This is a genomic window from Gilliamella sp. B3464 (assembly GCF_026536145.1).
In the GTDB taxonomy this organism is placed as follows: domain Bacteria; phylum Pseudomonadota; class Gammaproteobacteria; order Enterobacterales; family Orbaceae; genus Gilliamella.
Genome location: NZ_JAFNOQ010000008.1, coordinates 57,672 through 115,342, shown reverse-complemented (window position 1 = coordinate 115,342; position 57,671 = coordinate 57,672). Strand labels below are relative to the sequence as shown.

At 36.1% G+C, this 57,671-nt stretch carries 52 protein-coding genes and 1 riboswitch (2 of these 53 cut by a window edge); of the genes, 22 read left to right on the top strand and 30 right to left on the bottom strand.

What is annotated here, in order from left to right; all coding sequences use genetic code 11:
* The 11 genes from J3U57_RS09810 to J3U57_RS09760 form a co-directional block, all read right to left on the bottom strand.
* Window positions 1–618 carry the 5' portion of an ABC transporter ATP-binding protein gene (locus J3U57_RS09810; RefSeq protein WP_267334107.1) on the bottom strand. It extends 177 nt beyond the left edge of the window, so 618 of the gene's 795 nt are visible here — the first part of the coding sequence; the start codon lies at window positions 616–618; its stop codon lies beyond the left edge, outside the window.
* Window positions 611–1,564: an ABC transporter permease gene (locus J3U57_RS09805; RefSeq protein WP_267344516.1), complete on the bottom strand. Its 954-nt coding sequence runs from the start codon at window positions 1,562–1,564 to the stop codon at window positions 611–613. The genes J3U57_RS09810 and J3U57_RS09805 overlap by 8 nt, the downstream gene beginning before the upstream one ends.
* A 61-nt stretch (window positions 1,565–1,625) precedes the next feature.
* The gene (locus tag J3U57_RS09800; protein ID WP_267334109.1) at window positions 1,626–2,603 is read right to left on the bottom strand and encodes an ABC transporter substrate-binding protein; all 978 of its coding nucleotides are present in this window, start codon (window positions 2,601–2,603) and stop codon (window positions 1,626–1,628) included.
* 278 nt (window positions 2,604–2,881) lie between these two features.
* On the bottom strand, window positions 2,882–3,841 hold the full coding sequence (locus J3U57_RS09795; RefSeq protein ID WP_267334110.1) for an ABC transporter substrate-binding protein: 960 nt from the start codon (window positions 3,839–3,841) through the stop codon (window positions 2,882–2,884).
* 150 nt (window positions 3,842–3,991) lie between these two features.
* Window positions 3,992–4,900: a formate dehydrogenase accessory protein FdhE gene (fdhE, locus tag J3U57_RS09790; protein ID WP_267344517.1), complete on the bottom strand. Its 909-nt coding sequence runs from the start codon at window positions 4,898–4,900 to the stop codon at window positions 3,992–3,994.
* A 104-nt stretch (window positions 4,901–5,004) separates the two neighbouring features.
* On the bottom strand, window positions 5,005–5,700 hold the full coding sequence (locus J3U57_RS09785) for a formate dehydrogenase subunit gamma (RefSeq protein WP_267334112.1): 696 nt from the start codon (window positions 5,698–5,700) through the stop codon (window positions 5,005–5,007).
* Entirely contained in the window at window positions 5,693–6,667 is a 975-nt protein-coding gene (gene fdxH, locus J3U57_RS09780) for a formate dehydrogenase subunit beta (RefSeq protein ID WP_323849464.1), read from the bottom strand. The genes J3U57_RS09785 and fdxH overlap by 8 nt, the downstream gene beginning before the upstream one ends.
* 14 nt (window positions 6,668–6,681) lie before the next feature.
* On the bottom strand, window positions 6,682–9,750 hold the full coding sequence (gene fdnG, locus J3U57_RS09775) for a formate dehydrogenase-N subunit alpha (protein WP_267344519.1): 3,069 nt from the start codon (window positions 9,748–9,750) through the stop codon (window positions 6,682–6,684).
* 291 nt (window positions 9,751–10,041) lie between these two features.
* Window positions 10,042–12,471: a glycerol-3-phosphate 1-O-acyltransferase PlsB gene (gene plsB, locus J3U57_RS09770; protein ID WP_267344520.1), complete on the bottom strand. Its 2,430-nt coding sequence runs from the start codon at window positions 12,469–12,471 to the stop codon at window positions 10,042–10,044.
* A gap of 401 nt (window positions 12,472–12,872) precedes the next feature.
* Window positions 12,873–13,637, bottom strand: a complete 765-nt coding sequence (gene aroD, locus J3U57_RS09765; RefSeq protein ID WP_267334115.1) for a type I 3-dehydroquinate dehydratase — start codon at window positions 13,635–13,637, stop codon at window positions 12,873–12,875.
* 174 nt (window positions 13,638–13,811) lie between these two features.
* Entirely contained in the window at window positions 13,812–14,684 is an 873-nt protein-coding gene (locus J3U57_RS09760) for a shikimate dehydrogenase (RefSeq protein WP_267334116.1), read from the bottom strand.
* Between the two features lie 607 nt (window positions 14,685–15,291).
* Between J3U57_RS09760 and J3U57_RS09755 the strand changes: the two genes are divergently transcribed.
* Window positions 15,292–16,635, top strand: coding sequence for a Na+/H+ antiporter family protein (locus tag J3U57_RS09755; protein ID WP_267344521.1), 1,344 nt, complete (start codon window positions 15,292–15,294; stop codon window positions 16,633–16,635).
* A gap of 37 nt (window positions 16,636–16,672) precedes the next feature.
* A complete protein-coding gene (rsmB, locus tag J3U57_RS09750) occupies window positions 16,673–17,962 on the top strand; it encodes a 16S rRNA (cytosine(967)-C(5))-methyltransferase RsmB (protein WP_267334118.1) in 1,290 nt (429 codons plus the stop codon).
* Window positions 17,963–18,074: 112 nt separating this feature from the next.
* Here rsmB and J3U57_RS09745 read toward each other — a convergent pair whose 3' ends face one another.
* Entirely contained in the window at window positions 18,075–18,284 is a 210-nt protein-coding gene (locus tag J3U57_RS09745) for a hypothetical protein (protein ID WP_267344522.1), read from the bottom strand.
* Between the two features lie 483 nt (window positions 18,285–18,767).
* Window positions 18,768–19,304: an NAD(P)H-dependent oxidoreductase gene (locus J3U57_RS09740; protein ID WP_267334120.1), complete on the bottom strand. Its 537-nt coding sequence runs from the start codon at window positions 19,302–19,304 to the stop codon at window positions 18,768–18,770.
* Window positions 19,305–19,427: 123 nt separating this feature from the next.
* Between J3U57_RS09740 and J3U57_RS09735 the strand changes: the two genes are divergently transcribed.
* The 3 genes from J3U57_RS09735 to radA all read left to right on the top strand — a co-directional run bounded on the left by J3U57_RS09735 (window position 19,428) and on the right by radA (window position 22,338).
* The gene (locus J3U57_RS09735) at window positions 19,428–19,769 is read left to right on the top strand and encodes a winged helix-turn-helix transcriptional regulator (protein ID WP_065799233.1); all 342 of its coding nucleotides are present in this window, start codon (window positions 19,428–19,430) and stop codon (window positions 19,767–19,769) included.
* Between the two features lie 208 nt (window positions 19,770–19,977).
* Window positions 19,978–20,952: a phosphoserine phosphatase gene (serB, locus tag J3U57_RS09730; protein ID WP_267334121.1), complete on the top strand. Its 975-nt coding sequence runs from the start codon at window positions 19,978–19,980 to the stop codon at window positions 20,950–20,952.
* 9 nt (window positions 20,953–20,961) lie between these two features.
* Entirely contained in the window at window positions 20,962–22,338 is a 1,377-nt protein-coding gene (radA, locus tag J3U57_RS09725; protein WP_267344523.1) for a DNA repair protein RadA, read from the top strand.
* Between the two features lie 210 nt (window positions 22,339–22,548).
* Here the strand turns inward: radA and ppnN are convergent, their stop codons facing one another.
* Window positions 22,549–23,925 carry a nucleotide 5'-monophosphate nucleosidase PpnN gene (ppnN, locus tag J3U57_RS09720; protein ID WP_065634073.1) on the bottom strand — a complete coding sequence of 459 codons (1,377 nt, stop codon included), beginning with the start codon at window positions 23,923–23,925 and terminating at the stop codon, window positions 22,549–22,551.
* Between the two features lie 207 nt (window positions 23,926–24,132).
* Here ppnN and J3U57_RS09715 point away from each other — a divergent pair, with 207 nt between their 5' ends.
* The 3 genes from J3U57_RS09715 (at window position 24,133) to moaA (ending at window position 27,060) form a co-directional block, all read left to right on the top strand.
* A complete protein-coding gene (locus tag J3U57_RS09715) occupies window positions 24,133–24,876 on the top strand; it encodes a hypothetical protein (RefSeq protein WP_267344524.1) in 744 nt (247 codons plus the stop codon).
* Between the two features lie 5 nt (window positions 24,877–24,881).
* The gene (locus tag J3U57_RS09710; RefSeq protein ID WP_267344526.1) at window positions 24,882–25,862 is read left to right on the top strand and encodes a hypothetical protein; all 981 of its coding nucleotides are present in this window, start codon (window positions 24,882–24,884) and stop codon (window positions 25,860–25,862) included.
* A gap of 103 nt (window positions 25,863–25,965) precedes the next feature.
* Window positions 25,966–26,090, top strand: a riboswitch (molybdenum cofactor riboswitch).
* Window positions 26,086–27,060: a GTP 3',8-cyclase MoaA gene (moaA, locus tag J3U57_RS09705; protein WP_267344528.1), complete on the top strand. Its 975-nt coding sequence runs from the start codon at window positions 26,086–26,088 to the stop codon at window positions 27,058–27,060. It overlaps the preceding riboswitch by 5 nt.
* On the opposite strand, the gene gluQRS is transcribed toward moaA, so the two are convergent.
* From gluQRS to folK, 3 genes are all read right to left on the bottom strand, one after another.
* Window positions 27,040–27,936 (bottom strand): tRNA glutamyl-Q(34) synthetase GluQRS, encoded by an 897-nt coding sequence (gene gluQRS, locus J3U57_RS09700; protein ID WP_267334125.1) that lies wholly within the window; start codon window positions 27,934–27,936, stop codon window positions 27,040–27,042. The two genes, moaA and gluQRS, sit on opposite strands and share 21 nt — an antisense overlap.
* Window positions 27,937–27,968: 32 nt before the next feature.
* Window positions 27,969–28,424: an RNA polymerase-binding protein DksA gene (dksA, locus tag J3U57_RS09695; protein WP_065634076.1), complete on the bottom strand. Its 456-nt coding sequence runs from the start codon at window positions 28,422–28,424 to the stop codon at window positions 27,969–27,971.
* 135 nt (window positions 28,425–28,559) lie between these two features.
* Window positions 28,560–29,045, bottom strand: a complete 486-nt coding sequence (folK, locus tag J3U57_RS09690) for a 2-amino-4-hydroxy-6-hydroxymethyldihydropteridine diphosphokinase (RefSeq protein ID WP_267344530.1) — start codon at window positions 29,043–29,045, stop codon at window positions 28,560–28,562.
* Between the two features lie 206 nt (window positions 29,046–29,251).
* On the opposite strand from folK, the gene J3U57_RS09685 reads away from it, so the two are divergent.
* On the top strand, window positions 29,252–30,631 hold the full coding sequence (locus J3U57_RS09685; RefSeq protein WP_267344531.1) for an MmgE/PrpD family protein: 1,380 nt from the start codon (window positions 29,252–29,254) through the stop codon (window positions 30,629–30,631).
* 53 nt (window positions 30,632–30,684) lie between these two features.
* Here the strand turns inward: J3U57_RS09685 and J3U57_RS09680 are convergent, their stop codons facing one another.
* From J3U57_RS09680 to syd, 7 genes are all read right to left on the bottom strand, one after another.
* Window positions 30,685–31,437 (bottom strand): amino acid ABC transporter ATP-binding protein, encoded by a 753-nt coding sequence (locus tag J3U57_RS09680; RefSeq protein WP_267334128.1) that lies wholly within the window; start codon window positions 31,435–31,437, stop codon window positions 30,685–30,687.
* An 11-nt stretch (window positions 31,438–31,448) separates the two neighbouring features.
* Complete coding sequence (locus tag J3U57_RS09675; protein ID WP_267334129.1) at window positions 31,449–32,120, bottom strand: amino acid ABC transporter permease; 672 nt, start codon at window positions 32,118–32,120, stop codon at window positions 31,449–31,451.
* Window positions 32,117–32,902 (bottom strand): amino acid ABC transporter substrate-binding protein, encoded by a 786-nt coding sequence (locus J3U57_RS09670; RefSeq protein ID WP_267334130.1) that lies wholly within the window; start codon window positions 32,900–32,902, stop codon window positions 32,117–32,119. Before J3U57_RS09670 ends, J3U57_RS09675 begins: the two co-directional genes overlap by 4 nt.
* 2 nt (window positions 32,903–32,904) lie before the next feature.
* Window positions 32,905–33,423 (bottom strand): GNAT family N-acetyltransferase, encoded by a 519-nt coding sequence (locus tag J3U57_RS09665; RefSeq protein WP_267344532.1) that lies wholly within the window; start codon window positions 33,421–33,423, stop codon window positions 32,905–32,907.
* The gene (gene purB / locus J3U57_RS09660) at window positions 33,420–34,781 is read right to left on the bottom strand and encodes an adenylosuccinate lyase (protein ID WP_267334132.1); all 1,362 of its coding nucleotides are present in this window, start codon (window positions 34,779–34,781) and stop codon (window positions 33,420–33,422) included. Before purB ends, J3U57_RS09665 begins: the two co-directional genes overlap by 4 nt.
* 335 nt (window positions 34,782–35,116) lie before the next feature.
* Entirely contained in the window at window positions 35,117–36,292 is a 1,176-nt protein-coding gene (locus J3U57_RS09655) for an aromatic amino acid transaminase (RefSeq protein ID WP_267344534.1), read from the bottom strand.
* A 129-nt stretch (window positions 36,293–36,421) separates the two neighbouring features.
* On the bottom strand, window positions 36,422–36,994 hold the full coding sequence (syd, locus tag J3U57_RS09650; protein WP_267358459.1) for a SecY-interacting protein: 573 nt from the start codon (window positions 36,992–36,994) through the stop codon (window positions 36,422–36,424).
* Between the two features lie 703 nt (window positions 36,995–37,697).
* On the opposite strand from syd, the gene rne reads away from it, so the two are divergent.
* The 8 genes from rne (at window position 37,698) to pgi (ending at window position 47,608) form a co-directional block, all read left to right on the top strand.
* Window positions 37,698–40,415, top strand: coding sequence for a ribonuclease E (gene rne, locus J3U57_RS09645; RefSeq protein ID WP_267344538.1), 2,718 nt, complete (start codon window positions 37,698–37,700; stop codon window positions 40,413–40,415).
* Window positions 40,416–40,485: 70 nt separating this feature from the next.
* On the top strand, window positions 40,486–41,421 hold the full coding sequence (locus J3U57_RS09640; protein ID WP_267334136.1) for an ABC transporter permease subunit: 936 nt from the start codon (window positions 40,486–40,488) through the stop codon (window positions 41,419–41,421).
* Window positions 41,414–42,274: an ABC transporter permease subunit gene (locus J3U57_RS09635; RefSeq protein WP_267334137.1), complete on the top strand. Its 861-nt coding sequence runs from the start codon at window positions 41,414–41,416 to the stop codon at window positions 42,272–42,274. Before J3U57_RS09640 ends, J3U57_RS09635 begins: the two co-directional genes overlap by 8 nt.
* A gap of 2 nt (window positions 42,275–42,276) precedes the next feature.
* The gene (locus J3U57_RS09630) at window positions 42,277–43,266 is read left to right on the top strand and encodes an oligopeptide/dipeptide ABC transporter ATP-binding protein (protein WP_267334138.1); all 990 of its coding nucleotides are present in this window, start codon (window positions 42,277–42,279) and stop codon (window positions 43,264–43,266) included.
* A gap of 19 nt (window positions 43,267–43,285) precedes the next feature.
* Window positions 43,286–44,101 carry an ATP-binding cassette domain-containing protein gene (locus tag J3U57_RS09625; protein WP_267334191.1) on the top strand — a complete coding sequence of 272 codons (816 nt, stop codon included), beginning with the start codon at window positions 43,286–43,288 and terminating at the stop codon, window positions 44,099–44,101.
* Window positions 44,102–44,322: 221 nt separating this feature from the next.
* Window positions 44,323–45,255: a homoserine O-acetyltransferase MetA gene (metA, locus tag J3U57_RS09620; protein ID WP_267334139.1), complete on the top strand. Its 933-nt coding sequence runs from the start codon at window positions 44,323–44,325 to the stop codon at window positions 45,253–45,255.
* A gap of 184 nt (window positions 45,256–45,439) precedes the next feature.
* Window positions 45,440–45,694, top strand: coding sequence for a hypothetical protein (locus J3U57_RS09615; protein ID WP_267334140.1), 255 nt, complete (start codon window positions 45,440–45,442; stop codon window positions 45,692–45,694).
* 264 nt (window positions 45,695–45,958) lie between these two features.
* Window positions 45,959–47,608: a glucose-6-phosphate isomerase gene (gene pgi, locus J3U57_RS09610; RefSeq protein ID WP_267334141.1), complete on the top strand. Its 1,650-nt coding sequence runs from the start codon at window positions 45,959–45,961 to the stop codon at window positions 47,606–47,608.
* Between the two features lie 90 nt (window positions 47,609–47,698).
* Here pgi and crr read toward each other — a convergent pair whose 3' ends face one another.
* From crr to J3U57_RS09590, 4 genes are all read right to left on the bottom strand, one after another.
* The gene (crr, locus tag J3U57_RS09605; RefSeq protein WP_065634094.1) at window positions 47,699–48,202 is read right to left on the bottom strand and encodes a PTS glucose transporter subunit IIA; all 504 of its coding nucleotides are present in this window, start codon (window positions 48,200–48,202) and stop codon (window positions 47,699–47,701) included.
* Window positions 48,203–48,211: 9 nt separating this feature from the next.
* Entirely contained in the window at window positions 48,212–49,939 is a 1,728-nt protein-coding gene (gene ptsI / locus J3U57_RS09600; protein ID WP_267334142.1) for a phosphoenolpyruvate-protein phosphotransferase PtsI, read from the bottom strand.
* Window positions 49,940–49,991: 52 nt separating this feature from the next.
* Window positions 49,992–50,249: a phosphocarrier protein Hpr gene (gene ptsH, locus J3U57_RS09595; RefSeq protein WP_065634096.1), complete on the bottom strand. Its 258-nt coding sequence runs from the start codon at window positions 50,247–50,249 to the stop codon at window positions 49,992–49,994.
* A 139-nt stretch (window positions 50,250–50,388) separates the two neighbouring features.
* Complete coding sequence (locus J3U57_RS09590; RefSeq protein WP_267334143.1) at window positions 50,389–50,733, bottom strand: hypothetical protein; 345 nt, start codon at window positions 50,731–50,733, stop codon at window positions 50,389–50,391.
* A gap of 122 nt (window positions 50,734–50,855) precedes the next feature.
* On the opposite strand from J3U57_RS09590, the gene J3U57_RS09585 reads away from it, so the two are divergent.
* Window positions 50,856–51,398 carry a UPF0149 family protein gene (locus tag J3U57_RS09585; RefSeq protein WP_267334144.1) on the top strand — a complete coding sequence of 181 codons (543 nt, stop codon included), beginning with the start codon at window positions 50,856–50,858 and terminating at the stop codon, window positions 51,396–51,398.
* Between the two features lie 33 nt (window positions 51,399–51,431).
* Entirely contained in the window at window positions 51,432–52,757 is a 1,326-nt protein-coding gene (gene pepP / locus J3U57_RS09580; protein WP_267334145.1) for a Xaa-Pro aminopeptidase, read from the top strand.
* Between the two features lie 88 nt (window positions 52,758–52,845).
* On the opposite strand, the gene J3U57_RS09575 is transcribed toward pepP, so the two are convergent.
* The gene (locus J3U57_RS09575) at window positions 52,846–53,670 is read right to left on the bottom strand and encodes a TonB family protein (protein WP_267344540.1); all 825 of its coding nucleotides are present in this window, start codon (window positions 53,668–53,670) and stop codon (window positions 52,846–52,848) included.
* A 155-nt stretch (window positions 53,671–53,825) separates the two neighbouring features.
* Here J3U57_RS09575 and ispB point away from each other — a divergent pair, with 155 nt between their 5' ends.
* Together ispB and J3U57_RS09565 are read left to right on the top strand one after the other, a co-directional pair.
* Window positions 53,826–54,812 carry an octaprenyl diphosphate synthase gene (gene ispB / locus J3U57_RS09570; RefSeq protein ID WP_267334147.1) on the top strand — a complete coding sequence of 329 codons (987 nt, stop codon included), beginning with the start codon at window positions 53,826–53,828 and terminating at the stop codon, window positions 54,810–54,812.
* Between the two features lie 108 nt (window positions 54,813–54,920).
* Window positions 54,921–55,817, top strand: coding sequence for an EamA family transporter (locus J3U57_RS09565; protein WP_267334148.1), 897 nt, complete (start codon window positions 54,921–54,923; stop codon window positions 55,815–55,817).
* Between the two features lie 75 nt (window positions 55,818–55,892).
* Here J3U57_RS09565 and ffh read toward each other — a convergent pair whose 3' ends face one another.
* The gene (gene ffh / locus J3U57_RS09560) at window positions 55,893–57,260 is read right to left on the bottom strand and encodes a signal recognition particle protein (protein ID WP_267334149.1); all 1,368 of its coding nucleotides are present in this window, start codon (window positions 57,258–57,260) and stop codon (window positions 55,893–55,895) included.
* A 185-nt stretch (window positions 57,261–57,445) separates the two neighbouring features.
* On the opposite strand from ffh, the gene J3U57_RS09555 reads away from it, so the two are divergent.
* Window positions 57,446–57,671 carry the 5' portion of a RidA family protein gene (locus tag J3U57_RS09555; protein WP_065634104.1) on the top strand. The gene runs 161 nt beyond the window's last position, so 226 of the gene's 387 nt are visible here — the first part of the coding sequence; its start codon is at window positions 57,446–57,448; the stop codon falls past the right edge of the window.

The following is a 57,671-nucleotide window of genomic DNA, read 5'->3' as shown; positions in this document are numbered from 1 at the left end:
TGTTACCATTATTGTTGTTAAACGGTTTTTAGAAACAATATCATTAGTTAGTTCTAAAACAAATTGTGCTGTTTTAGGATCGAGTGCAGCAGTATGTTCATCAAGTAATAATACTTTTGAAGGTTGTAATGTTGACATTAATAAACTCACTGCCTGTCGCTGTCCACCAGATAGCAAACCCATCATATCGGATAATCGATTTTCAAGCCCTAAATTTAAAGTAGCTAATTTGTCTTTAAATAAGATACGTAGTTTACGGTTTAGCGCTGGTGATAGGGTAAAACGATGTCCACGGTTGTAGGCAATAGCGAGATTTTCTTCGATAGTTAAATTCTCACAAGTCCCTACCATCGGATCTTGAAATACTCTAGCAACCATACCCGCTCTTTTCCATGCTGGCCAACGCGTAACATCTTGTCCATTTATAATAATACTACCTGAGTCAACAAATAAATCGCCACTAATTACATTAAGTAGTGAGCTTTTTCCCGCACCATTACTTCCTATAATAGTAACAAATTCTCCCTCACTAATATTAAGATTTAATCCGCGTAATACATGATTTTCAATCGGCGTACCCTGATTAAAAGTTAATTGCAATTCTCCAACTTTAATCATGTTTACTTCCTCTTTTCTTTGAATGCTTTTTTAGCTGTTTAGGTAGAACTAAAGCAAGCACAACTAATATTGCAGTAATAAGATTTAAATCTTCTGTACCTACACCTATATTTTGTAAAAATTCGTTACTTAGGGCAAAGGCAATAAATAATCGATACAAAATAGAACCAAAAATAACCGCAAGCATGACAGCCCAAATGCGTTTAGTTGGAAATATACTTTCACCAATGATAATAGAAGCAAGTCCAATAACAATTGTTCCCACACCAATGGTGATATCAGAACCCCCTTGAGTTTGCACAAACAACGATCCACCAAGTGCAATTAGACCATTTGATATAGCCATGCCTAAAATAGTTATCCCTCCTGTCGGAATACCTTGAGATTTGGCCATTCTTTGATTTGTTCCGGTTGCTCGTAATGCTAACCCCATCTGTGTGTTTAAAAATAAATTTAGTATTATCCAAAACACAATGACAAATCCTAATACCATTAATGGTTGGACGATATATTGATTACTGTAATCTTCGGTAATGAAAGGCGAAAATATTGTTCTAGCATCCAATAAAGAGAGGTTAGGCGAACCAGCCATTTTAGGTGTTTCACCCATGATATAAGGTCCAATACCTAAAATTCGTAAATTGATCGAGTAAAGTCCAATCATAACAATAATACTAGAAAGTAACTGTAATATATTGAGTTTGACATACAGTATGCCTGTCATTGCACCTGCAATACAACCAGCAAACATACCTAATAACGTAGCTATCCAAGGATCGATACCGATATAGATACATAATCCACAAACAGCACCGCCAAGTGGAAAACTGGCATCGGCAGTAAGATCAGGAAAATCAAGTAAACGGAATGAGATAAATACACCTAAACTAACCAGTGCATAAATAAGTCCAATTCCAATTGAGCCTAATAAAAATTCAAAAGACATGAAAACGATCCATTAAAAGTAACCGCCAAAGTTGGCGGTTAGGTGTTGAAAGAGTAAAAAATTATTTTTCGACAACTTTTGCTGCAGATTTTAATACATCTTCAGATAATGTCACGCCTTGGCGTTCTGCAGCTTTTTTATTAATTGTTAATTGGGTAACATTACCAATTTGAGGTGGAATATCACCTGGTTTTTCTCCATTGAGTATACGAATGACAATTTTACCAGCTTGTCGACCTAGATCGTAATAACTCATACCCAAAGCGGCAATCGCGCCTCGCTCAGCAGAATCGGGATCGGATGCCAATAAAGGAATTTTACTTTCATTAGCAACTTTGGCTAAAGCTTCATAAGCGGAAACAACATTATTATCGGTTGTTGTATAAATCATATCAACTTTACCCTTTAAGCTTCTAGCTGCAGTTGAGATATCAGAAGTCCGCTGGGCTGGGGCGGCAATAATTTTCATTCCGCGTTTATCTAAAGCCACTTGCAATGCTTTAAGAACAATTGTTGAGTTCACTTCACTTGGGCTATAAACGTAACCAATATTTTTTGCATCAGGTTTAATCTTTAACATCATTTCTATTTGAGAATCTAATGATAGCGCGTCAGATACACCTGTGACATTTGTTTTTGACGCTTCCCAACTTGGCGTTAATTTTGCAGCGACAGGATCGGTAACTGCTGTGAAAACAATCGGAATCGTTTTCGTTGTTGCAACTAACGCTTGCGAGCTAGGTGTGGCAATTGCGACAATAGCATCGGGTTTACTTGCAGCAAACTGTTTAGCAATTTGGGCAGCATTAGCACTACTACCTTGTGCGCTGGCAAATTGTAATTTCAAGTTTTTACCTGCAATATAACCACTCTCTTTTAATTCATCTTCAACCCCTTTACGAACATTGTCTAATGCTGGGTGTTCAACAATTGCAGTGATAGCAACGTATTTTTGTTCATTTTGTGGCTCTGCCGAAGATAAAAAAGCGACTGCCGATAAACCGAGTAGCATACAAATTTTTATAATAGAATTACGCATATGAGTACTCCTGTAATATTTTTTTTACAACCAAACTGAATATTCAGTTACTATAAAGCAAAACTGAATAAATATCTACACTGAAAAATAGTTATGAGTGTAAATATTTCATTACAAGTTAAGTGCAAAACTTAATTATTTTCTCTAATCTTAGTTATTATCTATAGATGATGATTAATTATATATGTTACATTCTATATTGAATATCAATGAGTTTTTGCATGATTATTGCTCACTATAGTGAGCAATATTGTGAAGAAATTTATTGTAGGAATTAGCTATTGCCCAATAACTTTATAAGCAGATTGGATAACGTCGGTTGGTAACGTAATGCCTTGTTTTTTAGCCGCATCAAGGTTAATCACTAACTGTAATGCTTGCCCTATTTCGGGAGCAATGTTACCTGGTTTTTCGCCCTTTAATATTCTAACCACAAGTTTTCCCGATTGTCGACCAACATCGTAATAACTCATACCATAAGCGGCGACGGCTCCTCGCTCTATGGCATCAGGAAATGATGCTAAAAGTGGAATTTTATTTTCATTCGCAAATTTAACTAACGACTCATAGGCTGAAACGACATTGTTATCGGTAGTTGTATAGATTAAATCAACTTTACCTTTTAACGTATTTGCGGCTGTTGAAATATCTGCTGTTCGCTGTGCGGGAACTGCAAAAAGTATCATATTTTGTGCGGCTAGCTGTGTTTGAAGATTTTTTAATACAACAGTTGAGTTAATTTCACTTGGGCTATAAATATAACCAACTGACTTCATGTTAGGAACGATCTTCTTCATAAAATCAATTTGTGGTCCAATTTCTTGGTAATCAGAAACACCGGTAATATTGGTACCTGTAGGCTGCCAATTTTTAACTAATTTAGCTGCAATCGGATCGGTAATGCCAGCAAAAACGATTGGGATTTGTTTAGTCGCTGCCGCAGTTGCTTGGGCACTAGGTGTGGCAATAGCAACAATCACATCAGGTTTTGCCGCGACAAATTGCCGTGCTATTTGAGCTGCTGTTGCACTGCTACCCTGTGCACTTTTATATTGCACAGTTAAATTCTCATTTAATTTAAAGCCACTATTAGTTAACTCATCTTTTACACCATCACGAATTTGATCTAATGAGGGATGTTCAACTATCGCGGTAATAGCTACATTTTTTATCGAATCGGCAAAACTAAAAAAAGGCGTAAGTAAAAACAATATTATCAATAAAATAAAGCGCTTCATAAAATACACTCATCAACTAGTACAATAGTGTCATTCTAGCGTTATTAATAAAAAAAGTTAAGTTGTATTTATAAAATCCTCAAAAATGTAAGTTATATTAGAAATCTAGCTTAGATAACTTTAATGAATAACGCTTTTACACTTGGTTTTTTATTGGGCAAATATAAATGGGTTTATCCCACTTTTGGCATATCCTTCTTCTTCAGTTTTAATATCTAATATTAAGGAAGCAATATCGTCAGCAACGATTTCAATGTGAGGATCTTTATCTTGATCTAAAATTTTTAAGTAACTGTGACAAGCATCACAACACTCCGTTTTTGTTGCAGCTAATTCATTATCTAATGAAAAGTATTGAATATCTTTCATATTGTCACAGCTAGTACATTTTATTCTAGGTACATACCATTCGCTTTCACATAAACTGCAATGTAAATATCGTAAACCATTATTACTACCTAATTGGATAATACTGGCAACAGGCATACTATTACAGACTGGACATAGCCAATTTTTATCTGTGCTTTCTGCTATCGCTTTACCTTTAACTTGGCTGGCAAGTTGGCAGTAATAAACCGATAAAGCAGACCAGATAAATACTGCTTCATTCCCTGCTACACATTCAAACTCACCATTGAGTAAATGAAGTGCTTTTTCTTGTAATTGTTGTGTACTATTTTGTTTCAGCTGGTGTATAACTGAAGTAACTTGTTCGGTTGTGTTAGTCATTAGCGTGAATAACTGATTTAGATAATCTTGCCAAAAGGTCGATAAAGGAAGATTGGCTAAACTTAATGGCGGATATTCACTGTTTTTGATGTTTACAATCTCAATATTAATTGGATTGTGTTTAACTAAATTAGCTTGTTGCTCAGCTATTGCTGCACAAAAGTTAAGATAATCACTGAATGTGCTTTTTGCGGCTAACTCTTTTAGTCGTTTTGCACGACGAATATACAGTGTTTTAGGTGAGGGATAAAATAATAATGGAATTTGCCTAATAACAGAGTTTATAGTTTGTTGTTCAAGTTGCTGCTGAGGGATGATTTTAATACTCATTATTAATGACCATAATTATTATTTTATCTAAATCTTAATGCCAAATTAGCTTATTCCGCTGATCAGTATCAGCGGAGATTAGGCGTTTAATCTACAAAGTTTTATTAAGCGGGCTTTTGTTCTATTTTAGTCGATTGAGCTTCTTTAGCTTCGGTACTTGTTTTAAGTTCTTCTTGGTATATTTTTGACATTTCTGCTTCATACCAAGATGAATGATTTTTTCGTGCCCAAGCACGTGAAACGTAGCCTGTTATCATTCCTTTAATCGAACCTTTAACCCAAATTGCCATATAAGCATGACCAATAGCAAGTAAGATTAAACAAATTGCCGCAAAAGAGTGGAAAAAGATAGCTAAACGAACAATTGGTATTGGAAAGTAATCAGAAACATATCGGCGCCACATGATCATTCCTGTCACAAATAACACAAAAATTAAACTCATAATGCACCAAAATAGAAACTTTTGACCCACATTATATTTGCCAATAGGAATACCTTCTTCTTTACCCATAATCACTTTTTTGAAGTTTTTTATCCAGATAAGATCATTCTTATTAGGAATATTATGGTGAGCCAGTTTTACAAACATAAACATTAAAAGGACAAACACAATACAGCCAATAATTGGGTGTAATGCCCTAACTAATTGCGGGGTACCAAGCACTAATCCAAATAATTTTATTGAAGGAAAAAATAATGACAGTCCAGATAGTGCAGTTAAAATAAACAGACATACCATACACCAGTGACAGAAGCGAACAATAAGTGGTGTTCTAAGTATCATGCCTTTCTTATTCATGATGGCTCTCCTGTTGTGATGAATTTGCTGTATTTTTTCGTGAAAAAGCTGGCAAACCTAGTCGTTTTCGGGCTTGTGCATCAGCCTGTTTTTCATGTTCAATGTCTTCTTCATCCACTTCAATTGCGCCAACACCCATATAATGGAACAATAAACCTCCAAATGTTGCAACAAACGCAGCAGCTGAAAGTGGCTTCCATGCACCTTTCCAGAATTTAACAACTTCGCTAATATGTGGATCTTTTGGTAAACCATGGTATAGCTCAGGTTGATCAGCATGATGTAAGACGTACATAACATGAGTTCCCCCTACACCTTGAGGATCATAAAGACCTGCGTGTTCAAAACCGCGTTTTTTCAAATCTTCGATTCGATGTTCTGCATGGCGAATCATATCTTGCTTTGTACCAAAATGGATAGCGCCAGTTGGGCAGGTTTTAACACAAGCGGGTTCTTGACCAACCGCTACGCGATCGACACATAAAGTGCATTTGTAAGAATGATTATCTTCTTTACTGACCCGAGGAATATTAAATGGACAACCCGCCACACAGTAACCACAACCAATACAATGCTCTGATTGAAAATCAACAATTCCATTCGCATACTGTATGATTGCACCTTCAGATGGGCAAGCTTTTAAACAACCAGGATCGGCACAGTGCATACAACCATCTTTACGAATAAGCCATTCAAATTTACCATTGACTTCAACTTCTGAATAGCGCATTACCGTCCATGCTTTAGGTTCTAAATCTGCTGGATTATCATATACTCCGACAGTATGACCAATTTCGGCTCGCAAATCATTCCATTCGCTACAAGCGACTTGACATGCTTTGCAACCAATACACGTAGTTACATCAATTAATTTAGCCACTTCTTGTTGATAATCTCGAGCTCGTGGAGCCGGAGTTAATGCATTTGTTGCAGAGCGGCGAATAATATCTTGAGTTTGTAATGACATAATTTTCCCTCCTTTTATGCCGCAGTGGTAACTTTCTCGATATTGACTAAGAATGATTTATATTCTGGAGTTTGTGAATTAGCGTCACCTAAATGTGGCGTTAATTCATTCACTAAAAATCCTTTCTTAGTCTGACCTGTGAATCCCCAAACGATCGGAATTCCAATGGTTTCGATTTCTTTACCATCAACAGTCAATGTTGGAAGGCGCTTAGTCACAACCGCTTTAGCCTTAATATAGCCTCGGTATGAAGTGACTTTTACGGTATCGCCAAGTTTAATACCTTTTTTATTGGCTAGATTTTCACTCAGCTCTATAAATTGTTCAGGTTGAGTAATTGATGCTAGTCTTGCATGCTGAGTCCAAAAATGAAAATGTTCGGTAATACTATAAGTCGTACCCACATAAGGAAATTGTTCAGCATTACCTAATCGCGCTAAATCCTCTTTAAATGCACGAGCCACAGGACTACTAATTTGACTTGGGTGCAGAGGATTGGTCGTAATAGGTGTTTCAAATGGTTCATAATGTTCAGGGAATGGTCCATCAACTAGTCGATTTAAGCAAAATAGTCCACCTAAACCATCATTATTCATGATAAAAGCACCCGCACCAGTACTTGGTGATAAGGTTGCGGTAAAGTCAGGTACATCGTTTCCTACCCAACTTGAGCCATTCCATTTGACTAAAACGCGTTTAGGATCGTAAGGTTTACCATTTTCATCTGCTGATGCGCGGTTATACAAGACTCGTCGATTCATTGGCCACGCCCAAGCCCAACCAGCATGAACGCCTTTACCTGATGGATCGCTAGGATCGCGTCTTGCCATTTGGTTACCTTGTTCTGTCCAGGAACCACAAAAGATCCAAATACCTGAAGACGTAGTTCCGTCGGCTTTTAATTGGGAAAAACCGCTTAATAACTGGCCTTTTTTAAGTATGACATTGCCATTAGCATCGGTTAAATCTGCTAATGCTCGACCATTACACTCCTTGGATAACTCTTCGGCAGCTGGACCTTCAGGGTCTTGATAATCCCAAGTTAAATTATCGATAGCTTCATGGTACGCACCACCTTCTTCGGCATATAGCTCTTTTATTCTTAAGAAGATACGTGCAATAATTTCTGGATCATATATTGCTTCATAAGGTGGTCTTGCCGCTGCCCAATGCCATTGTAACCATCGAGAAGAGTTTACAATGGTGCCATTTTCTTCTGCAAAGCAGTTTGATGGTAATCTAAAAACTTCTGTTTGGATTTTACTTGGATCGACATCATTAGATTCACCGTGGTTTTTCCAAAATTCGGCTGTCTCTGTTGGCATTGGATCAATGCTTACCAAAAATTTTAGATTGGATAAACCTTCACGGATACTGTTTTTATCAGGTAGCGCTGCAAGTGGATTAAACCCTTGACAAATAAAGCCATTAGCTTGTTTATCACGCATCATCTTACTAAATCTTAAAACATCATACGTTTTGTCCCACTTAGGCAACCAATCAAAACCCCAATCGTTCTCTTTTGTTGATTTATCGCCGTACATTGACTTCATAAAACTGACAAAGAATTTTGGATAATTGCCCCAAAAGTTAACTTCGCTCGGACCAAGCGGTTTGGGTGTTTTTTCTTCTAAATATTGTGCGAGCGTGATTTGTGATTCTTTTGGTAAATCAAGATAAGCAGGTAAACGGTTAGATAATAAACCGACATCAGTTAAACCTTGAATATTGGAGTGACCACGTAAGGCGTTAATTCCGCCGCCCATTACACCAATATTACCTAAAATAAGTTGTATCATAGCTGCAGTGCGGATAATTTGTGAACCATAAGTATGCTGAGTCCACCCTAAAGCATATAAGAACGTCGCAGCTCTATCATTAGTTTTAGTACTGGCTAAAGATCGGCAAACATGTAAAAAATTGTCAATAGGACTGCCGGTTACTTTATTGACCATTTCAGGTGTATAACGACTAACATGTTGTTTTAATAGGTTCCAAACACAACGAGGATGACTCAGTGTTTTATCCCTGAGGGCATAACCATTTTCATCTTTTTGATAGGCCCATGTTGTTTGATCGTATTGGCGGTTAGATGAATCATAACCACTAAATAAACCGGTATTGGTATCAAAATTGAAATCATCGCGTACGAGTAAACTTGCATTACTGTGGGTTACCAAATATTCAAAGTTGACTTCGTTATGGGTAATTAAATAATTAATCACACCCAGTAAAAATGTGATATCTGTTCCTGAACGAATTGGGACATAATGGTCAGCAACAGAAGCCGTTCGATGAAAACGCGGATCGATGGCGATCAGTTCTGCTCCGTTAGTAATTTTGGCTTCAATAGCCCATTTAAATCCAACTGGATGGGCTTCAGCTGCATTTCCCCCCATGACAATAACGACATTTGCGTTTTTGATATCATTCCAGTTATTTGTCATTGCGCCGCGTCCAAAAGTGGCCGCTAGGCTTGATACAGAAGGACCATGACAAACCCTTGCTTGGGTTTCAAGGCTTAACATGCCTAACGCACGCGCCACTTTAAAAGCTAACCAACCCGTTTCATTGCTTGCTGCCGATGTGACAAGCCAACCGGTAGTTGTCCAGCGATTAACCGTTGTACCTTTCTCATTTTTTTCGATAAAATTTTTATCTCGGTCAGCTTTCATCAAACGCGCAATGCGATCAATGGCTTCATCCCAACTAATACGTTGCCATTTATCTGAGCCCGGTGCGCGATATTCCGGATATTTAACCCGTTGCTCACTTTTAATATAATCAAGGACACCGGCACCTTTTGGGCACAGTGAACCACGACTAACAGGGTGATCAGGATCGCCTTCGATATGAAAAATAGACGATTCGGCATTTTTGGCGCCATCTCCACGGCTGTAGAGTAACATTCCACATCCAACCGAACAGTAGGTACAATTATTACGCGTTTCTTTTGATTTGATTAATTTATATTGGCGAGTTTGTGCGAGTGCTACAGTTGGCGCTAATCCGAGTGTAGCTACCGTTGTTCCTGCCATACCACCAGCACAGATCTTAAAGAACTGTCTACGGTTCAATAGCATATGAACTCCTTAAAAAAGCTGACATTACATTATTTGATTTATTATGTTTGAGGCTATAAACATCCCTATTTATACTAATAATAATCGTTTATTTAATAGAAATAAAGGAAAAAACGGAAATGAACTGACAAAGTTTGACATAGGTCAAAAAAGACAAAAATAAAGGTTTTAAGCTTAGTAAAAAAGATATAAAAAAATTATTTTTTGAAATAAGCTTCAGAAAAGTATTCGATATAAATCTTTATTTTTACTTAATCGTAATCATTGATTTTCTGAAACTTATTGACTATTTTATTGAGCTACTAAAGGATTTATCTCATCTATAGTTTGCATCACTCTTGCCGTAATCAAAGGTTTAAGCGTTTCATGCATAGTGGCAATTTTAGCTAAATTAGCACCACCTTGATCATCTAAATAACCTTGTTCACGTAGTGAGCTGACTAATGTAGCAAATACGCCTTTATCAAAAAATTCTGGGGCATTAATACCATGTAAAACCGATAATCTTTCGGCAATAAGCCGCCCTTCTTTTTCTAAAGTAGCACGACTAATAGACGGATCTTTTTGTAACAAAGAAAACGCAATCATATAGCGCTGTAAAGTATCTTTTGAGGATGAAGCAAGTAATTGTAATGCTGACATTTTTAAATAATTTAAGGTTAATTTATCAGGTGAATAACTAATTAAATTTAACTCAGCGTAAGTTTCAATGATTTTATTCACATATTGAGTAAGTTGTTCATCATTATGATAAAGAAATAGCTCTGATTTGATTAACGGGAATAATAATTTGATTTGATTAATCACTTCTTCTGAAGAAATCCGATTATGCTTTATTAAAATTCTGGCAACTAACGCTGGGATGATTAGCAAATGCTGGATGTTATTACGATAATACGTCATTAGCACGGCTTGCTCTGTTGTTAAGCCAACCATTTCACCCACTTCATCTGTTGTAATCACAAATTTTCCCATTTCTTTAGCGTGTTCAAACAGCTCTTCTGGCGTTTGATCGGGAATGGTTATCAAATCGGAATAAGGGATTTTCTTTAACAATTTTAGAAGATAGTCGATGTGTTCAAGTAGTCTGACTTTAGTTAACGCTCGTTGATCTGCGGCCAATAGTATTGAACAACATAAATTCATCGCATTAATTGCTGCTGACGCATTAATCCGTTCCATAATTTGCTTGGCGAGTAAATTGGTTGTAGGCGTTAACCAGTTAGGGCGAACTGTGCCTGTTGGCTCGATTGCGTCACGCCACTCAGGTATCTGTTGGTTTAAAAATTGATTAAGCAAAATAGGGTGACCAAAGTTGACATAGCCAAAACCTAACTTTTTCAATTTTAAGAAAGCTTTAAGTGTATGCCATAAGCTTTCTTTTTCTTTTTGTGCGCCGCGTAGTTCATTGGCGTAAGTTGCGACTTCTAAAACATGTTCATAACCTATATACACAGGTACAACCGTAATTGGTCTTGCATCACCACGTAACAATGTTTGTACTGTCATCATTAACATGCCTGTTTTAGGATCAAGTAATCTACCTGTACGTGAGCGTCCACCTTCAATAAAATATTCAACAGCGTAACCACGGATAAACAGTTCGGCTAAGTATTCTCTAAACACTGCTGTATATAACTTATTTCCTCTAAATGAGCGACGAATAAAAAAAGCGCCAAGTCGTCTAAATATTGGACCTGCAGGCCAGAAATTCAGGTTTATACCCGCTGCTATGTGTGGCGGGACTAATCCTTGTCGGTAAAGTACGTAGGAGAGTAATAAATAATCCATATGACTACGATGACAAGGCGCATAAACAATCTCATGCCCATTTTGTGCCAGTTCACGCACAGGATCTGCATTGGTGACTTTCAGCCCTTGGTAAAGTTTATGCCAAGCCCAAGTAAGAACAAAGTCTGTCACTCTTAGCATACGATAAGAGAAATTAGCGGCAATTTCGTTTAAATTGGCTAATGCATTTTTTTTAGCTTTATCTAAGCTAATATTTTTACTTTTTGCTTCTTCTTGTATCGCTTCGGCCAGTCTTGGACTATTTAGTAACTTATTTAGCATCTGTTGCCGAACGGGTAATTTGGGACCAACTGATGCCATTCGTAGTTTTGCAAAATGAATACGTGCTACCCGAGCTAGCTTATGTGCTAAAACAGAAATATCTTGTTTATCATCAAATTCGATAGTCTTAAGTGAAACTGTTTTAGAAAAACGAGTATAACAATCACGCCCAGAAATAATAATCTTAAACAATTTATAGGTTGCACCTAATACTTGTAGTGAAGGCATTTTTTTGCCTTCTTTGTCTGGTCGGCGCCCAAACATAACCGAAACGGGCAACATTTGTATATCAAGATTAGGATTTTGTTGATGAGCCGAAATATAATCTTTTAAAATTTCGATGGTTTTATTTTGTTGGCGATTGGATGCAAAAATACCAGGACCTTTGTCGATATAAATGTAGGCTGGTACAGTTTTACCATTAACCTCTATACTATCTAAAGGGTCGGGTAGCTTATATTGTAAGCATAGTGACCGAACTACCATTAAGTCGATTTGTGAATTATACGGTAGTACATATAAAACAGGTCGGTGCGTATCTAAACCTAGTTCTGTAATTGGATCTGTTGGAATCGGTTTACTTTTGACAAAAAGTTTCACTAGGATCTGGATAAGAAAAAAATAAGCTTTTGTCCACCAAGAGAACATAAAAAAATAAACCTCATACTTTTGTGTTATTGATATACTTTAATCTCTTTAATTTTTAACTTATCAACCAAACTTAAAATAAGTATGTTGTTGGTAAAGCTAAATAATGCATCTTTAACACCAGAAAAGAGCAATGTATTGAGTATATACTTGTTAGCATTTTATCGTTAGTTAATTTGCACAATCTTTAGACCGTATTATTTAAATAACTTAAAAAGATAAGCTATAACGATATTATCCAGTATTATAAATATTTATTAATCATGACACTACGAATAAATTGATTTTTTGTTATTACTTATTAAAAACAATGTAAAATTTGCCCCTATCTTTATGAAGCTAGGTAGTCTAAGTGTCTGCTATTCATAGGAATGAATCTTACATTTTATTGCATAATGGAGCTATTGTTTACAGCGATATAACACATCTAAGATATAACGCAATTGTTTAACATCAAGCTGTCCGGGGGCTGATGCATTTTTAGCCGCACCAAATGTCATTGCTGAACCAAATATTGTGCCAGCTATTCGACTAATTGCGCCAAGACCAGCCATTGACATAGTGATAATTGGTTTAGTAGCATACATTTCATTCATTTCGGTGGTGGCGGCAAGAAGTGTTAATACATCTTCAGTCTTTTTGGGCATAACCGCAATTTTAGGGATATCTGCACCTAAATCTTGCATTTTACGTAATCGATAAATAATACCGCTTTTAGTTGGTGTTTTTTCAAAATCGTGATTTGAAGCCACAACAAAGACATTATTTTTATGGGCAACATCGATAATTTCTTTAACATAGCTATCACCAATAAACACCTCAACGTCAATTAAATCAACTAAACCGCTTGATGCCATCGTTTTATTTAACTCAACATAAGCGCTTAACGGCCAAGGTTTTACCCCCCCTTCATTTGCAGTTCGAAAGGTAAATAAAATCGGTTTATTTGGTAATAAATCAGCCATTTTTTTTGCCATGGCCTTTACCGAGTCGAGATTATCAACGTGACAATAATGATCGGCACGCCATTCTAAAACATCAAAATCGATATCTTGTAGATAGGTAATTTCTTCAAGCAGTTCTTCTTCAGTTTTACCAACTAGTGGCACAATGATTTTAGGGGCACCTTTACCTATCTCTATATTTTTTATAGTAATTGTTTTCATGTCATATCCTATTAGCAATAAATTTTTATTAATAGAAAGTAATAATGTATCGCTTTTCTTTGATATTAAGTCAGATAGCAATTTGAAGCTCAATAAATTGATACTATCTTTTTTTAGTCATTTAAATCGTTATAATTAGCTAGTAATTCAATCCAAAAAAAATCTTGCTATCTATTAATCATTAAATCCCATTTTCTCTTTTACATACTCAATGGGGGCATCCTCACCCGTCCAAATTTTTATTTGAGCAGCACCCTGCCATAACATCATGCCAATACCATTTAAGGTTTTACAACCTTGTTTTTCAGCAATTTCTAATAATTTGGTTTTGCGAGGGCTATAAATACAATCAGTGACGACAAGCTCAGGCCTTAGTAGAGTAGGGTCGGTTATTAAACTCTGTCCTTCTAGTGGTTTCATGCCAACCCCAGTCGCATTACATAGTACGGCACTATCAGCTATTGCTTTACGTAATTGCGTTTCATTGGCAAGATCAAAAACCTGAACTTTACACTTGGTGTTTTCATTCAATTTTTTAGCAACAGTTTCAATTTTAGCATAGCAATCATCTTTTTGATTGAAGATAGCAATCTCATTTACTCCGTCGAGCGCTGCTTGAACCACAATTGCTGTTGCTGCACCACCTGCTCCAAGTATTGTCATTTTTTTGCCAATAACATCAACCCCAGCTTCTTTGAGCATGCGCATATAACCAATACCATCTGTGTTATAACCGGTCAATACACCATTATCATTAGAAATAGTATTACAAGCGCCACTCATTTCAACAGCAGGAGTCAACTTATCCAAATAGTTACAAACCAATTGTTTATTTGGCATAGATACAGCGCTACCACGTAATCCTAGTGCACGAAGCCCTTTTATAGCATCGGCTAGCTTTTCTTGATCGACTTCAAAAGCTAAATAGACATAAGGAATATCCAATTTAGAATAAATGGTATTTTGCATTTGAGGGGATAAGCTGTGACGAATAGGATATGCCATTAAACCAATCAGTAAAAAATGACCGTCTATATTACTTCTCATTAGCAACACTCCATAACAAACTTTTGTAGATCGCAGAACTTAATTTTTAAATAGAGTAAGTAATCAATTCTATTACCTAGGTTTTTATCTTGTACAATTAAAACTGCATTGAACACCATTATAACTGGATTGAGTGACAATGATAAGAAAGTTATTCTATAACACATTGAATAATCGGTATCTTATTGTGCGCTAATAACCAATTTAATGTGTTGTACTTTATATTGAAAAGTTAATTTATATAAATGATAAATTTTATGAAATTATTGCGCTGAGCTTATACCGATTATTTTATCGCTTAGCCATTATTGTCGAATCTCAACAATCATTTATAGTCGATTCTGTAACGTGTCGAATGTTATCAATAATTGTATAAGTTTGATAACTGATGCTTAAAATCAAAGAGTTAAATTAACCAAATTGAAAAAAATCGTTGATTAATTAAGCTAGTCTTTTTAAGTTAAGCCTATCATAAATCGTTAAAACTAAGCGCAAATCTACATTGCTACTGTTAAATCTGCTAATTAGTGAGTGTACACTATCAATTGCACTTTCAGTATCGATCACCTAAAATGCTAAGCTTTCCTGATTAACCGAAAATCTTTTTATGAATATAGTGCTTGATTTGTTTTCGTCCATAAATGCAGTTGTTGTCGCGGTAGTTTGCATGTTAATTTTATCGCTCTGCCGTGTTCATGTCGTAATTAGTTTAATTATTGGGGCATTTATAGGTGGGCTATTTAGTCATTTATCATTAAAAGAAACCATTGATGCCTTTAATACCGGTATTAGTAATGGTGCTAATATTGCCCTATCTTATGCCATGCTTGGTGCCTTTGCGGTTGCAATATCAAAATCAGGCTTACCAGAGTTATTGGCCGATAAAGCTATTGAGCAGCTGACATCAAGCAGTGCGAAAACCCGAATTAAATGGTTATTAATCATTATTATTGCATTAGTAAGTATTTCCTCACAAAATGTTATTCCTATTCATATTGCCTTTATACCACTTTTAATTCCACCACTTTTATATGTTATGTCACGTTTGCAATTAGATAGACGAATGATTGCTTGTATTATGACATTTGGTCTTATCACACCTTATATGTTTTTACCCGTAGGTTTTGGCAACATCTTTTTAAATCAGATTTTATTAAAAAATATTATCTCATCAGGTATGGATGTGAGCCATGTCAACGTCATGCATGCTATGGCAATACCTGCTCTAGGTATGTTTATCGGTTTATTATGGGCGATTTTTGTCAGTTACCGAAAACCTCGTGAATATAAAATTATTCGCCAAAAGACCAATTTATCCGCGTTAAATAATCTGAATAAGCGTTCACTTTTTGTTTCACTTTTAGCAATAGTGCTATCGTTTAGTATCCAACTTTATACTGGCTCAATGATTCTAGGCGCCTTAATTGGTTTTATTTGTTTTATTGTATCAGGCACAATTAAATGGGGCGAAGCCGACGGTGTTTTTACTGATGGTATAAAAATGATGGCAATGATTGGTTTTGTGATGATTTCTGCACAAGGTTTTGCCGAAGTTTTAAAACAAACTCACGAAATTGAGCCTTTAGTTATTAATAGTGCAGCTTTATTTGCTGGCAACAAAGTGATAGCCTCATTTATGATGATGTTAGTCGGATTAGTGATTACATTAGGTATAGGTTCTTCATTCTCAACCGTGCCAATTATTGCTGCTATCTATGTACCACTTTGTGTTCAACTTGGTTTTTCACCGATTGCAACAGTCTGTTTAATTGGTGCATCAGGCGCTATTGGCGATGCTGGTTCTCCTCCATCTGATACTATCTTAGCAACCTCAGCTGGGCTTAATAGTGACGGGCAGCACGACCATATTCGTGATAGTGTTATTCCAACTTTCACCCATTTTAATATCCCCTTATTTATTGCGGGTTGGGTGGGTTCATTAATTTTATAATAAGTCGCTCTCTAATTGAGCAAGGTTATTCTCTTGTATGAATAAAAAATTATACCCTAACATTCGTGCAGTTTGTGCACAGGTCATTTTCAATGTATTGGAAGGTGGGCAATCACTCAATACAGCGTTAACTGCTGAACATGATAAAATAGCTGATAAAGATCGTAGTTTAGTTCAAGAGATTTGTTTTGGGGTAATGCGAGTATTACCGGAGCTTAATTTTTATATTCATCATCTCATGGCTAAAGTCATGACTGGCAAAAATAGCGTTTTGCATTATCTATTATTCGTCGGGATTTACCAGATTCTTTATACCCGTATTCCTGAACATGCCGCAGTTGGTGAAACGGTCAATGCGGTTAATGTTTTAAAAAAATCGTCACTAAAGGGTTTGATTAATGGTGTATTACGTGAATTTTTACGCCAACAAGCCTCGTTACAACAAACTTTTAGTCAAAGCAGCAAAGAGCAAACAAGCCGAACATTACACCCAAGTTGGTTAGTTAATCGCCTTAAGCAAGCTTATCCTGATAAATGGCAAGCAATTATTGCTGCTAATAATCAAAAACCACCTATGTGGTTGCGTGTTAATCAAAATCACTATTGTGTAGCTGATTACCAGCAACGATTAGCTGACATAAACATTGAATCACAAGTTTATCCATCAATGCCAAGTGCATTACAGATAATTACACCGGTTAACGTGAACAAATTACCTTCTTTTGAAGACGGTGCGGTAACGGTACAGGATTTATCTGCCCAATATGCCGCTTACTTATTGGCACCTCAAAATGGTGAACAGATATTAGATATGTGCGCAGCACCAGGCGGTAAAACTACGCATATTTTAGAAATAGCGCCACAAGCCCACCTATTGGCTGTTGATGTTGATGCTAATCGAGCAAAACGTATTGAACAAAATTTGCAACGTTTAAAACAGCACGCCGAAGTCAAAGTAGGTGATGGTTTAACCCCTGAAAAATGGTGTAAAGGACGAATTTTTGATCGCATTTTGCTTGATGCACCTTGTTCGGCAACAGGGGTGATTCGGCGACATCCTGATATCAAGTGGTTACGTCGTGATAGCGATATTGCTCAATTAGTTGCGTTACAGTACGCTATTTTAACTCAAATTTGGCCCTATTTGAAAATAGGGGGAACCTTAGTCTATGCTACTTGTTCAATCTTACCAGATGAAAACAGTGCACAGATCACGCGTTTTCTTAATGAATATCGTGATGCCCAATTACAAGGTGAAATTAAACAACTACTACCAAGTGAGCATGGCGGTGACGGCTTCTTCTACGCGGTATTGCAGAAAATTTAACGCTTAAAGGTGAGCGCTGTTTTTTGCTCATAGATAGGGTCTTTAGAGTTTATGATAAGAAATAAAGCTTTTTATGACTTATTATGCTCAACTGAGCATAGTGATTTATTTCCTATTTTATTGACGAGAAAGGCTTTATCTTATTGGTTAATTTTTTGAGAAGATAAAAAATTACAATCGCACACAAAAATGGCACACCCAAAATTACCCACAACCCAGCGGGATCAAATTCACCGTCAGCTAAAGCAATACCCGTATAATTAAGAAAATCATCAATCACGTAAGCAAGCTTTTCGAGCAAACGAAATATTGGTTTTGACAAAAAAACCACTGCTTGACAGATAAGATAGATCACTATGAATACGAGAATCGAAGGTAAGCGTTTTCTAGGTTGGTTTGATGTTATCATATTGATATTATTCGTATGTAAATTTTGCATCATTTAAAACAATTAAACTCAACTCACCATTTAATAATAACGACGAGATCAAAGTGTTAATTGTACTAAACGTTAATTTTAACAGATGTTAACCGTTTAGCAAGGTGATGGTAGATGATTGTTTTTTCTATTTTTAAAAAGGATTTTTTACTTATAGATATAGCAAATTGTGATCGTTATTTCTATTGGGATTTTTTTAGTAAAAATACCTGAGTAAAAGAATTTTGAGCTAAATAACAAGGCAAGGTTAAACTATTTTTATTAATCAAACTGGGATTGATAGTTTTTGTAGTATTAATTAAATCAAACAGATTAACGCATCACATAGGATGATATATATTATTAATACATATCATCCTTTACCGATTAGCTGTATTTTTTTATTCTTTGAGCTAACTGTTTTGAATGTTCTAAGGCATTTGCTTTTATTTCACTTTCACCTTTCATAATTGGAGAAACACCATAGAGTAATGCCGGTGGAAGATATTCCATTTGTGTGTAGCGTGCTGAAACCTTAACCGATTCAAGTAAATTTTTGATTAAATCGGCGCTATATTCTTGAAAATTTTGCTCAGCTTGCCCAATTGTTAAACTTGGTAATAACTTTTTACCTTTTAATTTATCGCCTTGCGAGCCATAAGCAAATTGGTAGGTTAATACCTGATCAAACCATATTTTAAGTATTGCTGGCATGTTAAACCAATACATAGGGTATTGTAAAACGATAAGATCATGCCTCAGTAAAGCGGCTTGTTCCTCTTGTACATTGATTTTGTAATCTGGATAAAGTTGGTGAATATTACGAATTTCTAAATCCGTAATCTGTTTTTGCAATGATTCTATAATGGTTTTGTTTGCAATAGATTGTTCAATATTGGGATGACCTAAAATAATTAATGCCATGATGATTCCTTTTGGATTTATACTATAAAAATATGAGTGACTATTATTAGTTTATGCCTTAATAGGTTTATGGCAATATCTATCAAATTAGATAGTTATAAACTTAAAGCGTTAGGTAGTTAAATGGAATTAGACAAGCAAAGCACTGTAAAAACTTATAACAATAAAACGTATTATTGCCCTATCAGTTTAGCGATGGATTTAGTTGGTGGAAAATGGAAAGGGGTGATACTTCATTATTTACTTTCTGGCGAAAAACGCTTTAGTGAATTAAAAACCATCATCCCAGAAATTACCGATATGACATTAAGTCTTCAACTTAAAAAGCTTGAAGAGGATGGCTTAATTACGCGCACTGTTTTTGGGGATAAACCGCCATTAAAAGTGTTATATAGATTGACCCCACAGGGTGAACGGATACGTCCTGCATTAGAACAACTTTGCTTGTGGGCATTAACGCTATGACATCCTATAATGATATGGGTAAGTATTAAAATGGTTTTGATAAATTGAAATTTAACCAAATACAATTATCAAACTTAAAAAGGTAAAGACACTTTGACGAATTCAATTTATGTTTAGATACTGAATATAAAACACCTTACCCATTTGGACAATCTTTTTTAGATATGATAAATTCTGGCTTCGTTTCACGTTATAAAGATTTTCTGATATGGCTTACACACTTACCTACAATGATTTACCTGAAAATATTCAATCTTGGCAAGGTTTACCGCTATCTTTGAATGGATGCGAAGTGGTACCCCTTGACTATAATGCGGGTAAAACAGGTTGGATTATTTATGGCAAAAAATTAAATAAAACTGTTTTATCAAAATTCCAAAACCAACTTGCTATGCCCATGGTAATTGTGTCATCGTGGAAAATTAAAACATATCAGATCGTTAGAATTGCGGGAGTTATGCCTAAAAAGGCTAAATCCATTTCATTGGCTTTAAATATTGATGTTGCGCCCATTGATAATTTGCCATCATTACATTCACCGGGACTACTTGTTATGGATATGGATTCGACCGCAATTGGTATTGAATGCATTGATGAGCTGGCTAAATTACAGGGGGTTGGTGAACAAGTGGCTGCTGTGACGGAACAAGCCATGCGTGGCGAACTTGACTTTGCTACAAGTTTACGTAAAAGAGTGGCAACACTTAAAGGTGCCCAGCAAACTATTTTGCAACAGGTGAAAGACACGTTACCTCTTACGCCAGGCTTATCTTATTTAGTGAGAGAATTACATAAAAAAAATTGGCATGTTGCAATCGCTTCAGGCGGCTTTACCTATTTTGCTGATCATCTAAAACAAAAGTTAAAGTTAGTTGATGCTTATGCCAATGAGTTAGAAATTAAAAACGGTAAATTAACGGGTAAGGTTATCGGGCCGATTGTTGATGCAAAATACAAAGCCAGAACCTTACAGCATTTAGCGACATCACTAGATATTCCAATAGAGCAAACTGTTGCTATCGGTGATGGTGCTAATGATCTAATGATGCTTCGTATAGCGGGTCTTGGTGTAGCTTATCATGGTAAACCCAAAGTGGTGGAAAAAGCACGGATTAGCATTAATTATGCGGATTTAACCGGATTGTGGTGTATTTTATCAACCAGTTTATTAAGTGAAGGTTAGGAGAAGAGTTTGGCAAAAACAGTAAAGCGTGCTTATGTCTGTAATGATTGTGGTGCTGACTATCCTCGTTGGCAAGGTCAATGTAGCGCTTGTCATGCATGGAATACTATTACGGAAGTTAGATTAGCCAGCACTTCATCACGTAATGATCGATTATCCGGTTATGCCGGTGGTGCAGGACAAACTAAAATCCAAAAATTATCTGAAATTAGTTTGGAAGCTTTACCAAGATTTTCAACTGGATTTTCTGAATTTGACCGCGTACTTGGTGGTGGGGTTGTCCCTGGCAGTGCTATTTTAATTGGTGGTAATCCCGGAGCAGGCAAAAGCACGTTATTACTGCAAACCATGAGCAAACTGTCTACGCTAATGAACACGCTGTATGTAACTGGTGAAGAATCATTGCAACAAGTTGCTATGCGTGCACATCGATTAGGATTACCCACCGATAACATCAATATGCTGTCTGAAACCAGCATTGAACAAATTTGTTTACTGGCAGAACAGTCACAACCTAAATTAATGGTTATTGACTCTATTCAAGTTATGCATCTTGCTGATATTCAATCTTCACCCGGTAGCGTCGCCCAAGTGCGCGAAACCGCTGCTTATTTGACTCGTTTTGCCAAAACTAAAGGTATTGCCATTATTATGGTTGGTCATGTGACTAAAGATGGATCACTAGCTGGACCAAAAGTGCTTGAACACTGTATCGACTGCTCAGTTTTATTAGATGGTGATGCCGATTCTCGCTTTAGAACACTACGTAGTCATAAAAATCGTTTTGGTGCGGTCAACGAGTTAGGTGTATTTGCCATGACAGAACAGGGTCTGAAAGAGGTGAGTAACCCATCAGCAATCTTTTTAAGTCGCGGTGATGAAATGTTACCCGGTAGCTCTGTTATGGTGCTATGGGAAGGAACAAGACCTTTATTGGTTGAAATTCAAGCCCTTGTTGATCACTCAATGTATGGTAATCCAAGACGAGTTACTGTAGGGCTAGAGCAAAACCGATTAGCACTATTACTTGCTGTTTTACATCGTCATGGTGGGTTACAAATGGCTGATCAGGATATTTTTGTTAACGTTGTTGGCGGGGTAAAAGTCACCGAAACTAGCGCCGATTTAGCATTAATTGCTGCATTGGTATCGAGTTTTCGTAATCGCCCATTACCACAAGATGTGGTGATTTTTGGCGAGATTGGCTTAGGCGGCGAAATACGCCCAGTACCGAGTGGACAAGAACGAATTGCTGAAGCTGCAAAACATGGTTTTAAAAAAGCGATTGTACCTTTTGCCAATATGCCTAAAAAGAAGCCTGAAAATATGCAAGTTTTTGGCGTCAAAAAAGTCTCAGAAGCGTTAGATATTTTAAATGATTTTTGACCTTTTGGATAATTAAAATAACGGTCTACCGACATCTTAATTAGATAAAAATCCAAAGTTGTTGGTAGATTTGTTGATTACAAATAAAGTCATTATTGAACTAATTTATCAGTCACTTTAACACTAACAACTAATCCCTAGATGTGATGATTACTCTTTTTAAATGTTAAAGTGACCTACAAATTATGTTTTTTTATTTTATTGGCTCAGTTAATAACAGATTTCGTAACAAGGTTTATAAGCAGTACCACCAGGTAACTTCATGCGGTCTTGTTTAACAAAACTACGCAGTAAATTATCAAGTTGTGTCATGATCTCTTTATCGCCTTGCAATTTATAGGGACCATGCTCGGCAATCTGTTTCATACCAAACTCTTTTACATTACCTGCAACAATACCAGAAAACGCTCGGCGCAAATCAGCAGCTAATAATTCAACTGGCTGATCTTTATGTAAATTGAGCGAAGCCATGTTTTCGTGTATTGGCTCAAATGGGTGTTGTAGCGATTCATCTATTTTTAATAGCCAGTTAAAGCCGTAAGCATCGCCAGTAGCTAAACGCGAAGCTTTCACTTGTTTTACCCCTTCTTTCATTATACGAGCAACTTGTTCTGGCGAATCAATGACAATTTGATAAAGTTTAGTTGCTTCATCACCTAAGGTATTGCGAATAAAACTATCAATCGCAGCAAAGTAGTCTTCGCACTCTTTGGGACCGGTTAAAATAAGAGGGAGTGCTTGATGTTTATTTTCTGGATTGAGCATAATACCTAAAATATAAAGCAATTCTTCAGCGGTGCCAGGCCCACCTGGAAAAATAATAATACCGTGAGCAATACGTACAAAGGCTTCGAGTCGTTTTTCGATATCCGGCATAATAATGAGTTCGTTAACTAACGCATTTGGTGGTTCTGCCGCGATAATTGATGGTTCGGTTAGACCGATAAAACGGCTGTCTTTATAACGTTGTTGAGCATGGCCAACAGCAGCCCCTTTCATTGGCGCTTCCATAATGCCAGGTCCACAGCCAGTGCAAATATTAAGTTCACGCAAGCCAAGTTGCATTCCTACTTGTCTGGCATAGTAATATTCACTTTCGTTAATTGAATGGCCCCCCCAACAAACAACCAAATTGGGCTCTTCGCCGACATGTAATGCGTTAGCATTACGTAAAATAGAGAAAACCAGATTGGTGATGTAAAATGAGTGATCTCTATCCAATTTAACATTAGACACTAATTGTTTAACGGCACTGATTTGGCTATTTAAAAAGAGAATATCGCGTAGTACAGCAAAAAGATTGGCTTGAATAGAGCGAATCATTCGTTTATCGACAAAAGCACTTTCGGGCGCATCAATCAACTCTAATTTCACCCCGCGTTCTTTACTAATTACATTAATTTCGAACGATTTAAATCTATCTAATAACTCTTTGGTACTATCGGTTTTACTACCCGCATTAAGGGTCGCTAAAGAACAATTTCTAAATAATTGATAAAGCTCACTATTAGCAGATTTTTTTAACATATCAACTTCAGCTTGCGCAAGCAAATCCATTGATCCTAACGGGCTAATATGGGTAATCATTACCACCTCCATTTGACGGTTTTATCGACAAAAAATCATTATATATTCAACCAGAACTTTTAATAAGTAAAGTTAAGAATAATGTAATATTCTAATAAATTGATATATCCTAAAAGGTATAAGTAATATTGATCTAAATTAGATTTTTATAATATGATGATTAAATTATCAATTACATAGATTAAGTCATAAGGAAATGTGACAATTATGAAAAAAGATTTTTGTTTACTTAAAGGCACTGTAAGTAAATTGAGAAAGGGAGAAATTGATGAAAAAGGATTGATACTCGCTTCATCTATATTCGCCTTTTTTTGCTATTTATTTAATTGGCGTCCGTTTTTAAAAGGAAAATACTTTAATTGTTATGTTGGCAGTCATCAAGTTGAAGGGCGACTTAAACAAGTCGGTTTTAATGATGGTGATTATGTTGAAATGCTTGTAAAACCAACGCGGGATGATGATGTTTATGAATGTTATGCAGTTCGAATTCCCGAGCAACATGCGTTAATTTTTCCTAGTTTTATGGAGGAAACTGCATTTGAATGCGTGAAAGTAAACTTTATTTTGTTGACATTTTTTGTTGTTATAATCTGCATTATGGTCTCAATCATCGGCATTTTTTGTGGTGAATCATTAGATTATTATCTTAATGTTTTCAAATTTAGTTTTTATGGTTTGATTATTTCAACAGTTTTCTTTTTTTATGCTGCCGGTGGCGGATACACATTTTTTTGTAATCAGATTTTAACCTGTTTTGGTTATTCTGAGGCTTGGAAGCATAGTGTTAATAAAGAAACAGAACGCTTTAAAAAATTACATCGTGTTGGTGCTTCTGAACTATTTAATGATCCACAAACACCTCAGTTTAAAAAATTACAACAGTTCAAAGGTGGATACAATTACTATTGCACAACACCGATATTACCCAATTGGCTTAAAATTATTGATTAGTAACCATGGATAAATTAGATAAAAAAGGCACTGATATGCAATCGAGTTTAACAACAAATAGTGAATGTTTTCAAATAATCACCGGTCATATAACCAATCTTGAGGTATACGATACAGTAGAGAGTTTTACTCATGCTCGGAAATTAGCTGGTTGTTCTGACCTTAATCTATACATGATTGGACATTTAAGCTTAGTTTTTACGGCAAATAAACGATTAGCTATGTACGCTACAAGAAATGAATTAGATTGCCCGACCTCCGATATTGAACAATATTTTCGTTTTAAATTAGGCGATAATATAATTGAAGGGGTATGTTGTCGAGTAGCTTTTGCTGAAGGTGACTATGTTGAAGTTGTCGTTGATCAAATTGCAGGTGGGACTTATTTTGCCTATGCGCTACGTCGCCCCATTGATCATCTACTATGGTTACATCCTTATGCCACAGAGGGAACAGAAGCGAAACTTAATGAACCTAGCATTCATACACCGCTAATTGTAAAGGTAATTGGACTAATAGCTATTTTAAGCGGCATTTTTGGCGTGATACAAGCCTATTTAAAAAGTTCATGGGTGCCGTTGTTACTCGTTTTTTTTGGTGCAATGTTACTTATTCCTTTAAAAATATTTTATGGCTTAAAAAAGGAAATAAATGCAGGGTCTGCTATAGCAGACAGGATTTTTACCACTTTAGGTTATAACAATCCTAAACAGTTTGATATCGAAAAAGAGCATTATCTTTTCTTTAATAAATTAGAGCAGTTAAGTCAAGATTATTTGGTAGCATATCAAGGTCCTTTAACCGAGGGTGAAGATATTGTGCAAGAATTTATTGATCAATATAAAAATCAACAATCAGCTGACGATACTGAAATTGATAAATTAGTTAAGCACTACCTAAAACTTCATAAAGATGGTATGCGGTGGGTTTATCTTTATCGTCATGCTCCATCTATTCCAAATTACATTACAGTTATCAATACCTAAAATGGCAATGACAAACTTGAATCAATAATTTAAGTACTAAATTGTTATTTATTATGTTGATATTGATTAATTGTTCATAGTCAAAAAATCGAGTCTATGCTAGACTAAAACAAACTCTGAAGCTATTTTACCTAAGTGAATTTTTTGTTTCATATGGTAACTTAGCCGCGGTATAGCGCAGAAATGGCTATGCTTCCCGATTTGGATAAGGTGTTTGTTATATATGCAATTAATGGATAATTATCAGCGTCGATTTCAGTATCTACGCTTGTCGATTACCGAACTGTGTAATTTTCAGTGTCAATACTGTTTACCCAATGGTTATCGCCCGAATAAAGATCATCACTTCTTAACGCTCAATGAGATCGATAATATTGTATCGACCTTTACTGAACTTGGTGTGCATAAAATTCGTTTAACTGGTGGAGAGCCGACCTTACGTCGAGATTTTATCGATATTTTATCAATGATCGCTTCTTATCCTAGTGTTCGCGATGTGGCGGTGACAACTAATGGTTCGCGTTTATTGAAAAATGTGCATCATTGGCATCAAGCTGGACTGAGTTCGATTAATATTAGTATTGATAGTTTTTCACCCCATTTATTTAAATTAATTACAGGTCAAGATAAACTTAAAGAACTATTGCAAGGGGTGGAAAAATCATTAGAAGTAGGTATTAAAAAAGTTAAAATTAATACTGTATTAATGAAAAATATGAATGATAAATTGAGCGATTATTTAGCTTGGATAAAACAGCGTCCGGTAGAGTTACGTTTTATTGAACTTATGGAAACCGGTGAAAGCCAAGACCTTTTTAATCGTTATCATTTAGCGGGTCACTCCATTGAATTACAGCTCATTGAACAAGGTTGGCAGTTACAGCCTAAACAAGCTTTATCTGGTCCAGCTAAAGTTTATTTTCATCCTCAATACTTGGGTAAGATTGGTTTGATTATGCCTTATTCAAAAGATTTTTGTAAAAGTTGTAATCGCTTAAGGGTCTCTTCAATCGGTAAACTGCATTATTGTTTATTTGGTGATGCCGCAGTAGATTTGCGTGATTTGCTCACTAGTTCTGAACAAAAAGCACAATTAAAAGCACGAATTTTAGCCTCACTAATGATAAAACCTGAAAAACATCTATTGCACCAACATAAAGTTGGTATTACGCCGAATTTATCCTACATTGGTGGATAATGGCTTATTTTGTTTCGGTATTAATGCGAGATTCCAATGGCTGATTGCCCAATCAAGTAGCTGTTGCTGAGTTGCATCTTGCCAATCAAGCGGTAAAGGTTGACCTAAAAATTGTAATGCTTGCGCAGTGATTGATTGAGTATTGCTAAGTTCAATGGCTTTAGCGTGATTTTGTTTAGATAATTTATTGCCATTATTATCCAGCACTAAAGGCAGGTGGCAGTAGCTGGGAACGTTAAAACCAAAAAGCTGATAAAGTGATATTTGTTTACCAGTAACGGGCAATAAATCTGCGCCGCGGACAATTTCGGTGATGCCTTGTTGATGGTCATCGAGTACCACTACTAAATTATAAGCAAATAAACCATCTTTGCGATGAATAATAAAATCTTCATTCGCATTTATTGCTGCAATTTTTTGTAAACCTAGAATTTTATCCGTGAACTCAAAAATAGGGTGATTTTGCTTTAAACGTATCGCATATGGTTGATCATCCTTTAGCGTTAAGTGTTGTTGGCGGCAAAAACCATCATAAAATCCGTTAGGCAATAACTGTATTCGTTGTCTTGTGCAATTACAATAGTAGGCTTGTTGGTTTTGTAGTAACTGGTTTAATGCAGCTCGGTAGCGTTCACTGCATGCGGACTGATAAAGGACGTGGTCATCCCAATATAAGTTGAGTGCGTCTAACGTTTTTAATATTAAGGATGATGCACCTTTTACTTCTCTTGGCGGATCGATATCTTCAATTCGAACGAGCCACTTACCATGCTTTGATTTTGCTTGTAAATAGCTACCTAAGGCGGTCACCAACGAACCAAAATGTAAAGGTCCGGATGGTGACGGTGCAAAGCGACCAATATAGCGCTTAGACATAGTTGTTAAATAGTGAGTTTTAACAAATAGGTTTACATACCCATCTGTTTTTCGCGAAGTTCAGCAAGTGTTTTACAATCGATGCATAAATCAGCCGTAGGTCTTGCCTCTAAGCGACGAATGCCAATTTCTACGCCACAAGACTCACAATAACCAAAATCATCGGTTTCGATTTTCTTTAATGTTTTCTCAATTTTCTTGATCAGTTTTCGTTCTCTATCACGAGCACGTAATTCCAGGCTAAATTCTTCTTCTTGAGTTGCTCGGTCAGCTGGATCTGGAAAATTTGCAGCTTCATCTTGCATGTGTGAAACAGTTTTTCCCATTTCACCTTGTAATTGAGCAAGCCACGCTTCTAAGATGAGTTTGAAATGCTTCAATTGCTTAGGATTCATATACTCCTCGTCTTTGGCCTCTTTATAAGGCTCAAGTCCCGCAATTGAAAGCAGGCTTAGAGAAGATGTATTTACTTTTTGTTCCTTTTTCACAGCAATCCCCTTAAGTACAGATTATTTGCAAGCGGTAAACTATAGCAATAAATTAGCCGTTGGCAAATTTTTTTTAATTTTTTTTTGCTTAAATCGAAATAAAATGTGACAACTCTATGTTATTAATCGAAATAATCAATTATCCCACTTTTTTAATCCATTTTCGGGGCATTTCTTGACTAAGTCATACAAGTTATCGTTATCAGGTAAGACTAAGTCTGGAGCGATATCAAATAAGGGATAAAGAACAAATTCTCTTTTTTTCATATGGTAATGTGGAATGGTTAATCGTTCAGTGTTCATGATTAACTCATCATATAACAAAATATCAAGATCTAACGTTCTTGCTCCCCAACGATTTTCTTTGCGAACGCGCCCTTGTGATTGTTCAATCGATTGTAAGTGATCCAACAATTCAATGGGCGATAAGGACGTTGATAGCTTAATTACGGCATTAAGATAATCATTTTGATCCTGAGGACCTAGCGGTTTACTCCGGTAAAAAGGTGAAACATCGACAACATGAGTCTTGGGCAATTGTTTTAAAGCTGTAATAGCCTGTTTTGCTTGCGCAAGGGGATCTTGTAAATTACTTCCTAAGGCAATATAACAAATTGACATAATAAAACTTGCTAGTTTCTGATATGGATAACTCAAAGGTGATTTAGTTTAACATATAAAATTTTACTCAAGAAAGCCTATATCAATGCAACTGTATAATCTAATGATTTTTAGTTATAAAAATATAATTTTATAATCTTTAATTTATTACTGGTTATCGGTTATTTTAATGAGTAAGTAAATCAAACCGTTTTAATGAGCAGCGAATGAATTTAGGCAAACAGTTAAGTTGTTTAATAAAAAATACACCGCTAATTACCGATCCTCACACAATTGAGTGTGCGATTAATGGTGTGATTGATTATTTTGCATGTAGTTTACAAGCTCATGATGATAGTGATGCACAAAAGCTCTTGGCGTGGATAGAGGATGAAGGTGGGCATGCCCGATCTTGGCTGGTTGGGCAAAAAAAATTGGCAACAGCACGCCAGGCTGCCTTATTTAATGGCTATCAAGCGCACTGCTTAGATTATGATGATGTGCATGCTGATGTGCGAGGACATCCTTCGGCTGTTATTTTATCGGCACTGTTTGCCAGTATTCGATTAGACAACCGAAACGCGATTGATCTGAATGGACACCGGTTTTTAACCGCGTATATTATTGGTGTTGAAGTCATGGCTTTATTAGGTAAAAGCGTCAATCCACAGCATTATGAAAAAGGTTGGCATACAACTATTACGCTCGGGGCAATGGCAGCAACGGCAGCAATTTGTTATTTGTATGATATGCCTTTTATATCTCAAGCATTAGCGTTAGCAGTAACTCAAGCGTCAGGAATGCGCTTACTCATGGGCACACCGATTAAATTTTTACATGCAGGATTAGCGGCTCAACAGGCGATCCAGTCTATTTCATGGTTAAGTATTGGGATATCGGCTGATAAAGATTTTCTCGATGACAAATTAGGGTTTCTAGCGGTTTATGGGCAAGGTAATGGTAATTTTAGATTAAATCAATGGGGCAAAAGTTGGAAGATCGCTAACCCTGGATTATGGTTTAAGACTTATTCTTACTGTTCTGCAGCTGCATATATAGCTGATGCGGGACAATTACTGTTTCAGCATCCACAATTTAATTGTCATGATATATCTCATATCACAATTTTCTTTGCACCACCGAACAGTGATGCCGCGCTAATTTATTCATCACCAACCCTAGCGGAACAGGGGCGATTTTCTGCTGAATATATTTTAGCGTTAACGCTATTGGGGATCCCACTTGATTTTGAACAATTTTCCTCAAATCCTATACCAAAGAATATCCATAAATTGATGCAAAAAATGCAACGTACCTATCAAACTCAAGATAGCTGTCAGATAGATGTTACCGCACAACCAGGCGCTTATACTGGACGCTATGTTGTGGTAGAGATTCATTTTAATTCTGGAAATACAATTTGTCAGCGGATTGATAGCCCTAAAGGTTCCCCAAACAATCCCTATACCAAGCTTGAGATGCAGTTAAAATTAAAAAAAGCAGTAGGGAACGAACAAAAAGCCGATAATTTAGTGAAAGATATCTATCAATTGGCTACAGGACTAAGCGTTGACCAATTTGTTAAACGACATTGGTTAACGCTTTAACCCTTTAAGCGATAGAATGATTTCTGACTTTTATTCAATGAACAAGGTATTCACTAAATTTCGAAATTAATATCGTCGCTTAATTGACGCAAAAAGCGTTGCGTGAGGGCATGTTGTGGATTATCGATAACAGATTTAGCCACACCTTCTTCTATAATGATACCATTTGCCATAAAAATGATACGATCAGCGACATATTTGGCGAATTCCATTTCGTGCGTGACAATGATCATGGTAATGTTTTCTTTAGCAAGTTGTAACATGACTTGTAATACTTCGTGTACCCGCTCAGGATCGAGCGCTGATGTAGGTTCATCAAATAATAGTACTTTGGGCCTCACCGCTAATGCTCGAGCAATGGCAACCCGCTGTTGTTGACCTCCGGATAAAGTACTTGGGTACTGATTTGCGTATTCGAGCATGCCTACATGGGTTAATAGTGATATGCCAAGCTCTTTAGCCTGATTTTTATTCATTTTTTTACCCACCCTAAGTGGGTAGGTAATATTTTCTAACGCTGTTTTATTTTTAAATAAATTATAGTGTTGAAATACCATGGAAGATTGTTTACGTAAATTGCTTTCATCTTTATGGCTGTACTGATTACAATTAAGAACAACCTCACCGATACGAATTGTACCTGTATTGGGTTTTTCCAGTAAATTTAAACAACGTAATAATGTTGATTTTCCTGAACCAGAAGGACCAATAATAGCGACAACTTCGCCTTGTTTTACCTGCAAGTTAATATCTTTTAGCACTTCATTATCAGCAAACCGTTTAGATAAATGAGATACAGAAATCATTCCTTTGCTCCTTAACGATGATAGGGCTTGGTGAGTTTACGTTCTAACTGTTTTTGTATCCAAGAATAAGCAACAACAGTTAGCCAATAGACAATACCCACCGCTAAGTAGGTTTCAAAATAAAGAAAAGAGTTTGCCGTTAACATCTTCCCTGCGGCAAGTAATTCTTGCACACCAACAAAAAAAGCCACGGATGAATCTTTAAGTAAAGAGATAAACATATTACCAGTATTTGGCAGAGCGTTGACCATAGCTTGTGGCAATATTATGCCTCGATAAACTTGAAAGATACTCAAACCTGATGTAAGTCCTGCCTCTTTTTGACCAATATCGACTGATGTTAATCCTGCCCGAAAAATTTCGGCTAAATACGCTGAATATTTTAGGCTAAAGCAGATAATGGCCGCTGTAGTTGCGCCCATCTGTTTTAATGCAGGAAAAATTTGGGGTAAGCCATAATAGATAATAAATAGTAAAACAACTGAAGGGATCCCTCGAAATAGCGAAATAAACAGCGAAAAAATCGAATCGACAATAACAATGTTATTGTTTCTTACTAGTGCGATAGCGAGTCCTAAAACAATGGCGAAAATAATCGATACGATAGAAATAAAGAGTGTTACTGGCAAATAAGGTAAAATCTGCGGGAACACACCTAAAAAATAGTCTATGTTAAAATTCATGAGGTAATATCTTCGCCAAAATATTTAATTGATAGATTTTTCAATGTACCATTTGCACGTAATTTTTCTAAAGCTTGATTGAATTTTTCACGTAGTGCTTTACCTTTTTCATCTTTACTAAATGGGAACGCTACTTGTTCGATAGTTATTGGTTCACCGACTAATTTAAACGGTAAATTTTTTCGTTTAATTTCAGCAAGTAAAATTGGTTTAGAATTTACATAACCGTCAACACGCTGATATTCAGTGTCATACATTGCGCCGTCTCTTGTTTCGTAAGTTTTAATTGTGACTTCATTATTTGGGAATGCTTTTTTCAAATTGTTAATGTGATTTGAACCCAGCACGCCAGCAATAGTTTTACCCTTAAAATCAGAAAGAGTATTAATGGTTTGATTATCTTTATGTGTAACTATTTGGCTACCATAAAAGCTGTAAGCATTGGAAAAATCGTATTTGGCTTGACGGGCCGGCGTTATTGCAACAGCATTGGCAATGGTATCTAATCGCCCTGAATCGAACTGCCCCATTAAGCCACCGAATTCAGCAATGACCCATTCAACTTGATAGCCTAACTCGTTAGCAATCGCTTGTGTCACTTCCACATCAAAACCAATTAACTTGCCGTCTTGTTTGAAGCCATTTGGATAGCTTTGTCCTGTCGAGCCAACTTTAATGACCTTTTGTTCTGTTGCTTGATTGGTCGCTTTATCATCACAACCAACTAGTAACGTCAAGCTTGCAAATAATACGGCCGATACTATCGTTTTTATTGTTCTCATCGTTAATTACTCCTTGATTTCCATTGAGTATAATTTTTATGATTAAGTATTTTTTCAAAATAAAGTGTAGTGTGATCTGGTGTTAAGTCAGCTTGACCAATCGGACGATAACCTTTATTGATATAAATTTGTGCTAACCAAGGATGATTTTGTGCAGTACCTAATGTAACCGCAGGTAATTTTAATTGATTGATTAAAATTTGATTTTCTACCCAGTCCCATAATGCATTGCCATAGCCTTGACCTTTATATTGGGGATTGGTTGCAAACCAGCCTAAATGGGGTAAGCCATAAGGTCCAGGATTATTACCCCAAGGAAAGCGAATACTCAACGTTGATACTAATTCGCTATCTTTTTCAGTAACATACACCGCATTCGATTCAATGTGATTGGCAATGGTAAATCGGTCAACAGTCGCAGCGGCAAAATGAATGCCTAATTGACTGACTGCCTGATAGGCATTGTGTAATAACGTTTGATAAGCAGGAATATCATCATAAGTCATCAAGCGAAAAATCATATTAACACTCCGCTTTTATCCGCATAATCAATCACTTGCTGGACTTTTTCGGATGCTGATCCTAAGTAATTAATTGGATTTAACCAGTTTTCAAGCTCAGTATCGGTAAATTCTTGGTTCAAGTTGGGATCTTCTAATAATACCGCTTTAAAGGGGCGATGCTGTTCAAAAGCCTTCATTGCATTTTGATAAACTAAATGATGTGCTGTCTGTTTACCTAACCGTTTACCGATTTCAAACATGACCTTCTCTGACAGTAATAAGCCATTTTGTAATGACAAATTGGTGAGCATTTGTTCGGCATTGACTTTTAAACCTTTCAAAACAGCTAATGCTGTTTGTAATTGTGCAGAAATATAAAGGTTAATTTCAGGCAGGGCGATCCACTCAGCTCGCCAGCTCATGGCGTCACGTTCATGTTCAACTTTCATCGATTCATGAATTAGCGCCACACTTTTTAATAATGGCGCCGTTAAGCTGGCAAGACCTTCTAGTGCTGCTGGATTGCGTTTATGTGGCATGGTCGTTGAGCCAATTTTTCCGTCTGAAAAAGGCTCTTCTACCTCATTAATTTCAGTACGCATTAAATTATAAAATTCATTACCAATTTTACCGAGTGTGCCGCTGATTAAGGCGATGACTGATGCGTATTCTGAAAACCGATCACGCGCGGCTTGCCAGCCAATATTCGGAGTATTAAGACCGAGTAAGGTTAATGCCTGCTGTTCAATTTTCGGCCCTAGCTCACCCATTGATGCATAGGTACAAATTGCGCCACTGATATTACCGACCAGTACTCGTTGTTTAATTTCATTTAACCGTTGTAAGTGGCGAACAAACTCATCTAACCAAACTGCAAGCTTAAAGCCAAACGTTGTTGGAAGTGCTTGCATACCATGAGTACGCCCAACCATCGGTAAATATTGATATTGTTTGGCTAACCGTTTGAGTTCATTCGCGATCAGTTTGGTATCACGCTCAATTATTGCAAATGATTGTTTTAGTTGTAAAACTGTCGCCGTATCAACAATATCTTGGGTCGTTGCGCCATAATGAATAAATTGACCTGCTTCGCCGACTTGTTTTTGCAGTGCATTGATAGTTGACATTAAGGAGTGTTTGGCTTTAGCGGCTTCATCGGCTATTTGTTCAATAGATAGTTGAGAAGCATCGGCTTTTTCAATAATTGCATCAGCAACCTCGCGAGGTATCACACCCAGTTCACCTTGTGCTTGCGCCAGGGCGACTTCAACTTGTACTTGTTTTTCTAAACGATGTTGTTCTGACCAAATGGCGCGCATTTCACTCGTGCCAAAATTATTACCTAAAATCAAAAAATCTATAACGTGTGATGCCACTAAATCACCCTCAATAATTATTCTCTACTCTGTTTAATAATTATTCATAATAATTCGATCATCGTCTAATAATCAGTTTGTCTATTGTTATAACTAAAAGGAATATCGTGTTATGTGTTGTAGTGGAGAAGATATTTTAAGAAGCAATATTGTGAATAATGGCACGATAATTATGGATGGATGTTATACAATGCCTTAAAAGGTCAGAAAATAGTGCTATCAAGCCGCTATATTTTCAGTAATATGGTGCAGTTGCTAAAAAATCGGTAGGTGATACTAATTTTATCTTATGAAAGATTGAATTAATTCACCCCAATTTTATATCAAAATAGATTTTATAAAACCTCTACAATTGATTCACACAGTCTTGACATGTTATCTAACGTCATGCCTGCAACGTTAATTCGTCCTGAATTGACAATATAAATGCCATAATCGTTACGCAATTTTAGTACTTGTTCTTCACTTAAACCGCTAAATGAGAACATACCATTTTGTTTAGCGATGAAACTAAAATCTTGGTTAGCGCCTTTTTCTTGTAAGGTTTTGACAAATAATTGACGCATACGGTGAATACGTTGTCGCATATTGGTTAATTCATCTATCCATTCTTCTTTTAATTCATCATTGTTTAAAATATAAGAAACGATTTTTGCACCATGCGCAGGTGGATTTGAGTAATTTGCTCGAATAATGGTTTTAACTTGGCTAAAAGCGCGATCGGCAATTTCACTATCGGCAGCAATTAAGGTAAATGCGCCAACGCGTTCGTTATACAGGCCAAAGTTTTTTGAATAAGAACTAGCAATCAGTAGTTCTGGTTGACTTTCGACAAACAACTTTAATCCGTAAACATCTTCTTCAATGCCTTGACCAAAACCTTGATAAGCCAGATCAAAAAGCGGTAACCAACCATTTTTTAAGGCTAAATCGGCAATGGCTTGCCATTGTTCTGTGGTCGGATCAATGCCTGTCGGATTATGGCAACAACCATGAAATAGCACAGCTTCACCAGCTGCAACTAGACTTAAATCACTCATCATTGCATCAAAATTAAGTTCATGGTTTTGTGGGTCATAGTAATGATATTCACGCACTTCAAGCCCTGCTGTTTGGAATACACTGCGATGATTTGGCCAAGATGGATTACTGACCCAAACTCGTTTTACTTTAGTTCGGCGTGCTAAAAAGTCGGCCATAATTCGTAATGCACCCGTTCCACCCGGCGCTTGCGCGGTTCTTGCACGTTCATTTTCACGACCAAACAGAAGTTTTTGAGTTGCTACGTTAAAAGCATTGACACCATCAATAGGTAAATAACTTTTGGTCGTTTCATCAGTTAATAAAAAGTGTTCTGCTTTTTTTACACTTTCTAAAATAGGTGTTTTAGTTGTTTCATCTTTGTAAACACCAACGCTAAGATTAATTTTGTTAGTGCGTTCATCTTTATTATAAAGATCTGCTAATCCTAAAATGGGATCGGCGGGAGCTGCTGTTAAATTTTCAAACATAATTCACCTATCTGATCTAATGACTTTCAATGCATTATATACACATTATTTTGTAAGATACAATTTCGATAATAGTTAATTTTGTTTATTATCTATATAATTAATGCGTTATTGGTATACAATTATTGTTTAACAAGTAACAATTAATTTATTTAAAAAAGCGGTTAAATCCTGACTTAACGTTGTCAATTCTCCACTAATCAAATCCTCTTTGACGACTTCCCCTGTTAAATTATTTATTGCAATAATTTCGGTACTGTCATTGGTTGACGCAATAAAAATAGTGGGGATCCTTTTTAATTTTTTTTGTTGGGTTAGATGCGCAATTAAATTTTGTTCCAGATTCGAAAAATCATCATCATTCCAAGCTTGTATTAAGAGTAATTCAATATTGTCAAAGATTGCACTCATATTGCCAGCATATTGGCTACCATAAAAAAGATGAGCACTTGGGTGTAATTTAAGACCAACGACTTGTTCAATAATCATTAGATTTTTCGGTGGCTGTAATAAAAAAGGTTGCCAATAAACCGATAAATTTTGGGTTTTTATGATACAAGGAGAGGGCAGAGCGTGGAGTTCGTCATTGTGCGGCGCGCCATCAAATTGATGTATCCAACGTGAAGTAAATTCGACTAATGCATTTTTTTCACAATTATTCATAAAGTAAGGTGTTCTCTTTAACCATTGTTTGACAGTCATTATACTCAATCGATTTAGATATGCACTAAGCGAGTGAGCTTTGATTCTCGATTTTGTGTTATCAATCACAGAATAAAAAAACTGTAAAAATATTTCAGGTTATTATGATGTTTTAGTATAAAGTATATTGGGAATAAGCTTAGTTTTTGACTATTGACTCAACAGTATTTATAAGGCATTTAAAATAACTTGCTAACTATCTATAAAATTTGAAGTTTAATTTACTTGCTATCCTTTGCTGAAACGTTAATAATAAGACAGGATTTTTTATCCTTGTAATGCAGCAATGGCGTTAGACATTACAATTTATCAAAAATAAAATAGCGTAAGTAGAATCATTATAATTAAATAATATGTTTATTTTAAACAATCACATAAAGATTTAGTTTGTTAGCCAAGGTCGATAACCTCACTGCGGTTTGCAAATTAACCAAAGTAATAATATCGATGAATTATATGTTTAGGAATAGTTCAAAAAGTATGCAAGATTTTTGAATTCTAATGATGCCTAAAATTTTGTATAGATATTGTGTAACAGATATTGGATTCACATAAAATAATAACAAAAATAACACAACTAAAATAATGAATACCGTATCAAAATATTTAGTTAAGTACCATTAATGATCATTGTGAAAATAAGCACTTATTAATAGTAAGGTTCTACCTACAATTAATTAAGATTAATTAAGAGTGTAGAATAATGAAAAGAATGCTAATCAACGCAACCCAGCAAGAAGAGCTGCGTGTTGCTCTTGTTGATGGCCAACGCTTATATGATTTAGATATCGAAAGTCTTGGGCATGAGCAAAAAAAGGCCAATATTTATAAAGGCAAAATTACTAAAATTAATCCAAGTTTGGAAGCGGCTTTTGTTTCTTATGGTGGTGAACGTGATGGATTTTTACCCCTAAAAGAGATTGCTGATAGCTATTTCCCCTCTAATGTGACTGGTCGTCGAAGTATTAAAAATTTACAAGAAGGCCAAGAAGTTTTAATTCAAATCGAAAAAGAAATTCGTGGCAAAAAAGGTGCAGCGCTTACCACTTACATTAGTTTAGCGGGAAGTTATTTAGTTTTAATGCCAAACGATCCTCGTGCAGGTGGGGTTTCACGACGAATAGAGGGTGAAGAGCGAGCCGATTTAAAACGGATTATTGATGCGATTGAAAAACCTAAAGGTATGGGCGTTATTGCTAGAACTGCTGGTGTAGGTAAAAGCCAAGAAGAGTTACAGCAAGATTTAGATGCATTAGTTAACTATTGGACAGCGATCCAAAACGAATCGAAAAATCATCCAGCGCCGAGCCTAATTCATAAAGAAAGTGATATTATTACTCGGGCATTTCGTGATTATTTGCGTGATGATGTGGGCGATATCTTAATTGATAACCCTAAAGTGCTTGAAATTGCTAAAAAACGGCTTGTTGATTTAGGGCGAGTAGAATATGTTAGCCGATTAAAACTTTATGATGGTGATGTGCCGTTATTTAATCATTTCCAAATCGAAGGACAAATTGAATCAGCATTCCAGCGAGAAGTTCGCTTACCTTCTGGTGGTTCGATTGTTATTGATGCAACCGAAGCTTTAACCGCGATAGATATTAACTCAGCCAAATCAATCCGTGGTAGTGATATTGAAGAAACCGCGTTTAATACTAACCTTGAAGCCGCAGAGGAAATCGCCCGTCAGTTACGTTTGCGCGATTTAGGTGGGTTAATTGTTATCGATTTTATTGATATGACCCCAATTCGTAACCAACGCGAAGTTGAAAATCGTTTAAAAGAAGCGATGAAAACTGACCGTGCAAGGATTCAAACCACTCGTATTTCGCGCTTTGGTTTACTTGAAATGTCACGTCAACGTTTAAGTCCTTCATTACGAGAAGCCACGCATCATATTTGTCCTCGCTGTCAAGGGACGGGTACGGTTCGTGATAATAATTCATTATCACTTTCTATCTTGCGATTAATCCAAGAAGAGGCAATGAAGGATAATACTGTTCAGATTGATGTAATTGTTCCCGTTCCTATTGCCAGTTATTTACTTAATGAAAAACGTCGCGCCATCACTAATATTGAAAGAATGCACCCAGATGTGAAAATTGTCATAGCAGGTGATGAAGAGATGGAAACGCCACTTTATAAAGTGATTCGTAAACGAAGTGGTGAAGAGACTGATGTACTAAGTTATAATCTGCCTAAATTGATCCGTGAACTTGAAGAAGAGGAAGAAGATCAGGCAACGGAAGTGGTTGTTGAACAAGCGGTCTTATCAGGTCCTAAAGTCGAAGCTAGTACCATTACAAAAGTTAAGGTTGAAACTAAAAAAGCTGAAAATTCAGGAAGCTTTTTCGGTGGGTTATTCGGTAAGATACGCCAATTATTTGCAGGTGAAAAAGAAAAACCACAGCCAGAAGTCAAACCTCAACCGGCCAAACGACGCGATAATCAGCGTTCAAATAACAGGCGTCAACGTAATAATCGTCAAAATAATACCGTCAATAACGCCAATAATGAGTTAGTGACAACGCCATCTTCTTCTGAAGCTGTAGTAAAAGAAGTGAGTAATAAAACTAATCATCGTCGAAGTAAACAAAATAGTCATGCAAATTCGGCAACTACTGTTAATGCAACGAAAGCAGATAAAGTGGCGAACGAAACAGCACCAAGTAAGCCAAAAGAGGTTAAACCAAGACGACAACAGCGCACATTAACCAAAAGCGTTCGCGTGAAAAATGTTGAGACAATTACTCAACATCAAATTGAAAGCGGAACAACAAATGAAAGAGTCATTATTCCAACTTTATTGTTGCCAGTTATTGCCGCTGAACCAACGGATAATAATGTTATTGCTGATGTACAACCTAAACGCCAACGACGTACATCAAGGCATTTACGTATGAACGGTCAACGTAATAAGCGACGAGTTAAAAATACTGAACTTAAGCAGTCACCAATGCCGTTGCCATTTGCTGCGGCATCATTAGAATTAGCTTTAGGACGCGTATCGATTGATTATAGTCAATTGACTCAGGATGAACCTAATACTGCTGTGGCAGTGATACCTTCATTATTATTGCCGATTATTATTAAAGAAGATCAAGTAGCAAGTGATGGTGCAGTGGTTAATGATACGGTGTCAGTATCGAATCAACCTGAAGGTAATTTGCAGTTTGATTTTAATGATATCGAACAAAATACCAATGAGAGTAAATTGGATAATACAATTACGCATTCAACCGGCTACTCTTCGTCAGTGATGACAAAAGCCCCTGCACCTGATTATGTGATATCGGAAACGGGTATAAAATCACGTCAAGAAGCGGATTATCAATATCAAGGAAAAGGTAATGCTGGCGGTTTAAGTGCGCAAGATCATGCTTATGCCGCAGCAAGTAAACCGGTTATACCTGATTAATCAATCAACTAAATAAAACACGGTAATAGCTACTACCGTGTTTTATTTATACTAGCGATAAAGATAAACAATGATTATCTATATTTTCAAAAAAATAGTGACGTTTTTATTTATTATCTGCGTATTGGCTCAGATTAGCTTCTGTTTAGTCTATTTTGCGCCTAATTCAATGTTTAATTTCAATAGTCTAAGTTTTGTTGATGCCTACAGTGCTTTTTTTAAGCAATTGCTTCAAGGGCAGTTTAAATTGATAACAGGTGAAACTGTGCCGTTTTTTCATACACTGTTGGCAACATTTGAACTTTGTATTTTGGCTTTATTGGTCGCTTTGTTTGTTGGATTACCTTTAGGTATCTTTTTGGGTTTAAGCAATATTAACTGGTTAAATACCGCCATTCGTTTAGTGAGTTTATTGCTATATTCTTGCCCAATCGTTATGCTGGTTATCATTATTATGTACTTGTTATCGCCTACTTGGTCGGTATCAATGAATTTTAATGTATCACCATCTATTACTGGTACCTCTTTGTTGGATATATTAATTTCATCTAAAAAAGTCAAATTACCCGCTCTGCTTGATCAGTTGCATCATTTGTTATTGCCTATCATTATTTTAGCCATTCAACCGAGCATTATGACGATTCAGTTAGTCAGTCAAAATGTTAAAAGTACTTCACGACAAAATTATATTAAAATGGCGATTATTCGGGAGCGATCACCTTTTAAAATTTTACGTCGCCATTTGTTACCTAATTCCATTCCTGCGACAATTCCACAATTGACTTACAATACAACAACACTATTATTTTCAACGATGGTGATTGAAATTCTATTCAATCGAGTGGGATTAGGGCAATGGGTGATGATTGCTTATCATCACCATAATTATTTTATTATTTCTATTGCGATTCTTGCTTGTGGTACTGTAATAAGCCTACTCACCTTATTAGGCGATATTACGGCAATTGCTATCTATCCTTTGCGCCATAAGGAACACTATGTCTAAGGTTGCACAATTATTTAAAAACATAAAATTATGCTTTAATCGATTGCATAGTAATCTTTATTCTATTGTCGGATTTTATGGCATATTAGCTATCGCTTTTGTGGCGTTATCAACGAAGTGGTTTTTTCATGCCAATTTAAATCCTATTTATCCAACATTATTACCGCCAGCTTGGTGGGCAAATGGGGATTTGAATCATATTTTAGGTACCAATGCTAATGGGCAAGATATTTTTGATTATCTGCTTATTGGATATCGTTCCACAATATCAATGACACTAAAAGCGGTATTTTATGTGGTAGTAATTGGTGGTTTAATTAATTACCTTATGTTTTTTGTTTCGTTTATACGCCCATTTGTCATATTTATTTTTCGATTTTGTATGGTAGTTCCACCACTATTAGGTGTGATTGTCATTAGCTTATTATGGGAAGATGATATCACCAATATGTTATTTGTCGTTGGCTTATCCTATACGCCACGTTTTATTTATAATATTCATCAACGGGCGATTAATGAATGGAATAAAACTTATATCACGGCATATCGTCTTGATGGCTTATCGCCATTTTCAATTTTAAATCATTATATTTTACCTAATATTTTACCTGTATATTTGACTGAAATTGTCTCGCTATTTGGTTCAATTATTTTAGCCATAACGACTATCACTTTTTTAGGCTTTGCCAACGATCTTTCACGACCAGATTTAGGTATGATGATGTTTAAAATGAAAGATATTATTGATAGTAATTATTTAGCATTTCTAGCTCCAGGTTTAGCGGTGTCTGCGACAATTACGTTTGTTTATCTATTCAATTTTGGTTTATATGGCCGTCGAGCAGGACATTAATTATGGCTTTGTTAGATATTCGCAATTTAACCATTGAATTTATCACCCCAGATGGACTATTACGCGCGATAGATCGTGTTAATTTGAAATTATCAGAAGGTGAAATTCGTGGATTAGTGGGTGAATCGGGTTCAGGTAAAAGTCTGATTGCTAAAGCTATTTTGGGTGTGACGAATCATAATTGGAAGATTTCAGCCGATCGTTTTTATTTTAATGATATTGATTTACTTAAACTAACGACAAAGCAACGTCGCAAGGTCATTAGCGCACATATTTCGATGATATTTCAAGAACCACAATCTTGTTTAGATCCGTCTATGAAAATTGGCCAGCAATTAGTTGATGCAATTCCAAGGCGAACGTTTAAAGGACATTGGTGGCAGCGGCTATTTTGGCGCAAAAATCGTGCAGTTGAATTACTGCACCGAGTAGGGATTAAACACCATAAAGAGATATTAAAATCTTACCCGTTTGAATTAACAGAAGGTGAGTGTCAAAAAGTCATGATTGCTATTGCGTTAGCCAATCAACCTAAACTATTAATTGCGGATGAACCAACTAATGCTATGGAAGCAACCACAGAAGCGCAGATATTTAGATTACTTGCCAGTATGAATCAAAATATTGGTACGACGATTTTACTTATTAGTCATGATTTACAGATGGTCACCAGATGGACCGACCGGATCAATGTCCTTTATTGTGGGCAAACGGTTGAAATTGCTGACAGCGAAGATTTAATTAAATCGCCTTATCATCCTTATACTCAAGCTTTAATTTATGCTATTCCTGATTTTGGTAAAGCTATGCCACACAAAAGCCCATTAAATACACTTCCGGGTGTAATTCCATCACTCGAACACTTACCTATCGGTTGTCGTTTAGGTCCACGATGTCCTTATGCTCAAAAAAAATGTATTCAAGCACCTGACCTTATCTCGATAAAAGATCATTCTGTTGCTTGTCATTTTCCGTTAAATATGGATGAGTAGTTATATAAAATAGGAACAGATCATGAATCCAATACTGAAAGTGCGTAATTTATCGAAGCGTTTTAAAATACCTAAAGGCTTGTTGGGTACGCTGCTAATTAATGCTGTTAATCCGGTATCTTTTTCGTTAAATGAAGGAAAAACGTTAGCCATTATTGGGCAAAATGGATCGGGAAAATCGACGTTGGCTAAAATGTTGGTTGGTATGATAAAACCAGATAGTGGCGATATTTGGCTTGACGGTAATAAGGTTGAATATGGCGATTATCATTATCGCTGTCAACTTATTCGCATGATATTTCAACATGTTGAAAGTTCGTTTGATCCAAGATTACGCATTGGTCAATTGTTAGAAATACCTTTAAAACATAATACTAAATATAATGCTTATGAGCGTGAAAGATTAATTAGTGATGTATTAAAACAAGTTGGGTTATTACCTGAGCATGCTGCTTATTATCCTTCGGTTATGGCGGCGGGGCAAAAACAGCGAGTCGCATTAGCTAGGGCATTAATATTAAAACCTAAAGTCATTATTCTTGATGAAGCTTTGGCGGCGTTAGATATTTCAATGCGTTCTCAAATTGTTAACTTAATGTTATCACTACAAGCCGAGCATAATATTTCTTATGTTTATGTCACACAAGATATTGGTATGATGAAGCATATTAGTGATGAAATTTTAGTTATGCATAATGGGGATGTTGTTGAGTATGGTAACACAGCAGAAGTGTTAGCATCGCCGTTAAGCGATATTACCCAAAAATTAATTAATAGTTATTTTGGTGAAGCGTTAACCGCAGATAGCTGGCGAACTGATACCCGAGCTTTTTAACGTGTATTGATTTTTCTTATATCATCTTTAGCTCGATAAGCTTTCATCTATCCTATAATAACGGTTAACTATTCTCATGATTTTTTGTGAATTATGTTAGCTAATTGATTAAATAAAAATCTCGACAAATAATATAAAACACTCTATATTTAGCTATATGGATTTCTAGACGTCTATTTTAGGTGTTTAAAAATAACTCATTGTTTTTAGGAGCTTTTGTTATGCCAATTTGTATTCCTGACTCATTACCTGCGGTTGATGTATTACGTAATGAAAATGTATTTGTTATGACTTCATCTCGGGCCAATACTCAAGAAATTCGTCCACTCAAGCTTCTTTTTCTTAATTTAATGCCTAAAAAAATCGAGACTGAAAATCAATTTTTACGCTTACTTTCCAACTCATCTTTACAAGTTAATATCCAGCTATTACGTATTGATCAACGCGAATCAAAAAATACACCGGCTGAGCATTTAAATAGTTTTTATTGTGATTTTGATAATATAAAAGATCAGAATTTTGATGGGCTTATTATTACCGGTGCGCCATTAGGCAAAGTTGCATTTTCAGATGTTGTTTATTGGCCTAAATTGACTGAAATTATCAAATGGGCGAAAGATCATGTGACTTCCACCTTATTTGTTTGTTGGGCGGTACAAGCAGCGTTAAATGTTTTATATGATTTGCCAAAATTTACACGCACCCAAAAACTATCTGGGGTTTATCAGCACCAAATCGCTCAGCCTAATGCCATTTTAACACGCGGTTTTGACGATACTTTCTTAGCCCCTCATTCGCGTTATGCTGATTTTCCTGTTGATAAAATTAAACATTACACTGATTTAACCATTTTGGCAGAATCTGAGATAACCGGACCATATTTAATGGCAACAGCCGATAAACGTATGGCGTTTGTGACTGGCCATCCGGAATATGATTCTTTCACGTTAGCTAATGAATATTTTCGTGATTTAAAAGCCGGTATTAATCCACAAATACCTTATAACTATTTTCCTGACAATAATCCTGAGTTAGCCCCTAAAGCGACATGGCGTAGCCATGCTTATTTATTATTTAGTAATTGGCTGAACTATTACGTTTATCAATTAACACCATATGATTTAACCACACGTAATTTAACTATTGATGATTAAGTGAAAATAAATCATGTCTTCATTTAAAGAAATAGTAATAAATTAACTGGTTTGGTGTTAATCATTCACTATCTATGTAATGTCGTTTGATGTCTATTTTATAAATTGAATTTTTCTGTCATTGGACGGAATACGAGATGGGTAGAAAACAACTTTGATTTTTATGGGATAGCACCTTAATTAATTGGGTATTTCCGTTTTTTTACCTCGGGTCTATGCAGAAATTATCCATGATAAATCGATTGGTGAAACGCTAAATTTCCATACACCTCACTTAGGTTTCATCGCTGGCGCGTTAACTAATGGCATGAGTCAATTTGTTATCTTGTATATACCTATAGTGAAGGCAAGTAAGTTTAGTAAAATACTGCAAAAAGTCGGCGCATGGGGCAAAGGGATGATAGGTAGCCGGTGGTGTCACCGATTTTGTGGTATTTGATCCCCATTAAGAACGCTGTCAAACTCAGTACAAGAACTTCCCGAACTTCGCAACCCAAAAACTGAATATTTGGTAAGCCAAGTCAGATGACAATGTTGCAGAAGGAAGATTAAAAAAATTGTTTGAAAGGACCATTAGATAGCGCTTTTTATAAATTTTTAGCGTGATTAATTTAAAAATAAAAGATAAAAGATCCTTATCTTGCATCATGTTAGTCATAGTTATATTATGGTTAGTAATGCTATATTATTTAAGGAATTTATTATGTTAAAGTCAATTGATCCAACTACTACTTCCGCTTGGAAGTCACTGCAAACAAGCTACCAAAAACACCATAATAAAACTATTGCACAGATCTTAAAAGATGAACCTAATCGTGTTGAAAAACTCAGTATTCCATTCGAAGATGAATTTTTGGTCGATTTATCAAAAAATCGTGTGACACAAGAGACATTGGACATTCTCTACAAATTGGCGCAAGAATGTGATTTAAATAGCGCAATTAAAGCGATGTATAGTGGTGAAAAAATTAACCGTACTGAAAACCGTGCTGTTTTACATGTAGCATTGCGTAATGTAGAAAATAACCCGATCTATGTCGATGGAAAAAATGTCATGGATGACGTTAATGCCGTACTGGCAAAAATGGCGTCATTCAGTAAAAAAGTGATTAGCGGTGAGTGGAAAGGTTATACCGGTAAAGCAATTACCGATGTTGTCAATATTGGTATTGGTGGTTCGGATCTTGGTCCACATATGATTACAGAAGCTTTACGCCCTTATAAAAATCATTTAACCATGCATTTTGTATCGAATGTTGACGGTACGCATATTGTTGAAGCGCTCAAAGGATTAAATCCTGAAACAACCTTATTTTTAGTTGCATCTAAAACGTTTACTACCCAAGAGACCATGACCAACGCGCAAACTGCACGTAAATGGTTACTTGATGCTGCAAAAGATGATAAAGCGGTTGCATTACATTTTGTCGCGTTATCAACTAACGCCAAAGAAGTTGAAAAATTCGGCATTGATACGGCAAATATGTTTGAATTTTGGGACTGGGTCGGTGGGCGATACTCATCGTGGTCAGCAATCGGGTTATCGATTGTTTTATCTATTGGATTTGATAATTTCAAACAATTTTTAGCTGGCGGTCATGCTATGGATAAACATTTCCAAAGTGCGCCAATTGATAAAAATATTCCTGCATTACTCGCGTTAATAGGGCTTTGGTACAATAACTTTTGTGGTGCTGAAACCGAAGCTATTTTACCTTATGATCAATATATGCATCGCTTTGCTGCTTATTTTCAACAAGGAAATATGGAGTCAAATGGTAAAAGTGTTGATCGTAATGGTAATAAAACCACGTATACGACTGGTCCAATCATTTGGGGCGAACCAGGAACCAATGGGCAACATGCGTTTTATCAACTCATTCATCAAGGTACTAAGCTCATCCCTTGTGATTTTATCGCACCAGCTATCAGCCATAATCCGGTTGGGGACCATCATCCAAAATTGTTATCTAACTTTTTTGCTCAAACAGAAGCATTGGCTTTTGGTAAAACAGCGCAGCAAGTTGAACAAGAGTTTATTGCAGCAGGTAAACGTTTAGATGAAGTTAAATCCGTTGTGCCATTTAAAGTATTTGAAGGTAACAAACCGACTAATTCAATTTTAGTGAAAAAAATTACGCCTTATACTCTCGGTGCATTAGTTGCGATGTATGAACATAAAATCTTCACACAAGGTGTTATCCTTAATATATTTAGTTTTGATCAATGGGGCGTTGAACTTGGCAAGCAGTTAGCGGGTCGAATTTTACCTGAATTGGCTGATGATAAGCCGGTAAGTTCTCACGACCAATCAACCAATAACTTAATTAATCAGTATAAAAAGTGGCGTTAATCTGATTTTATTGATTCAATATAGTTGAATCAATAAAAAACCTTCAGTTTTTGGACTGAAGGTTTTTTTTATAGCTAACAAGATAAGTAATTACTTCTTAACTCGCATTATTGGTGTTTTTCCTGCTTCGACAGTGCCCGATAATTTAGTTAGTTCGGCAATGGTTTCCATGTTGGAAATGACAACTGGCGTTAAGACTGATTTTGCTTTACTTTCCAGTAATGGTAAATCAATCTCTATAATTGTATCACCTACTTTAACTTGCTGACCTTCTTCGGCTATACGTGTAAAACCTTCACCTTTAAGTTCTACTGTATCAATACCAAAATGCACAAAAAGCTCAATACCTTCGTCTGATTCGATGGCGAAAGCATGATTGGTCTCGAAGATTTTGCCAATTTTACCACTTAATGGCGCAACAATTTTATTCCCAGAAGGTTTGATTGCAACACCATCACCGACAATTTTTTCAGCAAAAACCACATCAGGTACATCTTCGATTTTGACAATTTCACCACTTAGTGGCGCAATAATTTCGATGCTATTTTTACTATCATCGGACACAAATTGCTTTATTTTATCGAACAGTCCCATCGTTGTCTCCTAACAAATTTGCTTTTCAGCGGTATAAGTTTGTATTAAATCAAGAATTTCTTTAGCTGTTGCTTTTTCTAATGCTGTATCTGCAAATTTTTTCGCTTCTTGGTAATTAGTATTACGAATTAATTTTTTAATTTTCGGAATAGATACCGCACTCATACTGAATTCATCAAGCCCCATACCAAGTAATAAGATAGTGGCTCTTTCATCACCAGCAAGCTCACCACACATACCTGTCCATTTACCTTCTTGGTGAGACGCATCGATAACTTTCTTAATTAAAGTTAATACCGATGGTGAAAGTGGATTATAAAGGTGTGAAATAAGCTCATTACCACGATCAACGGCTAATGTATATTGTGTTAGATCATTAGTACCAATACTAAAGAAATCAACTTCTTTCGCTAAATGATGTGCAATTACCGCAGCAGCTGGCGTTTCAATCATGACACCAATTTCGATATTTTTATCGAATGCTTTACCTTCTGCATTTAATTGTTCTTTTAGAATATTGATTTCTGATTTTAATAAACGAATTTCTTCAACAGAAATAATCATTGGGAACATAATGCGGAGTTTACCAAATGCTGATGCACGTAAAATAGCGCGCAACTGAGCATGAAGTATTTCTTTTCTATCTAAGCAAATACGAATCGCTCGCCAGCCTAGGAATGGATTCTCTTCTTTTGGAAGATGCATATAAGGAACATCTTTATCACCACCAATATCCATAGTACGGACGATGACAGATAAACCATTAGTGGCTTGTGCTACTTCTTTATACGCTTTAAATTGTTCTTCTTCATCAGGATAACTTTCACGATCCATGAATAAAAATTCAGTACGATAAAGACCAACACCTTCATAACCATTACGTTCTGCACCAGCGATATCGCGTACGGTACCAATATTGCCACAAATTTCCACTTGATGCCCATCAAGGGTAACAGCTGGTAAATCTTTCAATTTAGCGAGTTCTTCTTTGTCGGCAAGATATTTTGCTTGAACTTGTTTTAGCTTTTCTTGAGTTGAATGATCCGGATTGATGTAAATTGCATTGTTGATGGCATCTAAAATTACAAAATCACCTTGTTTGATTTCTTGTGTTGCATTAGATGTCCCCACGATTGCTGGAATTTCTAATGAACGAGCCATGATTGATGTGTGTGAAGTGCGTCCACCTGCATCAGTGATGAAGCCTAACACCATTTCTAAATTTAATTGAGCGGTTTCAGAGGGTGTAAGATCCGTTGCAACTAAAATACAAGGTTGGCTTATTGCACTTAAATCGACAATTTCGATGCCTAAAATATTTTTTAGTAATCGTTTACCAATATCACGAATGTCTGCTGCACGTTCTTTTAGATATTCATCGTCTAAATTTTCAAGCTCTTTTGCTTGTGCTTCAAATACAGATTGTACTGCCGCATCGGCGCTTGAGTGTTTACTTTCGATTCGTGAAATAACTTCTTGTTCAAGATCTTCATCTTCAAGAAGCATAATATGACCTTCAAAGATAGCCGCTTTATCTTCACCTAATGTTGATTTAGCTCGTTCCATGATAGCGTTAAGTTGCTCGCTAGACTTTTGACGAGCTTCTTTAAAACGTTCAATTTCTGCATCGATTTTGTTATCAAGAATTTGTTTATTATTAATAACAATAGGCTCTTCTTTTAATAATAACGCTTTTGCAAAAGCGATACCGGGAGAAACAAGTATACCTGATACCATAACATTTAATCCTTATTCAATTTTAAAACTGTTCATAGCTAATTGGGAGTTATTATTCTAATTCTGGAATTAATTTTACTAGATGATGTACTGCTTCTTTTTCATCTTCGCCTTCAGCAGAAATTGTAATTGTTGTTCCTTGTGTTAATCCTAAAGTTTGTAATTTAAATAAACTTTTAGCACTTGCGCTCTTACCATTGGATGTAACTGTAATTTCAGAGTTAAAGTTTTTTGCTTCTTTGACAAATTGTGCAGCAGGACGGGTATGAAGACCATTCGATGCAGTAATTGTGACATCTTGCTTGTACATAGTTATTTTTACTCCCAAAAATATTATCATTTACGCGAACAATATAAATAAAAACTGCCAGAAACGCCAGTAAGATTTAATATAACTTTGAAACAGTTAATATTATTTTTAGTAATACCTCAAGATTAGTCATATTTTATCAATATTGGTAAATTCGAGTGATCTTATCACTACACTTTTTGAATTCAACTTGCCCATGAACACCATGTTTAATGTTTTCAAAAACGGCCTCTTCGCTACCATCATGCTTTGAAATTTTAATTTCTTGCTCACAGAATGTTTCAAATCGTTGCAGTTCTTGTTCACTCGTTCCTAATTTATAATGGTTTGGTAAATCTTGGCTTTTTACATAGGTATGGGTTTTATCACGTAGATCGAGAATAATAACACCTTTGTTTGATGACCATGAACTACAGGCTGTTAATGTTAAAGCAAACGTGATAAATAGCAGGGGAAATTTGATGAATAAACTTGCAATGTTCAAAATAATTCCTTTATAAAGCTTGGTAACCTGTTTATTATTTATAACTAGGTATGAATTATATACTAATTATTAGTGAAAGTGCAGGGTGCATTTTATTGACGTGACAAGATCAGGGTGGGGTAATGACTGATACTATTAACTATGACGAATTAAATCGTCAATTAATCGAATGTAACATTGGGATTAATGCTGCTGAATTACATGGTTTTATATCCGGGATTTTAGCGGGTGGTAATCATGATGAAAGTTGGCGTCCATTAGTCAAGGATATGTTAAATAATGGAGAGGCGATTGCAGAACCATTAGAGCAACAAATTAAAAAGCTTTATGATTTAACCAAACAGCAATTTTCTAATGAAAATTTTGAGTTTGAGTTATTACTTAGTGAGCATGATCTGTTTTCGCAGATCGATGAATTAGTTGGTTGGGTTAATCATTTTTTACTGGGAATAGGTTTAGTTCAACCAACGATTAACCGATTAAAAGGTGATGTTGGCGAAGCGATTTATGATTTACGTCAAATAGTCAAGCTTGGTTATGATGAAAATGAGGATCAGCAAGAACTTGGTTTTGCTTTTGAAGAAATTAAAGAGTATGTCCGTATCACCTCAATGTTGTGCTACGATGAATTTAATGAATCAGATATTGTACCGACTATTCATTAATTGGAATAATCATTTCTTTTTAGGATCATTAAAATGATAGATACAGATATTAAAACTGAACTGTGTAATCGTCGTGAAACATTACTTGCTAAAATGGCAACCAATAGTGTGGCACTTTTCTTTGCAGCGCCAGAAGTTGTTCGAAGTAACGATACGCATTACCCTTATCGGCAAAATAGTGATTTTTGGTATTTTACTTGTTTTAATGAGCCAGAAGCGGTTTTTGTAGTAATTAAACAACATGATAATCAGGCACGTTATGTCTTATTTAATCGAAAAAAAGATCCTTTAGCTGAAACATGGACCGGTTATCGTTTAGGGCAAGCGCTTGCTTTAGACACAGTTTGGGTCGATGAGGCTTATTGTTTTGATAGCATTAATGCTAATTTACCTAAAATCTTGAAGGGAAAAGATATCGTTTATTATGCCGATGAGCAGTATCAATACGCGGATAAGATTATTAAAAAAGCATTACGAGCTTTAATCAAAGAAGGTAAATCCACTGGTTTAAAACCAATTTCAATCAGTGATTGGCGGCCTGTTGTGCATAAAATGCGAATGTTTAAATCAGATTTTGAGATAAATATTTTACGGCAGGCTTGTGATATCAGTGCTCAAGCTCACCGAAGGGCTATGCAAAAATGTAAGCCAAACTTGTATGAGTATCACTTAGAGGCAGAAATTTTATATGAATTCGCGTGTCATGGTGCCCGATATCCTGCTTATAATACTATTGTTGGAAGCGGTAATAATGGCTGTATCTTACACTACGAAAATAATAGTGCACCATTGAAAGAGGGTGATTTGGTACTCATTGATGCGGGATGTGAGTATCAGCATTATGCGGGTGATATTACGCGAACATTCCCTATAAACGGTAAATTTAGTCAGGCTCAACGTGAAATTTATGATATTGTTCTGGCATCACAATATGCCGCAATTAAGCTCTTAAAACCCGGAAACTCAATTAACCAAGTTAATCAGACCGTGATTAAAATTATGGTCGAGGGATTGGTAAAATTAGGTATTATGCAAGGCGATGTGGATAAATTGATCGCTGATAAGGCGTATACTGAATTTTATATGCATGGTTTAGGGCATTGGTTAGGCATTGATGTTCACGATGTAGGAAGTGATCGCCTTTATCTTTTAAAACCAGGTATGGTGTTGACTGTTGAACCAGGATTATATATTAACCAAAATGCCGATGTACCTGATCAATATAAAGGGATTGGGATTCGTATTGAAGATAATATTTTAATTACTTCATCGGGTAACGAAGTGCTCACTTCTGCTGTACCTAAAGAGCCTAGTGAAATTGAAAAGCTGATGGCCAATAAAGCATCGGTTATTGAGTGATAAAAAGTGCCATAATCATTGTTTAAAAAGATTATGGCTTTTAGTTTAATTATTGTTAATGAATTGTATATAGTCTAGCGTTTGATTATTAGTCTAAATTAATTGATTTATCCCGATTAAATACAATTTTGATTTTTAAATTTTGTGCAGCAATAGGTTTGTATTTCCATGTCTTCATGGCATTAATTACCGATCGGTTAAAAATATTATTGGGTTGCGCTTCAATAATTCTGATATTTTCAACACGCCCTTCGCTATTAACATCAAACATAGCAATGACATATCCTTCTAAACGCATATCGAGTGCTCGTCTAGGGTATTCTGGTTGATTTCGACTAATTGGAGAAGCGCTTGCCGAATATTGGCGATTATCCGATATTTTAGGTGCGACCGAAGTGCTAGCCATATTTTCACTTGCAACTTCTTGTCTAACTTGTTGTTGTGATGATTTTTGTGTCGGTTGTGGTTTTTTCTTTGGTTTGGGTTGTGGCTTTACCACCTCTTTTTCAGGTGTGATAACTGGTTTATCTGGTATTTTAACGGGTTCTGGCTCTGGTTTTTTTTCTTCAATAACTTCTGGCTCAACAACTGGTTCTATTGGTGTTTCTTCAATAGGTTTATTGTCGATAACATCACTGTTATTGTCACCTTTTATTTCAGGTTTGTCTTCAACTAAAGATTGTTCAGGCGCTGCTAATTGTGATAAATCAACCATCACAGCTTTGATTGAGTTGTCTCCTTCTTCAACAATGATATCTTTGGCAAATAGTGCAGAGCTAAATAATAAGGCGAATAAGCATAAGTGTGAAGCGACCGAAAGGGAGGTAAATAAATAAGTACCTTTCGGCTTTTTCTGAGCAACAATTTGCGGATCTTTTTCAGTATTGATATCAATATCAAAGTTAATCTTCATAACAATTATCATTTTTTACTTAAGGATGGCATTTTAAATGAAAATGCTTATCATTTGTAGTTTTTTTTTAAAGATGATATATCAATAACTTGTTGCACAAAAAGATTTATCAGATAATAGTCAATAAATTTCTATTGTTTTTAGCGGTTAGGCTGATGAATAATCCATCAATGAATCAAATTCTCGATCTTATAAAAGATGACTTAGTAAAAGTTAACGCAGCAATACAGGCAGAGCTTAGCTCTGATGTCGCTTTAATTAATCAATTAGGTAATTATATTATTAGCAGCGGCGGCAAACGTATTCGCCCTGTTATCGCATTATTAATTGCTAAGGCGCTTAATTATCAGGGCGATAAACACATTATTGCTGCTGCTTTTATTGAATTCATTCATACAGCGACATTGCTACATGACGATGTGGTTGATGAATCTGATTTACGACGTGGAAAATCAACCGCTAATGCACTTTTTGGTAATGCCGCTAGCGTATTAGTTGGCGATTATATCTATACGCGATCATTTCAAATGATGGTACGCACCGAATCGTTTAAAGTGTTGACTATCATGTCAGCGGCAACAAATGTTATTGCTGAAGGTGAAGTGCAACAGTTAATTAATTGTAATGATCCAAACATTACTAAAGAGCAATATTTGGAAGTTATTTATCGCAAAACCGCGCGTTTATTTGAAGCCACCTCCCATTCTGCTGCGGTATTAGCTGGCGCTAATGAGCAGCAAGAATTAGCCTTGCAAGAGTATGGTAAATTTTTAGGTACCGCATTTCAAATTATTGATGACCTATTGGACTATAGTGCTGATAGTAATCAAAAATTGGGTAAAAATTTAGGTGATGATCTTAATGAAGGTAAACCAACATTACCGTTGTTACATGCTATGCATAATGCTGGCAACAGTGATGATGCTGAATTAATTCGTCAAGCTATTTTACAAGGTAATGGGCGACATTTGTTAGATCGTATTTTACAGATTATGCAAGACTGTGGATCTCTCGAATTTACGTTACAAACTGCACAGCAGGAGGCCCAAAAAGCCTTTGATGTTATTGCAATTTTACCTGATTCACCTTACAAAAAAGCGCTGCAAGATCTTGCTTTGCTATCTGTTAAAAGAGAAAACTAAGCTGACTGAGCATGTTTGTGTTTGATGCTGAGCAGCATCGTTTTCTTTAAACTGTTTGATATTCACTATTTGAATAATCATTGTCAAATTTTGTCAGAGTAATACTTTATGTTTAACCGTACTTGGCCTGTTTTTTTAATATTTATTTCGATGATTTCGGTTCAAGGTAGTGCATCTATGGCGAAATACTTGTTCCCTGTACTTGGTCCAGAAGGGATGACCGCTTGGCGACTGACTTTTTCATCGGTTATGTTATCGATTATCTTCAAGCCTTGGCGTAAACCAATCACCAAACAAGCTTTCAAATATATTTTTTGCTATGGTGTTGCAATGGGCTGTATGAATTTGAGCTTTTATAATGCTATTGCTCGTATTCCGTTAGGTATTGCTGTTGCCATTGAATTAACCGGTCCTATTATGGTAGCGATGTTTTCTGGCCGTCGTTTGACTGATTTTGTCTGGTTAGCCATTGCGGTTGTCGGGTTAGCGATGTTATTACCGATTCATCAAGCATCCAATGATTTAGATCCGATGGGTATTTTGTTGGCATTATCCGCCGGTGCATGTTGGGCATGTTATATACTCTTTGGGCGTCAATCAGGTGCTATTCACGGTTCATCAAGTGTTGCAATTGGATCTATTATTGCGTCATTTTTGCTATTTCCAATTGGTGTGTGGCAAAGTGGCAGTGCTATGTTTTCGATAGACTTATTACCGTTAGTTTTTGTCGTTTCTTTATTAGCGTCGGCTATACCTTATGCCTTAGATATGGTTGCACTACCAAGGTTACCGGCTCAAACATTTAGTACGCTAATGAGTTTATCGCCAGTATTTGCAGCATTTTCAGGTTTGATAGTGTTGCATGAGCAATTAACTCATTATCAATGGTTTGCTATTGGGTTAATTATTATCTCATCAATAGGAACCGTATTGGCGATGAATCGACCGGCTAAGATTAAATCGATCAAGCCAGTCATTAACTCAGAAAACACATCGCAAAACTAATATTGGGTGCGATGTGTTGTTTAGATTAGAAAATTGAATAGGTTAGACGCAATTATATATTGCAATAATTGCGCATTAGCGTCTTGGTAAGCCCATTCCCCCGCCCATAAGTCCTTTCATTTGGCGCATCATTTTCATCATGCCGCCGCCTTTCATCTTCTTCATCATTTTTTGCATATCTTCAAACTGTTTTAATAGTTTGTTAACATCTTGCACTTGTGTACCCGAACCATTAGCAATACGACGTTTACGCGATCCTTTAATAATTTCAGGATTGGCGCGTTCTTTTAGTGTCATCGATCCAATAATGGCTTCCATTTTAATTGTAATTTTGTCATCCATTTGAGCTTTGATATGGTCTGGTAATTGACCAACACCCGGTAGTTTAGCCAACATGGCGCCCATTCCACCCATATTACGCATCTGCTTGAGTTGATCTTGGAAGTCGTTAAAATCGAATTTGTCACCCTTTTTGAGTTTTTTAGCAATTTTTTCTGCTTTTTCTCGATCGACATTGCTTTGTAACTCTTCAATCAGAGAAATCACATCGCCCATGCCTAAAATTCGAGAGGCAATACGGTCAGGATAAAATGGTTCTAAAGCATCAGTTTTTTCACCCATGCCTAAGAATTTAATTGGTTTACCTGTAATATGCCGAATTGATAATGCAGCACCGCCACGTGCGTCACCATCGACTTTGGTTAAAATAACACCGGTTAACGGCAGAGCCTCATCAAAAGCTTTAGCTGTATTAGCGGCATCTTGACCCGTCATCGCATCAACCACAAATAGGGTTTCAATTGGATTAATTGCCTGATGTAGTGCTTTGATTTCGTCCATCATGTCATTATCGACATGTAAACGGCCTGCGGTATCGACAATCAGCACATCAAAGAATTGTAATTTAGCATGGTTAATTGCTTTATTAACAATATTGACTGGTTTTTCGTTAATATCGGAAGGAAAAAATTCAACATCAATCGCTTTAGCTAAGGTTTCTAATTGTTTAATCGCAGCAGGACGATAGACATCGGCAGAAACGACGAGTACTTTCTTTTTCTGTTTTTCTTTTAAAAACTTCGCTAATTTCGCGACGCTGGTCGTTTTACCTGCACCTTGTAAACCCGCCATTAAAATCACAGCTGGGGGTTGGGTTGCCAAATTCAGTGAGCTATTGACTTCGCCCATGGCACGAGTGAGTTCATCTTGGACTATTTTGATAAACTCTTGGCCTGGTGTTAGACTTTTACTAACATCTAAGCCGACAGCTTTTTGTTTAACTTGATTTATAAACTCACGAACAACAGGCAAAGCAACATCGGCCTCAAGTAATGCCATGCGCACATCACGTAGTGCTTCTTTAATATTATCTTCAGACAGACGCCCACGCCCACTGATATTGCGAAATGTCTGTGATAAACGGTCGGTTAAATTCTCAAACATGTTAACTCTCAATAAATAGAAAAATTATGTTTATCATAGCAGAAATTTGTCAGAAGTCCCACGATCATAATTGAGTACAAACTTGACAGTAAATTAGGTTACTGTTGAAATGGCAATAGACAAAATAAATGAATGTATTGAGATGAATGATTAACCAGACAAGATGAAAAAGGAGAAAATCAAACATGGTAAAAAAAGTGATTAGTACCGATAAAGCGCCTGCTGCAATTGGTCCATATGTTCAAGGGGTTGATTTAGGTAATATGTTATTTGCATCTGGGCAAATTCCACTCGATCCTGTTACTGGTCAAATGGCAACGTCTATTGAGGAACAAACCAAACAAAGTTTAGCTAATGTTAAAGCAATTGTGACAGCTGCGGGTTATCAGATCAATAATATTGTCAAGACAA

Bases quoted from the DNA above. Each gene is read 5' to 3' on its own strand.
- J3U57_RS09805 (WP_267344516.1), bottom strand. From the start codon at position 1,564: ATGTCTTTTGAATTTTTATTAGGCTCAATTGGAATTGGACTTATTTAT.
- J3U57_RS09800 (WP_267334109.1), bottom strand. From the start codon at position 2,603: ATGCGTAATTCTATTATAAAAATTTGTATGCTACTCGGTTTATCGGCA.
- J3U57_RS09795 (WP_267334110.1), bottom strand. From the start codon at position 3,841: ATGAAGCGCTTTATTTTATTGATAATATTGTTTTTACTTACGCCTTTT.
- fdhE (WP_267344517.1), bottom strand. From the start codon at position 4,900: ATGAGTATTAAAATCATCCCTCAGCAGCAACTTGAACAACAAACTATA.
- J3U57_RS09785 (WP_267334112.1), bottom strand. From the start codon at position 5,700: ATGAATAAGAAAGGCATGATACTTAGAACACCACTTATTGTTCGCTTC.
- fdxH (WP_323849464.1), bottom strand. From the start codon at position 6,667: ATGTCATTACAAACTCAAGATATTATTCGCCGCTCTGCAACAAATGCA.
- fdnG (WP_267344519.1), bottom strand. From the start codon at position 9,750: ATGCTATTGAACCGTAGACAGTTCTTTAAGATCTGTGCTGGTGGTATG.
- plsB (WP_267344520.1), bottom strand. From the start codon at position 12,471: ATGTTCTCTTGGTGGACAAAAGCTTATTTTTTTCTTATCCAGATCCTA.
- aroD (WP_267334115.1), bottom strand. From the start codon at position 13,637: ATGAAAACAATTACTATAAAAAATATAGAGATAGGTAAAGGTGCCCCT.
- J3U57_RS09760 (WP_267334116.1), bottom strand. From the start codon at position 14,684: ATGAGAAGTAATATAGACGGTCATTTTTTACTGATTGGTTTAATGGCA.
- J3U57_RS09755 (WP_267344521.1), top strand. From the start codon at position 15,292: ATGAATATAGTGCTTGATTTGTTTTCGTCCATAAATGCAGTTGTTGTC.
- rsmB (WP_267334118.1), top strand. From the start codon at position 16,673: ATGAATAAAAAATTATACCCTAACATTCGTGCAGTTTGTGCACAGGTC.
- J3U57_RS09740 (WP_267334120.1), bottom strand. From the start codon at position 19,304: ATGGCATTAATTATTTTAGGTCATCCCAATATTGAACAATCTATTGCA.
- J3U57_RS09735 (WP_065799233.1), top strand. From the start codon at position 19,428: ATGGAATTAGACAAGCAAAGCACTGTAAAAACTTATAACAATAAAACG.
- serB (WP_267334121.1), top strand. From the start codon at position 19,978: ATGGCTTACACACTTACCTACAATGATTTACCTGAAAATATTCAATCT.
- ppnN (WP_065634073.1), bottom strand. From the start codon at position 23,925: ATGATTACCCATATTAGCCCGTTAGGATCAATGGATTTGCTTGCGCAA.
- J3U57_RS09715 (WP_267344524.1), top strand. From the start codon at position 24,133: ATGAAAAAAGATTTTTGTTTACTTAAAGGCACTGTAAGTAAATTGAGA.
- J3U57_RS09710 (WP_267344526.1), top strand. From the start codon at position 24,882: ATGGATAAATTAGATAAAAAAGGCACTGATATGCAATCGAGTTTAACA.
- moaA (WP_267344528.1), top strand. From the start codon at position 26,086: ATGCAATTAATGGATAATTATCAGCGTCGATTTCAGTATCTACGCTTG.
- gluQRS (WP_267334125.1), bottom strand. From the start codon at position 27,936: ATGTCTAAGCGCTATATTGGTCGCTTTGCACCGTCACCATCCGGACCT.
- folK (WP_267344530.1), bottom strand. From the start codon at position 29,045: ATGTCAATTTGTTATATTGCCTTAGGAAGTAATTTACAAGATCCCCTT.
- J3U57_RS09685 (WP_267344531.1), top strand. From the start codon at position 29,252: ATGAATTTAGGCAAACAGTTAAGTTGTTTAATAAAAAATACACCGCTA.
- J3U57_RS09680 (WP_267334128.1), bottom strand. From the start codon at position 31,437: ATGATTTCTGTATCTCATTTATCTAAACGGTTTGCTGATAATGAAGTG.
- J3U57_RS09675 (WP_267334129.1), bottom strand. From the start codon at position 32,120: ATGAATTTTAACATAGACTATTTTTTAGGTGTGTTCCCGCAGATTTTA.
- J3U57_RS09670 (WP_267334130.1), bottom strand. From the start codon at position 32,902: ATGAGAACAATAAAAACGATAGTATCGGCCGTATTATTTGCAAGCTTG.
- J3U57_RS09665 (WP_267344532.1), bottom strand. From the start codon at position 33,423: ATGATTTTTCGCTTGATGACTTATGATGATATTCCTGCTTATCAAACG.
- J3U57_RS09655 (WP_267344534.1), bottom strand. From the start codon at position 36,292: ATGTTTGAAAATTTAACAGCAGCTCCCGCCGATCCCATTTTAGGATTA.
- syd (WP_267358459.1), bottom strand. From the start codon at position 36,994: ATGACTGTCAAACAATGGTTAAAGAGAACACCTTACTTTATGAATAAT.
- rne (WP_267344538.1), top strand. From the start codon at position 37,698: ATGAAAAGAATGCTAATCAACGCAACCCAGCAAGAAGAGCTGCGTGTT.
- J3U57_RS09640 (WP_267334136.1), top strand. From the start codon at position 40,486: ATGATTATCTATATTTTCAAAAAAATAGTGACGTTTTTATTTATTATC.
- J3U57_RS09635 (WP_267334137.1), top strand. From the start codon at position 41,414: ATGTCTAAGGTTGCACAATTATTTAAAAACATAAAATTATGCTTTAAT.
- J3U57_RS09630 (WP_267334138.1), top strand. From the start codon at position 42,277: ATGGCTTTGTTAGATATTCGCAATTTAACCATTGAATTTATCACCCCA.
- metA (WP_267334139.1), top strand. From the start codon at position 44,323: ATGCCAATTTGTATTCCTGACTCATTACCTGCGGTTGATGTATTACGT.
- pgi (WP_267334141.1), top strand. From the start codon at position 45,959: ATGTTAAAGTCAATTGATCCAACTACTACTTCCGCTTGGAAGTCACTG.
- crr (WP_065634094.1), bottom strand. From the start codon at position 48,202: ATGGGACTGTTCGATAAAATAAAGCAATTTGTGTCCGATGATAGTAAA.
- ptsI (WP_267334142.1), bottom strand. From the start codon at position 49,939: ATGGTATCAGGTATACTTGTTTCTCCCGGTATCGCTTTTGCAAAAGCG.
- ptsH (WP_065634096.1), bottom strand. From the start codon at position 50,249: ATGTACAAGCAAGATGTCACAATTACTGCATCGAATGGTCTTCATACC.
- J3U57_RS09585 (WP_267334144.1), top strand. From the start codon at position 50,856: ATGACTGATACTATTAACTATGACGAATTAAATCGTCAATTAATCGAA.
- pepP (WP_267334145.1), top strand. From the start codon at position 51,432: ATGATAGATACAGATATTAAAACTGAACTGTGTAATCGTCGTGAAACA.
- J3U57_RS09575 (WP_267344540.1), bottom strand. From the start codon at position 53,670: ATGAAGATTAACTTTGATATTGATATCAATACTGAAAAAGATCCGCAA.
- ispB (WP_267334147.1), top strand. From the start codon at position 53,826: ATGAATAATCCATCAATGAATCAAATTCTCGATCTTATAAAAGATGAC.
- J3U57_RS09565 (WP_267334148.1), top strand. From the start codon at position 54,921: ATGTTTAACCGTACTTGGCCTGTTTTTTTAATATTTATTTCGATGATT.
- ffh (WP_267334149.1), bottom strand. From the start codon at position 57,260: ATGTTTGAGAATTTAACCGACCGTTTATCACAGACATTTCGCAATATC.